Source organism: Lentzea alba, assembly GCF_047445655.1.
Lineage (GTDB): Bacteria > Actinomycetota > Actinomycetes > Mycobacteriales > Pseudonocardiaceae > Lentzea > Lentzea alba_A.
The window spans coordinates 55,412-113,082 of the sequence record NZ_JAJAEG010000029.1; the positions used below are offsets into that span (position 1 = coordinate 55,412).

The 57,671-nt window shown below is 68.3% G+C and carries 46 protein-coding genes and 1 pseudogene (2 of these 47 running past the window's edge); 36 read left to right on the forward strand and 11 right to left on the reverse strand.

What is annotated here, in order from left to right; all coding sequences use genetic code 11:
- From LFM09_RS37640 to LFM09_RS37660, 5 genes are all read left to right on the forward strand, one after another.
- Positions 1-99, forward strand: the 3' portion of a protein-coding gene (locus LFM09_RS37640; RefSeq protein WP_414101384.1) for a lasso RiPP family leader peptide-containing protein. It extends 15 nt beyond the left edge of the window; 99 of the gene's 114 nt are visible here — the last part of the coding sequence; the start codon falls outside the window, past its left edge; the stop codon is at positions 97-99.
- Positions 96-1,853 (forward strand): asparagine synthase-related protein, encoded by a 1,758-nt coding sequence (locus LFM09_RS37645; protein ID WP_414101385.1) that lies wholly within the window; start codon positions 96-98, stop codon positions 1,851-1,853. The genes LFM09_RS37640 and LFM09_RS37645 overlap by 4 nt, the downstream gene beginning before the upstream one ends.
- Complete coding sequence (locus tag LFM09_RS37650) at positions 1,850-2,278, forward strand: lasso peptide biosynthesis B2 protein (RefSeq protein WP_414101386.1); 429 nt, start codon at positions 1,850-1,852, stop codon at positions 2,276-2,278. The genes LFM09_RS37645 and LFM09_RS37650 overlap by 4 nt, the downstream gene beginning before the upstream one ends.
- A complete protein-coding gene (locus tag LFM09_RS37655; RefSeq protein WP_414101387.1) occupies positions 2,275-2,538 on the forward strand; it encodes a lasso peptide biosynthesis PqqD family chaperone in 264 nt (87 codons plus the stop codon). Before LFM09_RS37650 ends, LFM09_RS37655 begins: the two co-directional genes overlap by 4 nt.
- 167 nt (positions 2,539-2,705) lie before the next feature.
- Positions 2,706-3,266: a Uma2 family endonuclease gene (locus tag LFM09_RS37660; RefSeq protein WP_414101388.1), complete on the forward strand. Its 561-nt coding sequence runs from the start codon at positions 2,706-2,708 to the stop codon at positions 3,264-3,266.
- Here LFM09_RS37660 and LFM09_RS37665 read toward each other — a convergent pair.
- Positions 3,263-4,411 (reverse strand): FAD-dependent monooxygenase, encoded by a 1,149-nt coding sequence (locus LFM09_RS37665; RefSeq protein ID WP_414101389.1) that lies wholly within the window; start codon positions 4,409-4,411, stop codon positions 3,263-3,265. The genes LFM09_RS37660 and LFM09_RS37665 overlap by 4 nt on opposite strands.
- Positions 4,412-4,922: 511 nt before the next feature.
- On the opposite strand from LFM09_RS37665, the gene lgt reads away from it, so the two are divergent.
- The 3 genes from lgt to LFM09_RS37680 all read left to right on the forward strand — a co-directional run bounded on the left by lgt (position 4,923) and on the right by LFM09_RS37680 (position 8,066).
- Entirely contained in the window at positions 4,923-5,936 is a 1,014-nt protein-coding gene (lgt, locus tag LFM09_RS37670) for a prolipoprotein diacylglyceryl transferase (protein ID WP_414101390.1), read from the forward strand.
- A 3-nt stretch (positions 5,937-5,939) separates the two neighbouring features.
- Positions 5,940-6,602 carry a response regulator transcription factor gene (locus LFM09_RS37675; RefSeq protein ID WP_414101391.1) on the forward strand — a complete coding sequence of 221 codons (663 nt, stop codon included), beginning with the start codon at positions 5,940-5,942 and terminating at the stop codon, positions 6,600-6,602.
- Between the two features lie 114 nt (positions 6,603-6,716).
- Positions 6,717-8,066 (forward strand): ATP-binding protein, encoded by a 1,350-nt coding sequence (locus tag LFM09_RS37680; protein WP_414101392.1) that lies wholly within the window; start codon positions 6,717-6,719, stop codon positions 8,064-8,066.
- On the opposite strand, the gene LFM09_RS37685 is transcribed toward LFM09_RS37680, so the two are convergent.
- On the reverse strand, positions 8,056-8,955 hold the full coding sequence (locus tag LFM09_RS37685; RefSeq protein WP_414101393.1) for a TAXI family TRAP transporter solute-binding subunit: 900 nt from the start codon (positions 8,953-8,955) through the stop codon (positions 8,056-8,058). The two genes, LFM09_RS37680 and LFM09_RS37685, sit on opposite strands and share 11 nt — an antisense overlap.
- Before the next feature lie 112 nt (positions 8,956-9,067).
- Between LFM09_RS37685 and dctA the strand changes: the two genes are divergently transcribed.
- The 3 genes from dctA (at position 9,068) to LFM09_RS37700 (ending at position 16,990) form a co-directional block, all read left to right on the forward strand.
- On the forward strand, positions 9,068-10,426 hold the full coding sequence (gene dctA / locus LFM09_RS37690) for a C4-dicarboxylate transporter DctA (RefSeq protein ID WP_414101394.1): 1,359 nt from the start codon (positions 9,068-9,070) through the stop codon (positions 10,424-10,426).
- Positions 10,427-10,968: 542 nt separating this feature from the next.
- Positions 10,969-15,492: a glutamate synthase large subunit gene (gltB, locus tag LFM09_RS37695; RefSeq protein ID WP_414101395.1), complete on the forward strand. Its 4,524-nt coding sequence runs from the start codon at positions 10,969-10,971 to the stop codon at positions 15,490-15,492.
- Positions 15,485-16,990 carry a glutamate synthase subunit beta gene (locus LFM09_RS37700; protein WP_414101396.1) on the forward strand — a complete coding sequence of 502 codons (1,506 nt, stop codon included), beginning with the start codon at positions 15,485-15,487 and terminating at the stop codon, positions 16,988-16,990. The genes gltB and LFM09_RS37700 overlap by 8 nt, the downstream gene beginning before the upstream one ends.
- Positions 16,991-17,062: 72 nt before the next feature.
- On the opposite strand, the gene LFM09_RS37705 is transcribed toward LFM09_RS37700, so the two are convergent.
- Entirely contained in the window at positions 17,063-17,488 is a 426-nt protein-coding gene (locus LFM09_RS37705) for a hypothetical protein (protein ID WP_414101397.1), read from the reverse strand.
- Between the two features lie 255 nt (positions 17,489-17,743).
- Here LFM09_RS37705 and LFM09_RS37710 point away from each other — a divergent pair, with 255 nt between their 5' ends.
- From LFM09_RS37710 to LFM09_RS37725, 4 genes are all read left to right on the forward strand, one after another.
- Positions 17,744-20,680 carry a helix-turn-helix domain-containing protein gene (locus LFM09_RS37710; RefSeq protein ID WP_414101398.1) on the forward strand — a complete coding sequence of 979 codons (2,937 nt, stop codon included), beginning with the start codon at positions 17,744-17,746 and terminating at the stop codon, positions 20,678-20,680.
- Positions 20,681-20,842: 162 nt separating this feature from the next.
- Complete coding sequence (locus LFM09_RS37715) at positions 20,843-21,160, forward strand: hypothetical protein (protein WP_414101399.1); 318 nt, start codon at positions 20,843-20,845, stop codon at positions 21,158-21,160.
- Between the two features lie 123 nt (positions 21,161-21,283).
- Positions 21,284-21,862: a carbonic anhydrase gene (locus tag LFM09_RS37720; RefSeq protein WP_414101400.1), complete on the forward strand. Its 579-nt coding sequence runs from the start codon at positions 21,284-21,286 to the stop codon at positions 21,860-21,862.
- 12 nt (positions 21,863-21,874) lie between these two features.
- Positions 21,875-23,203 carry a SulP family inorganic anion transporter gene (locus tag LFM09_RS37725; RefSeq protein WP_414101401.1) on the forward strand — a complete coding sequence of 443 codons (1,329 nt, stop codon included), beginning with the start codon at positions 21,875-21,877 and terminating at the stop codon, positions 23,201-23,203.
- 56 nt (positions 23,204-23,259) lie between these two features.
- On the opposite strand, the gene LFM09_RS37730 is transcribed toward LFM09_RS37725, so the two are convergent.
- A complete protein-coding gene (locus LFM09_RS37730) occupies positions 23,260-24,498 on the reverse strand; it encodes a CHRD domain-containing protein (RefSeq protein ID WP_414101402.1) in 1,239 nt (412 codons plus the stop codon).
- A 166-nt stretch (positions 24,499-24,664) separates the two neighbouring features.
- On the opposite strand from LFM09_RS37730, the gene LFM09_RS37735 reads away from it, so the two are divergent.
- Together LFM09_RS37735 and LFM09_RS37740 are read left to right on the forward strand one after the other, a co-directional pair.
- Positions 24,665-25,114 (forward strand): hypothetical protein, encoded by a 450-nt coding sequence (locus LFM09_RS37735; protein WP_414101403.1) that lies wholly within the window; start codon positions 24,665-24,667, stop codon positions 25,112-25,114.
- An 85-nt stretch (positions 25,115-25,199) separates the two neighbouring features.
- A complete protein-coding gene (locus LFM09_RS37740; RefSeq protein ID WP_414101404.1) occupies positions 25,200-26,024 on the forward strand; it encodes a DNA/RNA non-specific endonuclease in 825 nt (274 codons plus the stop codon).
- Here LFM09_RS37740 and LFM09_RS37745 read toward each other — a convergent pair.
- Entirely contained in the window at positions 26,014-28,878 is a 2,865-nt protein-coding gene (locus LFM09_RS37745) for an NACHT domain-containing protein (RefSeq protein WP_414101405.1), read from the reverse strand. The two genes, LFM09_RS37740 and LFM09_RS37745, sit on opposite strands and share 11 nt — an antisense overlap.
- Positions 28,879-28,930: 52 nt before the next feature.
- Positions 28,931-30,850, reverse strand: coding sequence for a helicase-associated domain-containing protein (locus tag LFM09_RS37750; protein ID WP_414101406.1), 1,920 nt, complete (start codon positions 30,848-30,850; stop codon positions 28,931-28,933).
- Between the two features lie 75 nt (positions 30,851-30,925).
- On the opposite strand from LFM09_RS37750, the gene LFM09_RS37755 reads away from it, so the two are divergent.
- On the forward strand, positions 30,926-31,573 hold the full coding sequence (locus tag LFM09_RS37755) for a DUF2461 domain-containing protein (RefSeq protein ID WP_414101407.1): 648 nt from the start codon (positions 30,926-30,928) through the stop codon (positions 31,571-31,573).
- On the opposite strand, the gene LFM09_RS37760 is transcribed toward LFM09_RS37755, so the two are convergent.
- The gene (locus LFM09_RS37760; RefSeq protein WP_414101408.1) at positions 31,521-31,865 is read right to left on the reverse strand and encodes a VanZ family protein; all 345 of its coding nucleotides are present in this window, start codon (positions 31,863-31,865) and stop codon (positions 31,521-31,523) included. The genes LFM09_RS37755 and LFM09_RS37760 overlap by 53 nt on opposite strands.
- Positions 31,866-31,929: 64 nt before the next feature.
- Between LFM09_RS37760 and pyk the strand changes: the two genes are divergently transcribed.
- The 5 genes and pseudogenes from pyk to LFM09_RS37785 all read left to right on the forward strand — a co-directional run bounded on the left by pyk (position 31,930) and on the right by LFM09_RS37785 (position 36,270).
- On the forward strand, positions 31,930-33,354 hold the full coding sequence (gene pyk, locus LFM09_RS37765; protein ID WP_414101410.1) for a pyruvate kinase: 1,425 nt from the start codon (positions 31,930-31,932) through the stop codon (positions 33,352-33,354).
- 9 nt (positions 33,355-33,363) lie between these two features.
- Positions 33,364-34,263, forward strand: a complete 900-nt coding sequence (tesB, locus tag LFM09_RS37770) for an acyl-CoA thioesterase II (RefSeq protein WP_414101411.1) — start codon at positions 33,364-33,366, stop codon at positions 34,261-34,263.
- Complete coding sequence (locus LFM09_RS37775; RefSeq protein ID WP_414101412.1) at positions 34,260-34,580, forward strand: hypothetical protein; 321 nt, start codon at positions 34,260-34,262, stop codon at positions 34,578-34,580. The genes tesB and LFM09_RS37775 overlap by 4 nt, the downstream gene beginning before the upstream one ends.
- A gap of 80 nt (positions 34,581-34,660) precedes the next feature.
- On the forward strand, positions 34,661-35,350 hold the full coding sequence (locus LFM09_RS37780; RefSeq protein WP_414101413.1) for a type IV toxin-antitoxin system AbiEi family antitoxin domain-containing protein: 690 nt from the start codon (positions 34,661-34,663) through the stop codon (positions 35,348-35,350).
- A 29-nt stretch (positions 35,351-35,379) separates the two neighbouring features.
- Positions 35,380-36,270, forward strand: a pseudogene (locus LFM09_RS37785) (nucleotidyl transferase AbiEii/AbiGii toxin family protein).
- 3 nt (positions 36,271-36,273) lie between these two features.
- Here LFM09_RS37785 and LFM09_RS37790 read toward each other — a convergent pair.
- Positions 36,274-36,780 (reverse strand): Lrp/AsnC family transcriptional regulator, encoded by a 507-nt coding sequence (locus LFM09_RS37790; protein WP_414101414.1) that lies wholly within the window; start codon positions 36,778-36,780, stop codon positions 36,274-36,276.
- Between the two features lie 59 nt (positions 36,781-36,839).
- Between LFM09_RS37790 and LFM09_RS37795 the strand changes: the two genes are divergently transcribed.
- Complete coding sequence (locus LFM09_RS37795) at positions 36,840-37,433, forward strand: LysE family translocator (protein WP_414101415.1); 594 nt, start codon at positions 36,840-36,842, stop codon at positions 37,431-37,433.
- Here the strand turns inward: LFM09_RS37795 and LFM09_RS37800 are convergent.
- Positions 37,430-37,717 (reverse strand): DUF2218 domain-containing protein, encoded by a 288-nt coding sequence (locus LFM09_RS37800; RefSeq protein ID WP_414101416.1) that lies wholly within the window; start codon positions 37,715-37,717, stop codon positions 37,430-37,432. The two genes, LFM09_RS37795 and LFM09_RS37800, sit on opposite strands and share 4 nt — an antisense overlap.
- A 121-nt stretch (positions 37,718-37,838) precedes the next feature.
- Here LFM09_RS37800 and gndA point away from each other — a divergent pair, with 121 nt between their 5' ends.
- On the forward strand, positions 37,839-39,269 hold the full coding sequence (gndA, locus tag LFM09_RS37805; RefSeq protein WP_414101417.1) for an NADP-dependent phosphogluconate dehydrogenase: 1,431 nt from the start codon (positions 37,839-37,841) through the stop codon (positions 39,267-39,269).
- Complete coding sequence (gene dacB, locus LFM09_RS37810) at positions 39,266-40,789, forward strand: D-alanyl-D-alanine carboxypeptidase/D-alanyl-D-alanine-endopeptidase (RefSeq protein ID WP_414101418.1); 1,524 nt, start codon at positions 39,266-39,268, stop codon at positions 40,787-40,789. The genes gndA and dacB overlap by 4 nt, the downstream gene beginning before the upstream one ends.
- 58 nt (positions 40,790-40,847) lie before the next feature.
- Here the strand turns inward: dacB and LFM09_RS37815 are convergent, their stop codons facing one another.
- Together LFM09_RS37815 and LFM09_RS37820 are read right to left on the reverse strand one after the other, a co-directional pair.
- Positions 40,848-43,073: a SulP family inorganic anion transporter gene (locus LFM09_RS37815; protein WP_414101419.1), complete on the reverse strand. Its 2,226-nt coding sequence runs from the start codon at positions 43,071-43,073 to the stop codon at positions 40,848-40,850.
- A 368-nt stretch (positions 43,074-43,441) separates the two neighbouring features.
- The gene (locus tag LFM09_RS37820; RefSeq protein ID WP_414101420.1) at positions 43,442-43,759 is read right to left on the reverse strand and encodes a hypothetical protein; all 318 of its coding nucleotides are present in this window, start codon (positions 43,757-43,759) and stop codon (positions 43,442-43,444) included.
- A gap of 148 nt (positions 43,760-43,907) precedes the next feature.
- Here LFM09_RS37820 and LFM09_RS37825 point away from each other — a divergent pair, with 148 nt between their 5' ends.
- From LFM09_RS37825 to LFM09_RS37870, 10 genes are all read left to right on the forward strand, one after another.
- Positions 43,908-44,756 carry a helix-turn-helix domain-containing protein gene (locus LFM09_RS37825; protein ID WP_414101421.1) on the forward strand — a complete coding sequence of 283 codons (849 nt, stop codon included), beginning with the start codon at positions 43,908-43,910 and terminating at the stop codon, positions 44,754-44,756.
- A gap of 3 nt (positions 44,757-44,759) precedes the next feature.
- Positions 44,760-44,972: a DUF397 domain-containing protein gene (locus LFM09_RS37830; protein ID WP_414101422.1), complete on the forward strand. Its 213-nt coding sequence runs from the start codon at positions 44,760-44,762 to the stop codon at positions 44,970-44,972.
- Positions 44,973-45,288: 316 nt separating this feature from the next.
- On the forward strand, positions 45,289-48,126 hold the full coding sequence (locus LFM09_RS37835; protein ID WP_414101423.1) for a BTAD domain-containing putative transcriptional regulator: 2,838 nt from the start codon (positions 45,289-45,291) through the stop codon (positions 48,124-48,126).
- A gap of 69 nt (positions 48,127-48,195) precedes the next feature.
- Positions 48,196-48,351, forward strand: coding sequence for a hypothetical protein (locus tag LFM09_RS37840; protein WP_414101424.1), 156 nt, complete (start codon positions 48,196-48,198; stop codon positions 48,349-48,351).
- A gap of 11 nt (positions 48,352-48,362) precedes the next feature.
- On the forward strand, positions 48,363-51,329 hold the full coding sequence (locus tag LFM09_RS37845; protein WP_414101425.1) for a helix-turn-helix transcriptional regulator: 2,967 nt from the start codon (positions 48,363-48,365) through the stop codon (positions 51,327-51,329).
- 118 nt (positions 51,330-51,447) lie between these two features.
- Positions 51,448-52,200 carry an ABC transporter ATP-binding protein gene (locus LFM09_RS37850; protein ID WP_414101426.1) on the forward strand — a complete coding sequence of 251 codons (753 nt, stop codon included), beginning with the start codon at positions 51,448-51,450 and terminating at the stop codon, positions 52,198-52,200.
- Positions 52,201-52,207: 7 nt separating this feature from the next.
- Positions 52,208-54,724: an ABC transporter permease gene (locus LFM09_RS37855; RefSeq protein WP_414101427.1), complete on the forward strand. Its 2,517-nt coding sequence runs from the start codon at positions 52,208-52,210 to the stop codon at positions 54,722-54,724.
- 463 nt (positions 54,725-55,187) lie between these two features.
- Positions 55,188-56,450: an extracellular solute-binding protein gene (locus tag LFM09_RS37860; RefSeq protein ID WP_414101428.1), complete on the forward strand. Its 1,263-nt coding sequence runs from the start codon at positions 55,188-55,190 to the stop codon at positions 56,448-56,450.
- Positions 56,451-56,524: 74 nt separating this feature from the next.
- Complete coding sequence (locus tag LFM09_RS37865; protein ID WP_414101453.1) at positions 56,525-57,424, forward strand: carbohydrate ABC transporter permease; 900 nt, start codon at positions 56,525-56,527, stop codon at positions 57,422-57,424.
- 4 nt (positions 57,425-57,428) lie between these two features.
- Positions 57,429-57,671, forward strand: partial view of a carbohydrate ABC transporter permease gene (locus LFM09_RS37870; RefSeq protein WP_414101429.1) — the beginning only. Its footprint extends 582 nt past the window's final position; only the first 243 of its 825 coding nucleotides appear in the window; the start codon lies at positions 57,429-57,431; its stop codon lies beyond the right edge, outside the window.

Consider the following 57,671-nt stretch of genomic DNA (forward strand, 5'->3'; position numbering starts at 1 on the left):
ATCTACGTCGCGCCTGCCTTGGAAGAGGTCGGCGAGTTCAACGACGACACGCAGGGCTGGGGTATCAGGGGATACGACCTGGAGAGCGAGTTCCCGTGATCGGCGCGGAGGGGTTCGTGGTGCTCCCGGACGTCGACAGCGCCGCGTTTTCGGTGTTCTCGGCGCCGGAGGTGCTGCGGTATCCCTCCGGGCGGCCCTGGGTGATGGGCCGTGATCTCACGTCGGTCAGCTGTGGTTCGATCAGGGTGGTGTTGGTCGGGGCGTGCCCGGTCAGCACCACCCGCCTGACCTCTTTGGTCTCTCGAATTCGGTGCGTTGACGACGTCTCGGCCTTTGCGCGGTCGTTGCCCGGCAGTGTCCACGTTGTCGCTTCGGTCGGCGGGGTTGTCCGGGTTCAGGGCTCCATCACGGGGTTGCGCAGCGTGTTTCATGCTGTGGTGGCCGGTGTTCCGGTGGCTTCTGACCGTGCGGACGTCCTGGCTCGTTTGCTGGGTTCCTCGTTGGACGACGACGTGCTGGCCGTGCGGTTGATCTCGGTCAACCTGCCGCCGCCGTTGTGCGATCGCAGTGTGTGGCGCGGTGTTTCCGCCGTGCCTGCCGACAGCTACCTGACCTTGGACCCGCTGCGCGTGGTTCGGTGGTGGACGGCGCCGGAGCCTTCGTTGGGGCTTGCTGAGGGCGCTCCGGCTGTGCGGGATGCGTTGGTGGCAGCGTCTTCGACGCCTGGGCGTCCTTCTGCTGATCTGTCCGGTGGGCTCGACTCCACCTCGTTGTGCTTCCTGACGCGTCCGGATCTGATCACCGCGCGGCTGTTCAACGGCGATCCTGCCAACGATGATCCGGTTTTCGCTGATCTGGCTTGTGCTGCATTGCCTTTGGCTTCGCACGTCGTCGTTGGCCGTGACGACCTGCCGGGGATGTTCGGTGATCTGGGCAGTGTGGTGGATCCGGAGGGTCCGGCGCTGAACGTCCGCACCGCTGCTCGCAACCTCGCGTACGCGAGGTTGCTGGCTTCTCGGGGCGCTCGGTGGCATCTGGCCGGGCACGGTGGTGATCAGCTGTTCTCCGCGCCTTTGTCCTATCTGCACACGCTTGCTCGGGGCACTCCTTTCGTGGCGTTGCGGCATCTGCGCGGCTATCGCGCGCGATACCGCTGGCCGTTGGGTTCGTCGTTGGTGGCGTTGGCTTCTCGGCGTGATCTGGTCTCGTCCTGGGCTCGGTTGGCTGATGATCTGACCGCGCCGCGCCCTGCGCGTTCGCCGCTCGTCTCCTGGTTGCCGCCGTTGCGGATGCCGCCCTGGGCCTCGGCGGATGCGGTGTCGACGGCTCGGCGTGTTCTGCGCTCGGTGGAGGTGGCGCCTTTTGCTGCGGACCGCGGTCAGCACGGCACGCTCGCCAACCTGCGCACCTACAGCCACAGCTACCGGATGATGGCGCGCACTTACCGCGCTGGCGGTCTGTCGTTGCACCTGCCGTACTTCGACGACCGGGTGGTCGAGGCGGTGCTCGCGGTCCGGCTGTCTGAGCGGACCACGCCTTGGCGCTACAAGCCGCTGCTGGTGGAGGCGATGCAGGGGCGGGTGCCCTCTGGCGTGCTGGCTCGGCGGACCAAGGGTGAGTTCAGCGTCGATGCGCACAGCGGGTTGCGGGCCAACCTCCCTTCCTTGCTGTCGTTGTTCGCTGATTCCGGGTTGGCGTCTCGTGGGTTGATCGATGTGGACGTGTTGCGATCTCGGTTGGTCGGGGCACATCGCGACAACCAGAACCTGCTGGCTCTGGACGCCACGCTGGCCTGTGAGGTGTGGCTGCGCGTGGTGTCGGGTCGTTCTGAGTCGAAGTTGGTGACCTTGTGACTGCTCCTGGTGCTCTGCCTGAACGTCTCCGTCTGCCACTGCGCCAACGGCCGTTGCCGCTGTTCGCCGTCTTCGTCGCGCGCCTGCTCGCCAAACTGCGGCCGCGTCGCCTGCGTGCGGTGCTCTTACGGCTGCGTCGCGGCGCACGACCTGCCACTCGTGCTGAGGCGTTGGCCGCGCGGTCCGCGGTCGTCGCCGTCAGCCTGCGTTGCGCCGGGGAGCAGGGCTGTCTGCCGCGGTCGATCGCGACCGCGCTGCTGTGCCGGCTGCGTGGAACGTGGCCGACCTGGTGCACCGGCGTGCGGACGTCGCCGTTCAGCGCGCATGCCTGGGTCGAGGTCGACGGTGAACCCGTCGGCGAGCCGTTTCCCGCCGGCTACTACCAGCGGCTGCTGGCCGTGCCGGTTGAGAGCGAGGCCCGATGAAGCTGCGTTCGGACGTCACGTTCGCCGAGACCCCCGACGGCACCGTGCTGCTGGACGGCCGCTCAGGCCGCTACTGGCAGCTGAACCCGACTGGTTCGCGGGTGCTGGCGTGGTTGCTCGACGGGCTCAGCCTCGACGCGGTCGCAGCGCGGCTGGCTGACCGGCACTCCATTGCTCTGGAGAAGTCTGTTGCGGATGTTTCCTCCCTCGTCGGGCAGTTGTCGAGTGCGGGGCTGGTGCTTGGAGCCGTTCCAACATAAGTGTGACATTGATTCGAACACCTGATCGAGTGAATCTGGGTTCGGTTGGGGTCAAAACGCCCCTGAACTGTCAGTCTGACCTGCGATCGTGGCGCTATGCACAAGCCAGCTATCCGCCCGGCGTGCCACACTGGTACTCGCCGGGCGGTTTTCGGAGGTGATGCCCAGTGGCGGCTCCAACTCGATCGGCGCCAACCGACTACCTGTTGCCCAGGCATGCGGGTCCATGGACGCTCGATGACGTCCTGTCCCTGCCGCAGGACAGCAGTCAGCGCATCGAGCTCGTTGACGGGGCCCTGCTTGTGAGTCCGTTGGGTTCCTACCGCCACCAGCAGTTGGTGGGACGGGTCTACGCGGCGCTGCTCGCCGCCTGCCCCGACGAGCTCGAAGCAACGATCGAGCTGAACGTCCTGCTTTCCAGCGGGCGTCTGGTGATCCCGGATTTCACGGTCGTCAGACCACGCGAGGCGGGCGTTCACTTCCCGGTCTCTGATGTCGAGCTTGTCGGTGAGGTGTTCTCACCGAGTACGCGGCTGCACGATCAGGGTCTCAAACGGAGTCTGTATGCCAAGGCAGGCGTGCAGTACTACCTGATGGTCGATCCGGAGCCGCATGTCCCCGAGGCCACGTTGCTACAGCTCCAGGGCGAGGAATACGTCGAGATCGCGCAGAGCGTGAACGGCGTGCTGGAGATCGAGCAGCCGTACCCCGTCACCATCAAGTTCTAGCCGTAGAGCCACTCCAGCCGTTCGTGCAGGTCAGCAACGGTCCACGAGGCGAACATCGCGTCACGGGCCGCGGCAGCCGAGCCCGCCGGGTGGTAGACCTCCCGACCCATCAACCGTGAGGCGTGGTGGACGCGCGCGGTCCGCGCAGAGCGCATGGACACGTACCGCGCAAAAGAGCCAGCCACGTCACGGTGGTCGAAGGCCGAGGTCAGGCAGACGGCGTCCTCCAACGCCTGGCAGGCGCCCTGCGCGGCGTACTGCAGCACGGGATGGGCGGCGTCCCCGAGCAGCACGACGCGCGAGTCCTGCCACGTCGTGATCGGCTCCCGGTCGCACAGCACCCACGCGCGCCACTCGTCGGCGAGCTCCATGATCCGCGCGGCGTCGGAGCACAACGGCGCGAAGTGCCGCACCACGTCGGAGTGCTCGACGGGCTTGCCGGTCATCGGTTCGGTGGCGCCGTTGTCCGTGGTGGCGACCAGGTTCACGTACCGGCCGCCGGCGATCACGTACCAGACCACGTGGTAGCGCGGCCCGGCCCAGAGCGTGACGACGTTCTCCTTCAACGCCGCCGGCACGGCCTGAGCGGGGATGACCGCACGAAACGTGGTGTGCCCGGACACCACGGGATCCCCGTCGCCCACGAGCTGCCGCCGCACCGCCGAACGCAGCCCGTCCGCCCCGACCATCGCCGACCCGTGCACGAGGTCGCCCGACCGCAGCACAGCGGTCACCTCATCGCCCGCCTGCGTGTACGACTCGACGCCGCTGTTGACCCGCAGGTCGACGAGCTCGTTGTCCTGGCAGGCGTCGAGCAACGGCGTCAGCACGTCGTTGCGGTGCACCACCGCGTAGGTGCCGAACCGCTCCCGAAACCCCGCGTCGATCGGCAAGGAGGCGACCAACGACCCAGAAACCCCGCACCGCAACCGCAACTCGTCGACGTGCACGGCCCGCTCCCGCACCACCGCCCCAACCCCGAGCGAGTCGAGCATGCGGAACCCGTTCGGCCCGACCTGGATGCCCGCGCCGATCTCCTCGAACACCGCCGCGGCCTCGAGCACCGTCACGCGCTGCCCGGCCCGCGCGAGACCGAGCGCCGTCGCCAGGCCACCGATACCGCCGCCGACCACCAGGACCGTCATGTCCGCCCTCTCGCGAGTCCGCCTGAGACCGCGTCCGAGTATCTCGGCTCAACGATCACGAACCCCCTAAGAAGACCGAGAGCGCTCGAACGGCCCAACAGCGCCGAACGGCCTACCGGGGAGGCTCAAGGTCGCGAACCCCTGATGAATGAGGGTTCCGGAGAGGAGGTGACCAGGTCGTGCAGGGAGATCAAGCACCTTCTGAGGCCGAGGGCGTTTGAACGGCCTGCCGGGGACGTTCAAGGGTCGCGGGCCCTGACGAATGAGCGTTCCGGAGAGAGGGTGAAGCCGCGGGCCTGGGGTTTCGCGCTCCGGGATCACGAGCGGCGGGTGGGTGTCGTCAGCGGCGGCTGGATGCCTGGGCGGCCGCGCCGTGGAGATCAAGCGCCCCTGAAGACCGGGAGCGGTCGGACGGCCCAGCGGCGCCCGAACGGCCTACCGAGGGCGCTCAAGGTCGCGAACCCCTAACGAACGAGCGTCCCAACGAGACGCTCACGAGCCCACCGGTACGGTGGGCGACGTGTTGAACGGGTTGAACGCCGTCCTGGCCACGATCCCGAGCCCAGACCGTGGTGTTTGGTACCTCGGTCCGCTCCCCATCAGGGCCTACGCGCTGTGCATCATCGCCGGCATCATCGTCGCGATCTGGTGGGGTGAGCGCCGCTGGGTTGCTCGCGGCGGCATCAAGGGCGAGGTGACCGACATCGCCGTGTGGGCGGTGCCGTTCGGCCTCGTCGGCGGGCGGCTCTACCACGTCATCACCGACAACCAGAAGTACTTCGGGCCGGGTAAGGATCCGCTCGCGGCGCTGGAGATCTGGAACGGCGGTCTCGGCATCTGGGGTGCCATCGCGCTCGGTGCGGTGGGTGCCTGGATCGGGTGTCGGCGCAAGGGGATTCCGCTGCCCGCGATGGCGGACGCGCTGGCGCCCGGCATCGTGGTGGCGCAGGCCATCGGGCGGCTCGGCAACTACTTCAACCAGGAGCTCTACGGCGGCGACACCACGTTGCCGTGGGGGCTGGAGATCTACCGTCGCGTCACGCCGGAGGGGCGTGAGGACGCGCTGGCCGGTGTCGCGATCGATCACACGCCGATCCAGATCGTGCACCCGACGTTCCTCTACGAACTGTTGTGGAACCTCGGTGTCGCGCTGCTGATCGTGTGGGCGGACAAGAAGTTCCGCCTCGGTCACGGCCGGGCGTTCGCGGTGTACGTCGCGGGCTACACGGCGGGCCGGTTCTGGATCGAGCTGATGCGCACGGACGAGGCGACGCTGATCTTCGGGCAGCGCGTGAACGTGTTCGTGTCGGCGGTGGTGTTCATCGGCGCGGTCGGCTACTTCCTGATCGCCAGGTCGCGTGGTGAGCGTGAGGACGTGGCCGCGTTGCGAGGCACAGACCTGACCGGCGAACCAGCCGCGGAAGCGCCGGAAGAGCCGAAGGCCGAAGAACCCGCAGACACGGACGACGTCAAAGAAGACGCCGACGACAAGAAGAACTCCCCGGAGTCCGTCAAACCGGAGTGACCTGTGCGCGTGCTCGTCGTCGAGGATGACGACCGGGTGGCCAGAGGCCTGCTGACCGCGCTGCGGCACGCCGGCTACGAGGTGCATCGGGTGGCCACTGCCGCCGACGCTCTCAAAGCCGCCCCCGCTGACGTCGTGCTGCTCGACCTCGGCCTGCCCGACGGCGACGGCTTGGACGTGCTGCGCGAGCTGCGGCACCGGCCGGGCACCGCCGTGATCACGGTGACCGCGCGTGGCGAGGAGCGCGAACGCGTGCTCGGCCTGCGTGCGGGCGCTGACGACTACGTGGTGAAGCCGTTCGGCACGTCCGAACTGCTCGCGCGCATAGAAGCCGTGCTCAGACGAACGCGCACGCACCGTGCCGGGCCGGAGAGCGAGGGGCCGATCGAGGTCGGCGCGCTGCAGATCTCCGTGCCGACCAGGTTGGTCACGCTGGCGGGGGAGTCGCTCGTGTTGACCCGCAAGGAGTTCGACCTCCTCGCGCTGCTCGCCACCAGGGCGGGCGAGGTGGTGAGCCGCGACTTCATCGTCGACCAGGTGTGGCAGGCGCATTGGGAGGCGCCGTCCCGCACTCTCGATACGCACATCGCGGCGTTGCGTGGAAAGCTCGGCGGACACGTCAAGATCGAGACCGTCAGAGGCGTCGGCTACAGGCTTGCCACCTAGTGCCGGTCACGGCACTGCCCGTGACCTTGAGAACACGGACTGCGTGGTACCTCTGAAATACCGGATGATGAGCGCCGGAGGTGCCCCAATGCGACTGACCCGTGACGGCGGCTGATGCTGCGCCGACTCCTCGTCATCACCGTCCCGCTGCTCGTCGCACTCGTCGCCGCGCTCGGCATCCCGCTCGCGTCCGCGGTGGTGCAGCGCGAAACGCAGACCACCTACCTCGACCGCCTCGGCGACGCCCGCCGGTTCGCCTCGCTCGCCGAGAGCGCGCTGCAGTCGGACCGGTTGAACGCGCTCGACTTCGAGATCCAGCGCTACGACCAGCTCTTCGACATCCCGGTGGCACTGGTCAGCGCCGACCGGCGGCTGCTGCTCTCCTCCCGCCGCGGCTTCAACCCCACCGACGACCCCGAGGTCGTCGGGGTTCTCAACGAGGCGCTCAACGGCATCCAGCCCGACTCGGTGTACGCGGCGTGGCCGTGGCGCACCGGGCCGATGGTGGTCGTCGAACCGGTCGGGCGGGACAGCGAGGCGGTCGCCGCGGTCGTCAGCGTCTCGTCGACGACGGCTCTGCGCACCGAGGTGCTGCGCCAGTGGGGTCTCATGGCGCTGGCCGGTCTCGCTCCGATGCTGGCCGTGGTCGCCGCCGCCTGGCCGATGTCGCGCTGGGTGCTCCGGCCGGTTCGCAGGCTCGACGAGGCCACCGCGGCGGTCGCCCAGGGCAACCTCGACGTGCGCGCGGACGAGGTCGGCGGACCGCCTGAGCTCAGAAGGCTCGCGAGAAGTTTCAACACCATGGTCGACGTCGTCGGCAAAGCCCTGAACAGGCAAAAGGCGTTCGTCGCCGACGCATCGCACCAACTGCGCAACCCGCTGGCCAGTCTCCGGCTCGCCGTCGACAACCTCGAACCGCACGTGGACGGGGAGCACGGCAGGGAGGCGCACCAGATCGCGGTCGACGAGGCCGAGGAGATGGGCCGCGTGCTGGACACGTTGCTCGCCGCGACCCGGCTGGACAGCGCCCGCAAGACCGAGCCGGTCGAGATCGACCAGCTGCTCGCCACGCACCGGCCCGCCTGGCAGGCGCTGGCGAGCAAGGACGGCGTGACGCTGAAGATCGACGTGCCCGCCGGCCTCACCATGCAGGAACCGCCCGGCGGGCTCGGCAGCGTGCTCGACGAGCTGGTCAGCAACGCCATCCGGCTCGCCGGCGCCACCGAGGTGCAGATCATCGGCAAGGCCGGCGAGCTGCACGTCATCGACAACGGCGAGGGCCTGACCGACGAGGAACGCGAGCACGCGCTGCAACGGTTCTGGCGCGCCACCAAGCACCAGAACATCGCCGGCACCGGGCTCGGGCTCGCCATCTGCGCCGAGCTGATCGAGTCGGCCGGCGGCACGCTCACGCTGCACGACGCCGGGCCGGGGCTCGACGTGAAGGTCCAGCTCAGCGCTTGATCGAACGGAACCACCGCACGGCACCGTCGTGCAGCGGTATCTCGCCGGTCGCGATGCCGGTGCGGACGTTGATCCGCGCCGCCTCCGGGTGGCCGTCCACGATCCGTGCCGTCTCGGTGAACACCGTGCGGGTCACCACCTCCACCACGTCCGCGCTCAGCGACTCGTGCGCGAGCAGCAGGTTCGGCACCGCGAAGGTGTGGTTGGCCGGCAGGGCCTCGTAGGTCTTGCCGGGGATCGTCGCCGGGATGTACGGGCCGCGGAAGGCGTCGGCGAGCTCGATGGCCTCTTTCGTGATGTCGATCAGCCGCACGTTGCCGCGCAGGTTGGTGATCGCGGGCGTCGGGATCCCGGTCAGCGCGAGCATCGCGTCGAGCGTCCCCTCGCCGACGCGGCGGGAGGCTTCCGCGTGCGCCATGCGTTCGTCCAATGCGGACATCCCGAAGTGGTTCATCATCCGCGTCGCTGTGAACTCGGTGCCGGAACCGATGGGGCCCAAGGAGATCCGCTTGCCCGCCAGGTCGCGGAAGGACTCGATCGGCGAGATCGCCGGCACCGCGATCTGCATGAAGCTGTCGTAGAGGCGGCCGACCGCGCGCACGCTGTGAGGGTCGTCGATGGGGTCCAAAGAGGACAACGCGAGCTGCGCCGTGCCGGACTTGAGCAGCCGGAGGTTCTCCACCGACGCCGCGGTCGGCAGCGCGATCACCTTCGTACCCGGCAGCTGCTCGGCCAGTGCGTCCGCCAGCGCGCCCCCGACCTCGCGGAACACGGCACCGTCGGGTCCGGTCGCGAGCACCAGTTCTGCGGGTGCCTCGACCTTGCGCTGGGTGCACCCGGCCAGACCGAGGGCGGCCCCTAGCAGAAGCGTGCGACGGCTGAGCGACACCGATAAAGACTAGCTGTTACGTCAGGGCTGTCTGAAGTTTCCTGACGTCTGCTTGTCGCGCCTCGTGGCGCGGCTCACCCTCACTACCCAACGCGAAGTTCAAGGAGGAACCGTGGCGACCACCACCACAGGCCGCAAACCGATCTACAAGCACCTGTACTTCTGGGTGCTGGTCTCCATCGTGCTGGGCGCGGCCGTCGGCTTCCTGTTCCCCAAACAGGCATCCGAGATGAAGTGGCTCGCAGACCTGTTCGTCAACCTGGTCAAGGTCGTCATCGCGCCGACCATCTTCGCGACCATCATCGTCGGCATCGCGGGCCTCGGAAACCTCGCCAAGGCGGGCGGGCTCGCACTGCGGACCATCCTCTACTTCACCGCGATGACCACGGTGGCGCTCGCCATCGGCCTCATCGTCGTGAACATCGTGCAGCCGGGTCACCACGGCGGCGAGATCACGCTCAACGCGAGCGCGGCCGACGCCACGCTGAAGTCCGCTTCGAGCGCGGAAACCGGTGTCACCGGCTTCATCCTCAGCCTGGTGCCCAAGTCGTTCGTCAGCGCGTTCACGGACGGCCAGCTGATCCAGGTGCTCGTGGTCGCGATCCTCGTCGCGGTCGCGGTCGCCGGCATGGGTGAGCGCGGTGCCAAGGTCGTCTCCGCGATGGAGACGCTGTCCAAGGTCATGTTCGGCATCATCAAGCTCGTCATGTACGTCGCCCCGATCGGTGCCTTCGGCGGTATCGCCTACACCGTCGGCAAGTTCGGCGGCAGCGTCCTCGGCAAGCTGCTCTGGCTGATGGGTTCGTTCTACGCCACCTGCATCGTGTTCATCGTCGTGGTGCTCGGCCTGGTGGCGAAGTTCGCGGGCTTCAGCCTCTTCAAGTTCCTGCGCTACATCAAGGACGAGATCCTGATCGTGCTCGGCACCTCGTCCAGCGAGTCGGTGCTGCCGCGCATGATGGTCAAGCTGGAAGCCGCCGGCGCGCAGAAGTCGGTCGTGGGCCTCACGATCCCGACCGGTTACTCGTTCAACCTCGACGGCACCTGCATCTACCTGACCATGGGTGCGATCTTCATCGCCCAGGCCACCGGTCACGACGTGTCGATCGGTGTCCAGATCGGCCTGCTGCTGTTCATGCTGATCGCGTCGAAGGGTGCGGCGGGCGTCACCGGCGCCGGCCTGGTCACCTTGGCCGCCTCGCTGCAGGCGTTCGAGGCCCACTCGGCCATCCCCGCGGTCGGCATCGCGCTGATCGTCGGCATCGACCGATTCATGTCCGAGGCCCGCGCCATCACCAACGTGATCGGCAACGGTGTGGGATCCCTGGTCGTCGCCGCCTGGCAGAAGGGCCTCGACAAGGACCGCCTCAACGAGGTCCTGAACAACCCGGACCTGGTCGACGTGGACGACCTGCTGGCGCAGCAGAGCGGCGGCGAGGGCGACAAGAAGGAGCCGGTCGCGGCTCACTGAAACGTCCGTGGCCGGGGGCGTCTCTCCCCGTCTCCGGCCACGAGACCTCAGACCTCCATGTATGCCGAGGTCCCGTTCTCCCCGCATGCGGCGCGGGGTGAACGGGACCTCGGTCTCGTTTGGTGAGGAACAATCACGAATTGCACGAGTGGACCGTGCTCGCGCGACTGCGGTGCGTGCAGGTGAGCGTCCGCTAACTGGGACGACAGGCGGCTGATCAGCCAAAACGGGCGTGTACCCGGCGGATCCACTGCTAAACCGTGATTGTCATGCAGCTCTCATCAACCTGGCTGATGTTGAACGTTCGGTTACGCTAACCCGGTTGTAACGAACGCCGACGTTGGCCGCAATGTCGCTCCGCAGCGGGGAATCGTTACACATCCATGACCTAGATCACCCATTGGCGGGTGTCGCTGGGTTTCGCGGCTGTTAAAGTCGCGTCAACACGCGGGCCATCGTCGTCCCGTGCTCCCACCTGTTGGTTCGAGGTCTGAGCACGAGGACTTTGTTCTTTAGCGAGGACGACGAAGGAGGTCTGCGCAGTGATCTTCTCCGCCATCCCCGGCCCCCAGGGTCTCTATGACCCCTCTGAAGAGCGCGACGCCTGTGGTGTCGCCATGGTGGCCGACATCCAGGGCAGGCGTTCCCACGGCATCGTGAGCGATGCTCTGACGGCGCTGGCGAACCTGGAGCATCGTGGCGCCGCCGGTGCCGAGCCCACCTCGGGCGACGGTGCCGGCATCCTCCTGCAGCTGCCGGACGAGTTCCTGCGTGCTGTGGTCGAGTTCGAGCTGCCCGAAAGCGGGAAGTACGCGGCGGGAATCGCATTCCTGCCGTTTGAGTCCGAAGAACGCGCCGCCGCAATGCAGCAGATCGAACGCATTGCAGGAGAGGAGAACCTCGTTGTTCTCGGCTGGCGCGATGTGCCGGTCGACGCGGAGAAGGCCAACGTCGGCCCGACCGCGCTTTCGGTCGCGCCGCATTTCGCGCAGCTGTTCGTCAAGGGCACGCGCGACGAGTCCGGCATCGCGCTGGACCGCCTGGCCTTCTGCCTGCGCAAGCGGGTGGAGCACGAGGGCAGCGTGTACTTCCCGTCGCTGTCCGCGCGCACGATCGTGTACAAGGGAATGCTGACGACCGAGCAGCTGCCGGCGTTCTTCCCCGACCTGCACGACGAACGCCTCTTCACGGCGATCGCGTTGGTGCACAGCCGTTTCTCCACGAACACGTTCCCCTCGTGGCCGCTCGCGCACCCGTTCCGGTTCGTCGCGCACAACGGTGAGATCAACACCGTGCGCGGCAACCGCAACCGCATGCGCGCCCGTGAGGCGTTGCTGGACAGCGATCTCATCCCCGGTGACCTCGCCCGGCTGTTCCCGATCTGCGACCCCGACGGGTCGGACTCGGCGAGCTTCGACGAGGTGCTGGAGCTGCTGCACCTCGGCGGCCGCAGCCTGCCGCACGCGGTGCTGATGATGATTCCGGAGGCGTGGGAGAACCACGCCACGATGGACCCGAAGCGCCGCGCGTTCTACCAGTTCCACGCCTCGCTGATGGAGCCGTGGGACGGCCCGGCCTGTGTCACGTTCACCGACGGCGAGCTCGTCGGTGCCGTGCTCGACCGCAACGGCCTGCGTCCCGCCCGCTGGTGGCAGACCGCCGACGGACGCGTTGTGCTCGCGTCCGAGACCGGTGTGCTCGACGTGCCTTCCGATCAGGTGGTCGCGAAGGGCCGCCTGCAGCCGGGCCGCCTGTTCCTGGTCGACACCAAGCAGGGCCGCATCGTCGACGACGAGGAGTTCAAGTCGGGGCTGGCCACCGAGCTGCCCTACGACGAGTGGCTGCACGCGGGTCTGCTCGACCTCGCCGACCTCGCGGACCGCGAACACGTGGTGCAGAGCCACGAGTCCGTCCTGCGCCGCCAGCTCACCTTCGGTTACACGGAGGAGGAGGTGCGGATCCTGCTCACGCCCATGTCGATCATGGGCATGGAGCCGCTGGGCTCGATGGGCACGGACACGCCGGTCGCCGCGCTGTCGCAGCGTTCCCGGCTGCTCTACGACTACTTCGTGCAGAACTTCGCGCAGGTCACGAACCCGCCGCTGGACGCGATCCGCGAAGAGATCGTCACGTCCGTCTCGCGTGTGATGGGGCCTGAGCAGAACCTGCTCGACCCCGGCCCGGTCTCGTGCCGCCACGTGACGCTGGACTACCCGGTCATCGACAACGACGAGCTCGCGAAGCTCATCCACATCAACGACGACGGCGACCTGCCCGGGTTCGCCTGCACCGTCCTCTCCGGACTGTATGAAGTGGACGGTGGCGGCGAGGCGCTGAGCCAGGCCATCGAGCGCGTGCGTCGCGAGGCGTCGGAGGCCATCGCGAACGGCGCTCGCACGCTGGTGCTGAGCGACCGCGACTCGGACCACCGGATGGCGCCGATCCCGTCGCTGCTGCTGGTTTCCGCGGTGCACCACCACCTGGTGCGCACCAAGGAACGCCTGCGCGTCGCACTCGTCGTCGAGTCCGGTGACTGCCGCGAGGTCCACCACGTCGCCGCGCTGCTGAGCTACGGCGCCGCCGCGGTGAACCCGTACCTCGCGTTCGAGACGATCGAGGACCTGATCAGCCAGGGCGCCATCACGGGGGTCCCGGCGCACAAGGCGATCCGCAACTACGTCAAGGCGCTCGTCAAGGGCGTCCTGAAGATCATGTCGAAGATGGGCATCTCGACCGTCGGCGCCTACACCGCGGCGCAGATCTTCGAGGCGGTCGGCCTGTCCAACGACCTGCTGGACGAGTACTTCACCGGCACGCAGTCCAAGCTCGGCGGCGTTCACCTGGACGTGCTCGCCGAGGAGGTGGCCCTGCGCCACCGCCGCGCGTTCCCGGACAACCCGACCGACCGAGCGCACCGCAAGCTCGAGGTCGGTGGCGAGTACCAGTACCGCCGCGAGGGCGAGCTGCACCTGTTCACGCCGGAGACGGTGTTCCTGCTGCAGCACGCCACGAAGACGCGCAAGGAGGACGTCTTCCGCCAGTACACGGCGGAGGTCGAGCGCATCTCGCGGGAGGGCGGCACGCTGCGCGGGCTGTTCAAGTTCCGCACCGAGGGCCGCACGCCGATCCCGATCGACGAGGTCGAGCCGGTGAGCTCGATCGTCAAGCGCTTCAACACCGGTGCCATGTCCTACGGCTCGATCTCGGCCGAGGCGCACGAAACCCTCGCCATCGCGATGAACCGGCTCGGCGGGCGGTCGAACAGCGGCGAGGGTGGTGAGGACAGGGAGCGCCTGTACGACCCGGAGCGTCGTTCCGCGGTCAAGCAGGTCGCGAGTGGACGGTTCGGCGTCACGAGCGAGTACCTCGTGAACTCCACGGACATCCAGATCAAGATGGCGCAGGGCGCGAAGCCCGGCGAGGGCGGCCAGCTGCCCGGCTTCAAGGTCTACCCGTGGATCGCGCGCACCCGGCACTCCACGCCGGGTGTGGGCCTGATCTCGCCGCCGCCGCACCACGACATCTACTCGATCGAGGATCTGGCGCAACTCATCCACGATCTGAAGAACGCGAACGAGCAGGCGCGGGTTCACGTGAAGCTCGTCTCGTCGATCGGTGTCGGCACGGTCGCGGCGGGTGTCGCCAAGGCCCACGCGGACGTCGTGCTGATCTCCGGCTACGACGGCGGCACCGGTGCCTCGCCGATGAACTCGCTGAAGCACGCGGGAACGCCCTGGGAGATCGGCCTCGCCGAGACCCAGCAGACGTTGCTGCTCAACGGTTTGCGCGACCGCATCACCGTCCAGGTCGACGGCGCGATGCGCACCGGTCGCGACGTCGTTGTCGCGGCGCTTCTGGGAGCCGAGGAGTTCGGCTTCGCCACGGCACCGTTGATCGTCGCGGGCTGCGTGATGATGCGCGTCTGCCACCTGGACACGTGCCCGGTCGGCGTGGCCACGCAGAACCCGGACCTGCGCGCCCGCTACACCGGCCAGGCCGACCACGTCGTGAACTTCTTCGAGTTCATCGCGCAGGAAGCCCGCGAACTGCTGGCAGAGCTCGGTTTCCGCACGATCGACGAGGCCGTGGGGCACGCGGAGCTGCTCGACAAGGACGAGGCGATCGAGCACTGGAAGATCGAGGGCCTGAACCTCGACCCGGTCTTCGAGGTGCCGGAAACCCCGTACCCGACGGCGAAGCGCAAGATCCGCGACCAGGACCACGGCCTGGACAAGGCACTGGACCGCACGCTGATCCAGCTCGCCGAGGCGGCGCTGGAGGACGCGCACCAGGTCAACCTGGAGCTGCCGGTCCGCAACGTCAACCGCACGGTCGGCACGCTGCTCGGCGCCGAGGTCACTCGCCGCTACGGCGGCGAGGGCCTGGAGGACGACACGATCCGGGTGAAGCTCACCGGGTCGGCCGGCCAGTCGCTCGGCGCGTTCCTGCCGCGCGGCATCACGCTGGAGATGGTGGGCGACGCGAACGACTACGTCGGCAAGGGCCTGTCCGGTGGGCGGATCATCGTCCGGCCGCACGACGACGCGCCGTTCCGCGCCGAGGAGCAGGTGATCGCGGGCAACGTGATCGGCTACGGCGCCACGTCCGGCGAGGTGTTCCTGCGCGGTCGGGTCGGCGAGCGGTTCTGCGTCCGCAACTCCGGTGCTCTGCTGGTGGCGGAGGGCGTGGGCGACCACGCGTTCGAATACATGACCGGTGGCCGGGCCGTGGTGCTCGGGCCGACCGGGCGCAACGTCGCGGCCGGCATGTCCGGCGGTATCGCGTACGTGCTCGACCTGGACCCGTTGTCGGTGAACCAGGAGATGGTGCAACTGCAGCGCCTCAACGCCGAGGACCTGCGTTGGCTCAAGGACGCCATCACCAAGCACCACAAGGCGACTGGCTCTGCCGTCGCCGCGTCGCTGCTCGGTGACTGGACCCGGCGAGCCGGTGCGTTCACGAAGGTCATGCCCGGCGACTTCCAGCGAGTGATGGACGCGATGCGCCTCGCTCGCGCTGAGGGCCGGGACGTCGACCAGGCCGTTATGGAGGCGTCGCGTGGCTGATCCACAGGGTTTCATGAAGCACTCCCGCTCCGACGCGCCGAAGCGCCCGAAGCCGGAACGCCTGCAGGACTGGAACGAGGTCTACCTGGCCGAGGAGCCCGCCGAGCGGAACGCTGCCGTCCGCACGCAGGCGACCCGGTGCATGGACTGCGGCATTCCCTTCTGCCACAGCGGAACCGCGGGCTGCCCGCTCGGGAACCTGATCCCCGAGTGGAACGACCTCGTGCGCCGCGGCGACTGGGAGCTGGCCTCGGACCGCCTGCACGCCACCAACAACTTCCCGGAGTTCACGGGCCGGCTGTGCCCGGCGCCGTGTGAGGCCGCGTGTGTGCTGTCGATCTCGCACGACGCGGGCGGTGCCGTCGCGATCAAGCGGGTCGAGGAGACCATCGCGGACATGTCGTGGGAGAACGGCTACGTGCAGCCGTCCACCGCCGCGGTGTCCTCCGGCAAGCGCGTCGCGGTCGTGGGTTCCGGTCCTGCCGGTCTCGCCGCCGCTCAGCAGCTGACCCGGGCCGGGCACGAAGTCGTCGTGTACGAACGGGACGACCGTCTTGGCGGGTTGCTGCGGTACGGCATCCCCGAGTTCAAGATGGAGAAGAAGGTCCTCGACCGGCGCCTGTCGCAGCTTCGCCGTGAGGGCACCAAGTTCGTGACCGGCTGCGAGGTCGGCGTCGACATCACGGTCGAGCAGCTGCGTGCGGAGTTCGACTCCGTCGTGCTGGCGGTGGGCGCTCTGCGGGGCCGTGACGACAAGACGACGCCGGGGCGCGAGCTCAAGGGCGTGCACCTCGCGATGGACCACCTGGTGCCGGCGAACCGCGCGTGCGAGGGCGACGGCCCGTCGTCGATCTCGGCCGAGGGCAAGCACGTCATCGTCATCGGTGGTGGCGACACGGGCGCCGACTGCTACGGCACGGCGACCCGCCAGGGCGCGCTGTCCGTGACGCAGCTCGACCAGTACCCGATGCCGCCGTCGGTCCGCGACGACGACCGTTCGCCGTGGCCGGTGTGGCCGCACATCCTGCGCACCTACCCGGCGCACGAGGAGGCCGGGGAGCGCCGCTTCACCGTGGCTGTTCGCCGTTTCGTGGGTGACGACGACGGTCATGTGCGCTTCATCGAACTGCAGCAGGTGCGGGTCGAGAAGGACTCGTCCGGCCGCCGTTCCGTGGTGCCGCAGTCCGACGAGATCGAGGTGCTGCCGGCGGACATGGTGCTGCTGGCGATCGGTTTCGAGGGCGTCGAGCACATGCGGCTCCTGGACGACCTCGGGATCTCGCTCACTTCTCGTGGCACGATCTCGTGCGGCTCCGACTGGCAGACGTCGGCGCCCGGTGTGTTCGTCTGCGGGGACGCGCATCGCGGCGCTTCCCTTGTGGTGTGGGCGATCGCGGAGGGGCGGTCCGTGGCCAACGCCGTGGACAAGTTCCTCACGGGTTCCTCGAACCTGCCTTCGCCCGTGATCCCGAACCAGCTTCCGCTCGCTGTGGTCTGACAACGGCGTCCGACCAGCGGAGAGCAGCATGACGCCCCGGCCGACAACGACGTCGACCGGGGCGTTCGCCTTTCAGCTCACGGTCAGGCAGCTGGCGCGGTTGCTCCAGGTGCCGAGGTTCTCGCTGTAGTCGATCCAGCCCGACTTCGCGCCGGTGCCAGGACAGTCGAACGCGTCGAACAGGCGGACGTCGCAGCTGTTGCGGGTGAGCAGCGAGCTGGCTCGGTTGTCCCAGCCCCAGGCGCGCAGGTTGTAGAGGCCTTCGACGTCGCCGTAGCCTGCGGTGCAGTTGCCGTAGTCGTAGAAGGTGATGCAGGCGCCGTCGCGTCCGGTCCCGTCGTAGAGCGTGAAGTGCTGGACGGTGCCGGCCACGTTGCCGACCGTCGTGCAGGCGAGGGCGCTCTGTTCGTCGGCGTTGGCGATCGGGCTGGTGATGAGCGCGAGGGCGCTGATGGCGAATGCGGCGACGGCGCGGGTCAGCGTGCGGATGATGGTCATCGGTTCTCCTTGCTGGTTCTGCGGCGTTCGCCGCGGGAAGGCTGAGGAACGTTCCGAGCGCCATCAGGAGTGCGGCGAGCGCAGTCCCGATCGGCGCGAATCGCTTGTTCTACGCCGTGGCTGTCCTTTCCGTTCGATTGCTGATTCAGGTGTAGTGCGATCCGCGTTGTCCGGTGTCGGGAACTGGACTCCGGACATCATCATCGGGACAATCCGGGCGGATCAGGGAGGGGATCCAGGGGGAGGATTGCCGTCATGCCGCGCACTGAGCGACCACTAGAGGACGACGGCTCGCCACTGGTCGAGTTCGCTGCTGAACTGCGCAAACTGCGGGCCGAGGCGGGCAGTCCGCCCTATCGTGAGCTGGCCAGGCAGGCCCATTACTCGTCCACGACGTTGTCCGACGCGGCAGGCGGACGTCAGCTGCCGAGCCTCGCGGTGACCCTCGCTTACGTCGAGGCGTGCGGTGGCGACCGGGATGAATGGGAACGCCGCTGGCACGACGTTGCCGCCGAACTCAACGGTCACGCGAACGCTCTGCCGCCGGAATCGGGCAATGCTCCGTACGTGGGCCTTTCGGCTTACGGTCCGGACGACGCGGAATTGTTCTTCGGTCGTGAACGTCTGGTCGAGGATCTGCGCTCACGATTGCGGCGCCACCGCTTTCTGGCGGTGTTCGGCCCTTCCGGTGCCGGAAAGTCGTCGACGTTGCGAGCCGGGCTGATTCCGGCGCTTTACGCGGATTCACCGTTGAACCCGATCGTTTTGTTCACGCCCGGTGTGCACCCGTTGCACGAGTGGGCACTGCATCTGTCGTCCTTGCTGGGTGCCACCACGCCGGCTGTCTCGCGCGACCTCGCCACCGGTCCCGCCGCGTTGTGCTCGCTGATCGACCAGCTGCTGGCCGAACATCCCGCGGGCGCCGAGGTCGTGTTCGTCGTCGACCAGTTCGAGGAGGTCTTCACCCTCTGCACGGATGCCGGCGAACGGCAGGCTTTTCTGGAGCTGCTGCTCAACGTCGGTCCGCGCGGCCGGGTGGTGGTGGGCGTGCGCGCGGACTTCTACGCGCACTGCGCCCTGCATCCCGAACTGGCCGAAGCCTTGCAGGACGCGCAGGTCACCGTAGGCCCGATGACCGCCGACGAACTGCGCCGTGCGATCGTCCGGCCCGCTCGGATCGTGGGCTGCGCGGTCGAGAGCGACCTGCTGAGCGTGCTCGTCGCGCACGCTCACGGTCAGGCCGGGAGTCTGCCGTTGCTCTCACACGCCCTGTTGCAGACCTGGCGGCGGCGCAAGGGCAACATGCTGACCCTCGTGGGGTTTCAGACCACCGGTGGGTTCGAGGGCGCGCTCGCCCGGACCGCGGAGACCGTTTTCGGCGGCATGACCACGCCGCAGCAGGGGGTGACCCAGCACCTGTTCCGGCGCCTGATCGCGTTGGGGGACGGGACTGAGGACACGAAGCGCCGGGTTCGGCGGGCTGAGCTCGACGACACCGCGGACGTTCAGAAGGTGCTGAACACCTTGAGCGACGCCAGGTTGCTCACCCTCGACCGGGACACGGTGGAGATCACGCACGAGGCGCTGATCAGTGCTTGGCCTCGGTTGCAGCGGTGGCTCAACGCCGATCGGGAGGGGCATCGGCTGCATCGGGAGCTCACCGATGCGGCGGTGGTGTGGCAGACGCACGGGCGGGATCCGTCGACTTTGTTGCGTGGCAACAGGCTTGCGCTCATTGCCGACTGGGCCGCTGAGGACGTGGGGCTCACGGAGCTGGAGCAGACGTTCCTGGAGGCCTCTGTTGCTGCGCAGGAACAGGAACAGAGCTCGACGCGGCTGCAGATTCGGCGGCAGCGCATCCTGATCGCCGTGCTCACCGTGCTGGTCCTGGTGGTGACCGCAGCGCTCATCTTCGCGTCGCGCGCGCAGGACAACGCGACTCAGCAACGCAACACGGCCCTTGCCCTGAGGGCGGTCCAAGCCTCCGCCGACCTCATCAACGCCGATCCGCGCAGTGCCGCGAAGGTCGCGCTCACGGCGTATCGGATCCATCCGTCGCCGGAGACCGCAGGCGCGCTCATCAGCGCAGCGGCCGCGGTCCGGGGTGTTCGCTTCCTCGAACCCTACAGGGAGATCGTGGTCGGGGCGGACGTGCTCGTGCTGGCCGGCATCGACGACGACAAGCTGACCATCTACTCCATCACCGAGGACAAGCTGGAGGAGAAGTCCTCCGTCCCCGCCGGCAAAAGCGTCCATAAGGGAGGCATGGCGGTCAGGCCGGACGGCAGACTGGGCATGACGACGGGTTTCGTGACCAGTCCGAGCATCAGCCCGGACAGCCAGGTACTGCTGACGCCCGCCGATGAGGAGGGACAGTTCATCGTCTGGGACATCAGCGACGTCCGGCAGCCGGTCAGACAGGCGACGATCTCCGCGACGCAGATCGGCACCTGGTCGCCGGACAGCCGGCACGTTCTGGCCATCGAGACGAACCCCGCGCTCACCACGGTGTGGAGTCTGAGCGATCTGGCGAAGCCGGTGGTGGTCGGCAGCCTGCCTGGAAGCCGCTCGTGGTTCGCCGGTCGGCACGACCGGGTGGCGTTGCTGGAAGGCAGCGGCAACGACCAGACAGTGGCCGTCCACGAGGTGCCCGCTCACGGACAGCCGCAGAAGATACGGGTGTTCGGCGAGGGCCTAGGCGGGTCCGTCCACGACGTCAGGTTCTCTGATGATGGTGAGCGGGTCACGGTGGTGCAGCAGCAGGGCATGCAACAGCGGGTCTCGACGTGGCCGGCGAAAACGGGCAACTCGCAACCGCTCACCACGCGCAGCTTCCCTCAGGGCACGTTCATATCGCTGCACACCGGCACCGGTGGATCCACCGACCCCGTGGTCGTCGTCGAGACACAACAGTCAATCGCGCTGTGGGAATCCCGTGATCTCACCGCGCAGCGGTGGGTGCTGCCGCTGCCGACAGGGAACGACGGAAAGGTTGCACTCGGCCATCTCTCGTCAAGACTCGATGCGTTGTTCGTGCTCATGAACTTCCGCTTCTACCAGGAGTGGCGGCGTTTGGACCTCGACATCGCCGGCGCGGTGACGAGTGCGTGCGGCAAGACCGTGGACACCTACCCGGTGGAGGTGTGGGCTGAGCACTTTCCTGGTGTGGAGCAGGTTCCGCTCTGTCCCTAGTGGACCGGTACTCGTCCCGGTTCCGTTCCAGTCAGTGAAACCCGTAAGCACTTTCGGGTGAATCTCGTGCTGGATACGGGCGATCTGCGTCTCGTATATCGCGCAGGTTGTCCGCTTCGGGCGAAACTGGTAGCTGTAGATCAACTCGGTCGGGGGTGAGCCATGCGCAGCGTTCTGCTCGCGGTCGTGGTCGCCCTGTGCGCCGTGCTGGCTCCGGCGGTCACGCCCGTCTCCATCGGGGCGCCGCCGCCCAAGTCCAAGACCTCTGTGCCCAAGGAGGAAGCGCCCCGCGAGGAGCGCGAACCCAGTCGGCTGCGCATGCTCGCTGCCGCTGCTGCCGTTGAGCGCGTTTCCACCGAGGCACGGCCGTCTGTCGTGTCGTGGGCTCCCCGGTCTGCCGCTGTGAAGAGCCTCGTGGAAGCGGCCGAGCCCATAGCTGTTTGGCGCACACCACCCGCGCTGCAGGTGTTCCGGAACTGATTGGTCGGTCCCCTCCGGGTTCGAGTCGACACGCTTTTCGTCGACTCGAACCCGGACTGCCGGTTTTCGAAAGGCGCAGTCCGATCAAACCGAACACTTCTTCCTTAGCAGTGAGGGATTCCCATGGACTTCCATCGCTTTGTTCAGCATGCCCGCGAACACGCCCGCTCACGCTCACGCGCCGCCGGGCAGAAGCTCGCGAAGGGCCAGACGCCCACCACGATGTTCATCACGTGCGCCGACTCACGCATCGTGACCGCCGAGATCACCGGTGCGGAGCCGGGGTCGCTCTTCGAGCTCCGCACCGCGGGCAACGTCATCCCGCGGTACTCGCTCACGCGGCCGTCCAGCGAGATGGCGACGATCGAGTTCGCCGTGCTGCAGCTCGGGGTCAGCGAGCTCGTCGTGTGCGGGCACTCGCACTGCGGTGCGGTCACGGCGTTGAACGGCGCGAAGATCGACCACCTGCCGGCCATGCGCGGCTGGTTGCGGCCGGGGCGGAAGGCACCCGGCAAGCTCGCGGATCCGGCGATGCGGAAAGAAGGGCAGGAGCACGTTCGCAAGCAGCTGCAGACACTCCTCGAGTACCCGTTCGTCGCCGAGAAGGTGGGCAATGGTGAGCTGCGGGTGCACGGGTGGTTCTACGACATCGAGACCGGCGAGGTCTCCGCGTGTGCCGAGCACGCCTTCCTGCCGCTGTAAGGGTTTCGACAGATGAACAAGTATTGGGCCGATCTCGGTTCGTCGGTCGTCGTGTTCCTCGTGGCGCTGCCGCTGTGCGTTGGTGTGGCGGTGGCGTCCGGGGTGCCGGCCGAGCTCGGGATCGTGACCGGGGTGGTCGGCGGCATCGTCGTCGGGTTGTTGCCGGGCAGCACGATGCAGGTGAGCGGGCCGGCCGCCGGGCTCACGGTGCTGGTCGCGGACGCGGTCAGCGCGCACGGGATCCAGGCGCTCGGCGTGATCGTGCTGGGTGCTGGGCTGCTGCAGACGGCACTCGGCTTAGCCAGGTGCGGGCGGTGGTTCCGGGCGATCTCGCCGTCGGTGGTGCAGGGGATGCTCGCGGGCATCGGGTTGGTGCTCGTCTTCGGGCAGCTGAAGCCGCTCATGCAGTCACCGGTGGCGTTGGCGCTCGGGCTGCTCACCGTCGTGATCATGCTGTTGTGGCAACGGACTCCGCTGCGCGTTGTGCCTGGTGTGCTCGTGGGTGTCGTGACCTGCACGGCACTCGCAGCGGTGTTCGCTTCGCCGGTGCAACGCATCGACGTCGGGGCGCTCAAGCAGGACCTGCACCTGCCGGACCTCTCGTTGCTGAGCACCGGAGTTGTCGGCACGGCCGTGGTGTTCGCCCTCGTCGCATCCGCGGAGAGCATGTTCAGCGCGGCGGCGGTCGACCGGATGCACAACGGGCCGCGCACGCGCTACAACCGGGAACTGGTCGCGCAGGGCGTCGGCAACTCCATCTGCGGGTTGCTCGGCGCGTTGCCGATGACGGCGGTGATCGTGCGCAGTGCGGCCAACGTCCAGGCCGGCGCCCGTACGAAGCTCTCACGAGTGCTGCACGGCGTGTGGCTCTTGCTGTTCGTGGTGTTGCTGCCGGGGCTGCTCACGCTCATCCCGCTCGCCGTGCTGGCCGCGGTTCTGGTGCACGCCGGGTGGAAGCTGCTCGGCCTGAAGCAGGTCGCGAGCCTGTGGCGCACTGACCGGGCGGAAGTCGCCGTGCTGGTGCTCACCGCCGGGCTCATCGTGGCCACGGACCTGTTGACCGGAACGCTGGTCGGGTTGCTGGCCGCAGTCGTGAAGACGGCCTGGGACGTGTCCCGCCTCTCCGTCACCATCACCACGGACGGGGTGGCGCTCAAGGGCAACGCGACGTTCCTCAGGTTGCCGAGGCTGCTGGACGCGCTGGACCGGGTCGACCGGGAGCACGTCCGGATGGACCTGAGCGGGGTCCGGCACCTCGACCAGGCGTGCGGGCAGGCCATCGACCAGTGGGTCGACGAGTCCCGCCGCGCCGGCAAGACGGTGGAGTTGGTCGGGAGATAGGGATCGGCGCCGCGGCCGTGGGGGTCGCGGCCGCGGCGCCTCTATTCAGGTGGTCCCTAGTGCGTGGTGAACTGGCCGCGCACCGCACCGCCGGGGAACGTCGCCGTGTGGATGTTCGAGTAGAAGTCCTTCGGCGCCTTCTTCAGCGCGTCCAGCGCCACCTTGTCGACGCCGGCGACCGTGCCGGACACCGCGAAGATGCCGTTCGGGACGGCCGTGCCGAAGAACGTGATCTTCACGGGGCCGTTGACGCCCTTCGCGCCCTGGTGGACGTGGCCGAGCGTCGGCGCGTCGATGTTCACCCACGCCAGCGAGAAGTCGACACCGGTACCGCTGGGCTGCACGAACGTGATGGCCTGGCCGTCCGGGTCACCGACCTTCGGGCCGTTCTCGACCGGCACCTCGTTGCGGCCGTTGGAGAACGCGCGGAGCTTGCCGCCCTTGATGATGTCGAGCGGGTTCACGTTCTTGCCGAGCGGCTTGAGCTGCGCGCGGACGGCGCCGCCCGGCCGGTCGGTGCTGTGCAGGTTCACGTAGAAGCCGGCTGGGTTGCGCCGGATCTCCTCAGCGAGCTTCGGGTCGATCACGGTCTGACCGGCCGCCGCGGACAGCGTCTCCGGCATCGGCGTGGTGAAGAGGTTGACCTTCACCGGGCCGTTCTGACCGGCGTTGCCCTGGTGGATGTGGCCGAGCGTCAGCTGGGCCGTCTTCTTCCACTCCACCGCGAACGTCACGCGGTCACCGCGCACCTCGACCAGCGCCTTCGCGGAACCGTCCGCGTCACCGACGGCGGGGCCACCGGGCGTGGGGACCTCCTGCTTGCCGTCGAGGTCGGCGGAGAAGAAGACCGGCTTGCCCTTCACCGGCGCCGGAGCGGGCTGCGTCGGCGCTGGCTGCGTCTGGGTGGGCGCCGGGTTGTGACCACCGTGGCCTCCACCGTTGCCGGCGGCCTTCGTGGCGGTCGGCTTCTCGGCCGAACCACCGGCGTCGATGTTCAGCGTCGGACCGTCGGCGGTGAAGTTCTGGAACGCCGAACCGCCGTTCTTCACGACCACGCGGACCTCGATCGGCCCCTTGCCGGGCTTCACGGTGAAAGTCCGCGACTCGCCCTTCTTGGCGCCGTCCAGACAACGGCCTTCCAGCACGTCGGCGGCGCAGAACGTGGCCTCGTACCCGGCCTGGTTCGTGATCTTCACGGTCACCGCGTCCTGTGCGGCGGACGCCGGCGTGACCACTCCTAGGCCGAGCGCGGCGCCCAGCAGGCATGCGGCAGCGACAGTTTTGTTGCGAGACATGGGGTGTACTCCAAGGCTCCTCAGTGGGAGTCGGGGGGTCTGGCGGACCCGACACCACCAACACGGACGTCGATCGGATTCGGTTCAAAGAAAGTTCGTTAGTGAACCGAACGACGTCTCCACACGTGTCGACGGTGGAACAGGGACGACCACTTTGGAGACGAAGATGCGCGCACGTATGGGAATTCTCGCTCTGCCCGCCCTGCTCGCGACGCTGGTGGCCTGCGGAAACGAGGCGCCGCAACAGGTTGCGCAGCAGGAGGTGCCGGTCAAGGCGGAGGTGAAGATCGCGCAGTCCGATCTCGGCCCGATCCTGGTCGACCAATCGGGACGGACTCTCTACGCATTCACCAAGGATGAAAACAAGTCCAGCGCGTGCGACGCCGACTGCATCGCCGTCTGGCCCGCCCTCACCGCTCAGTCCACAGTGGAGGCGAAGGACGGTGCAGACACGAGCCTGGTCTCGCAGATCGACGAGAGTTCGCAGGCCGTGTACGGAAAGTGGCCGCTCTACTACTACGTGGGAGACCAGGTCGCCGGTGACGTGAACGGCCAGGGCGTCGACGACGAGTGGTTCGCGATCGCCCCGGACGGCAAATTGGTGAAGAAGAGCTGATGAACACTGGGCCGTTCGGGTGTATCCGGCTAACGGCCCTGTGGCATGTGTCGACCCTGCAGATGAACCAGTAGGGGGAGAACACATGACCAGCACAGCCGTGAAGACGGGTTTTGACGCGGAGTTCCTCGGCACCGCTGCCGGGACCCCGGTCCTGACCGAGTCAGGGGCAGCCGACGCGGTCGAGCTCAACGGCTCGACCACGATCGACTACACGCACTTCTCGCTCGCGATGAGCAAGTCTCGCAAGTTCGCGAGCTGGGTCGCGTGGAACATCGACGGCGGCGAGATGAAGGCCTTGCCCCGCACCGGCATCCCGTTCGTCAAGGACCCGCGGATCCCGGCCGAGTTCCAGACCGGCGACGAGCTCTACCGCGACAACAGGCTCGACCGCGGCCACCTCGCGCGGCGCGCCGACCTGTGCTGGGGCCCGAAGGCGGAGGCGCAGAAGGCGAACAAGGACTCGTTCTTCTTCACGAACATCACGCCGCAGATGGACGACTTCAACCAGAGCACCAAGGCAGGGCTCTGGGGCCGGTTGGAAGACGCCGTGCTCGAGGACGTCGACGTCGACAACCTCAGGGTCAGCGTCTACGGCGGGCCGGTCTTCAACGCCGACGACCGGGTGTTCCGCGGTGTCGCGATCCCGCGCGAGTTCTACAAGGCGATCGCGTTCGTGGTGAACGGCGAGCTGCGCTGCAGCGCGTTCCTGCTCACGCAGAACCTCGTCCTGGCCGAAGCGCTCGACCTGGACGAGTTCCGCGTGTTCCAGGTTTCGGTGACCGAGCTGGAGAAGCGCGTGAGCTTCACCTTCCCGGCCGAGCTGCACGCCGCCGACACCGCTGCCGTCCAGCTCCTCGACGAGACCGAGCGCAAGCCGCTCGGCAGCCTCGACGACATCAGGTGGTGATGGTCACCCCGGGCAACGCCTGACGCAGTTCCTCCAGCCGTGCCAACGACTCCGGCTGGTGCGCGACGAGATGTTCCAACGCCGGCAGCACGCGCAGGTCGTCCGCCGCCGGCACGCCGAACACCTCCAGTTTCGTGATGGCCGGCCACCGCTCCAGCCCTGCCAGCGAGTAGGGCGGGCGGTGGTCGATCGCGAGCTCGCGCAACGCGGGCAGGTCCGGCAGCGCGGCCAGGCCGTCGTCGATCGCCGTGTCACGGATCTGCAGCCGTCGCACCAGGCCGCCGGCCAGCGACGCCAGGTCGACCCGGCTGAAGTGCAGGTGCAGCTCGTCCAGGTCCTTCACCGGCGCCAGGTCGATCCGTCCGAGCGGCCGGCACCGCGACAGGTGCAGCTCCTTCAGCGACCTCGACACGGCCAGCGGCCCGAGCTCGCGCATGACCTCGTTCTGCCACAGCTCCAGCCGGTGCAGCGACGGCATGGCGCCCAGCGGGTCGAGCGGGTTGATGTTGCCGATGCACCGCACGTGCCGCAGCTTCTCCAGGTGCATGATGAACTGGATCCGGTGCCAGCCGCGGACGTCCACCCGCCGATCACCGAAGTCTACTTTGGACAGCACGGTCTTCGCGTAGTTCTCCGCGTCCGGCGTGTTCCGCCACGCCCGCAGCAACTCGTCGATGACCATCGCGTGGTCCACCGCGACGAACTCCGCGATCCGCTCCCACGCGCCCTCGCCGCCGATGTTGGCCAGCGTCCGCACGATGTAGGCGGCCTCGTCGGTCGCCTCGGGTCCGGGTAACAGGTCCACCACGAACGAACCCGCCTCGGCCAGCGCGTCGGCGTGCGCGAAGCTCTTCGGCGGGATGAGCGACGCGGCCGCGGAAGTCACCTGCGCCCGTGCCGTCTCCGGCTCGATCACGTCGGCCTGTTCGAGGCAGGCCAAAGCCAGCAGCCGCAACTTGTCCCGGCCGCGTTCGTCCTTGCGCGTGTCGTCGTTGCCCGCCAACAGGTCCATCAGCACGCGAGCCCGTTCGCGCGGCCGGGCATGCGCGACGGCCATGACCACGACGTCGTGCCACTCGTCGAGATGTGCCCTGTCCACCAACAGGTTCAGGTCACCGGCGTCGACGACCTCCTTGGCCGCCAGGTAGTCCCGGAACGTCCGGTGCACGAACTGCACGCGTTCGGACGACACCTCGCGCAGCAGCCCGGCCCGTTCGAGCAGGCGCTGCATCGCCTCGTCCGGGTCGATGTCGTGCGAACGCAGTCCGCGCATCGCGTTCCCGAGCCGGTGCACGGCTTCCTCTCGCGGCACCATCAGCTCCCGGTTGCGCACCAACGAGTACGCGAACCGCTGCAGCAGAACGAGCTGCTCCTCCTTGGAGAACGACGGCAGCGCGAGCCCGCGGTCCTCGTCCCACCGCACCAGCAGCAGGTCCAGTGCCGCCTCGTACAGCGAGCGTCGATCGCGCGGCAGGTGCATGTTCCGGTCCTGGTGCAGCGCGCACAACAGCCCGGCCAGCAACGGGCTCGACGCCAGCCGCCGCAGGTCCGGCCGCTTCGCCAGTGTCGCCACCAGCCGCGCCTCGCAGTCGGTCAGCCACACCCGCGCGTCGCGCGTCAGGCCGGGTTCGTCACGGGCGGCGGTGTGCCAGGCCTCCACGAAGTCGCGCACACCCTTGTCGCTCAACGGCAACAGGTCGAACGCCGCGAAGTCGCACTCCTCCATCCAGTCCTCGGGCACGGCGGCCGGGCGGGTCGTGATCGCGTACCGCGCCTGCGGATAGGCGTTCACCAGCCGGCAGAGCCACTGGCGCGCTTCCTCCCGCCGTTCCCACACCAGTTCGTCCACACCGTCGATGAGAACGAGCGCGCGCCCCTCCCGCAGCCGCGTGGTGACCCAGCCCGCCGGCTTCTCCTCCTCGATCATCGAGGCGGTCGGCCGGATGAACTCCTCGGGCTTCGGCAAGGTCGTGTACTGCCGCAACGGCACGAAGAACGGCACCAGCCCGAGCCACTCGTTGCCCGACGTCCGCGTCTCACCCAGCGCGTTCATCGCCAGCCAGCGCAGGAACGTCGTCTTGCCCGCTCCCGCCCCGCCGCGGATCAGCACCCGATGCGTGTCCGCCAACGCAGCCGCGACCGGCAGACCCGCACCGGTCAGCTCGTCGGTGTCACCGACCCGTGCCACCGCCAGCGACACGTACGAGGTGTCGAACGAGTGCCGCCGCGGTGCCCGTCCGCGCGAGACCCCGAACAGCTCAAGCCCGCCCAACGACAGCGCGACCTGCTCGGCGTAGCGGTCCTCGAAGTCCCGATGCGCGGCTGTCAACGCCAGTTGTTGCTGGTCCGCGAGCCGCGCCACGGCGTCGGCGGTCGCCCTGCCGATCCGGAACATCTCCACCGCGAGCCTGCGCGCGTACTCCGGCTGCGACCACACCAGCTCCACGACCGCGACGCAGGCCCGCATCAGCAGCGCGTCGTAAACGGCCGTCGCCGAGTCGGACAGCCCCGCCGCCCGCCGGATCTTGTCGGACCTGGACAGCACGTACGCCCGCAACGACTCGGGCGTCAGCATCACTCGCAGCGCCTCGTCCTGCCGCAACGGCAGCGAGGCCTCGATCGACTCGCGCACCGCGTCGACGGCGGCCTGCCACTCGTGCTGCTCGACGGCGCTGAGCTCACCGCGCGCCAGCTCGGTGCTGATCCGTTCGACCAGAGGTCCCGGCCGGGTCAGCTCGCGCTGGCGCTTCTTGTTCTTGGCACCCTTGTGCACCACGTCGAAGAGACCGAGCAGCACGCGCTCCAGCACGGTCTCCAGCAACATCAGCAGTCCGGCGGAAAACGGGTCGGCCACCACTCCAGTATCAGCACGTGATCACTTGCGCCGGTGGGACTTCACCAGCTGTTCATGCGGGTATGGCGACCTTGCGGACGTGCCCGATGGAGAACTCGCGGGTCGAGCCGTCCTCGCACTCCGCCGTCAGCACGCCCTCCAGGTGCTTGGCCGGGATGATCACGTGCGTCTCCGTCTGCCGCGGACCGCTCGCGTATCCGATCTCGACGCGCAGCCCGTCCACCAGCGCCGCGGCCAGCACCATCACCTCTTCGTCGCGCAGGAAGACGTTCTGGTCGCGCAGCATCCGCGCCGCGTTGGCCCGCGGCGTGCCCCGTCCCGCTGATGGTCGTTCCTGTTCCACCAGCCGGATCGCGAGCTGGGTCAGCTCCACGTCGTCCAGCTCGGTCCGCCACCACCGGTCCTGCCGCCGTTCGCCCCGCGCCGGCGCCCTCAGCCGTTCGACACGCTCCACAATGGACTGTTCTCCGGCGTCGACCCCGGTCGGCGCGTAACCGGCCTTGCGCAATGCCACCAGCGTGTCCGCCATCGGCTGCGCGGACGCCAGCACGGTCGGTGCCAGGAACCGCAGCTTCAGCGACGCCAGCCGCTTCGACTTCGTGATCTCCCGCAGCAGCGCCGTGTCCTCGGCCCGCACGCAGCTCGCCACCTCGGTCACCGTCAGATGCCCGTGCCGCCGTGCCACGTCCTGCACCTGGTACACGATCACCTGCGGCAACAGCACTTCCGAGACCGCGGTGAGCTTCGCCAGCACCTCGTCGGCGGACATCCCGGTGTCCAGGGCGCGCCGCACCGACCCGGCGGACAGCCGCCACACCCGTGCGGCGTCGTTGTCCTCCAGGTCCGCCACCAGGTTCAGCGTCGCGCTGAGCTCCGGCGACGGCAGGCCGTTCACCACCGCCGTCATGTCCGTCTGGAACGCGGCTTTCTCGGCGGCGGGAGGCATCAGCTCGGTCGCGGCGGCCTCGACGTCCCCGCTCTCCAGCACGGCCTGGCCCAACGGCGTGAGCGCACCTCCGGCCACCAGCCCCAGCGACTCCATCTCGCTGATCACCGCCGCGGTCGCCCGTTCGTCGTGCACCGCGGGCCGTTCCCAGACCAGGTCGGCGACCAGTTCGGCGTTGTCCGCGAAGGCTTCCTCGGCCGAGAACCGCTCCAGCGCGGTGCGGCGCAGTGCCAGCCCGGCCGCCCCGGTGTAGTCGCGCAACGCCGCCCGCGCCTGGTCCGGCTCCGGCCGCCAGTCCATCCGCCGCCACGCCTCGACCAGCTGCGCGAGCCGCGCGCCGGGAGGCGAGTCGAGCCAGACGTCGCCGTTCTTCGTGGGCAGCAACCGCCCGCGCTCCACCCCGATCAGCTGCGCCTCGACCGCGAGCTCCAGCCACAACCGGAGCACGCCGTCCGCGACCCGCATCGCCCGTGCCACCCGGCGGATCTCCACCGTCGCGACACCACCGGTGTATCGGGCGTCGAAGCTGTCCTGCTCGCAGTACGCCAGCAGCCGTGCCACGCCGTCCACAGTGGACATAGCGGCCACGACCGGTGAGACCGCCGAGGCCTTGCGCTTCCGCGGAGTCCTTGGGCGTAACGTCAGCTGGTCGCGTTGAGCGCCGTTCGCCCGCACCGAGTTGACCGCGATGAGCTTCGCCCCGTCCGGCCACGCCAGCGCGCGTTCCTCGAGCTGTCCGAAGGCCCGTTCGAAGTCGCCGACCGAACACCGCAGCTCGGCGCAGACCGTGTCGACGGTCCCCAGGTTCTGCTGCGCCACGATCGAACCGAGCACGTCGAGCGCGCCCTGGTCCAGTGTGTCCTCCGCGGCGTGCACCGAGTCCGAGTCGGTGAGCTGCGTCGCGAGGTCTTTCAACGTCCGGAGGTACCGGTCCGCCACGTCTCGGCGGTGCACGAGCAGCGCGGCCACCTCGTCCGGCTCGAGTCGGTGCAACCAGGTCGCGAGCGCGTTGATACGGCGGGCCATTCATCTGATTATGGCCCTGATTGTGTGCGCTCAAACGAATTTCACGCGCTTGGGCGATCAGCCTAGGCTGACTCGGTGACGTTCAGCGGCTTTGGCGAGTACGCCATCGACTTCTACGACGGCCTCGAACTGGACAACTCGAAGGCCTACTGGGAAGACAACAAGGAGACCTACCTGCGGGACGTGAAGGCGCCGATGGAGGCGCTGCTCGCCGCGCTGGAGAAGGAGTTCGGCGAGGGCAAGGTGTTCCGGCCGTACCGCGACGTGCGGTTCTCCAAGGACAAGACGCCCTACAAGACGCACTGCGGTGGCGTGATCGAAAAGGGCCGCGGCGGTGGCGCGTACTACGCCCAGGTCAGCTCGGAGGGCCTGGCGACCGGCGGCGGTTCGTACCACATGGCCCCTGACCAGCTGGCTCGTTACCGCGCCTCGGTCGACGCCCACGGCATCCTGCTGCGCAAGATCATCGACAAGCTGCTCAAGCAGGGCTGGTCGCTGCACGGTGACGTGATGAAGTCGAAGCCGCGCGGGTTCGCCGACGACCATCCCCACCTCGACCTGCTCAAGCACCGGTCGATCTGGGTGCGCAAGGTCTGGGAGCCGGACGACGTGCTGCACGAGCCGGGGTGCCTCGACCGGGTGCGCAAGTCGTGGCGGCAGCTCAAGGAGTTCAACTCGTGGTGCGAGGACCACGTCGGCGTGAGCGAATCCACGCGGCGGTAGCCCAGCCCAGGCCGATGCCGGCGACGTCCACCAGCGCGTCCAGCACGTCACCACTGCGGTGCAGTGGCGTGATGACCTGCTGAAGAACCTCCGAAACGCCTGCGTAGACCACTAGCAGCGGCAAAACATGAGGAATCTTCGCGTAAAGGCCGGTGAACGCGAGCAACGCGAACAGCAGCGTGTGGATCACCTTGTCCGTGCCGGGCGGTGAGGTCGGCACACCTGACTCGGGGGTGAACAACACGACGACGCTGAGCAACGCCGCGATCACGAACGGAAGTACTCGACCCATGGTCAAAACATTACCGAGGAGTAGTTCGGGATCGGTCCAGGAAGGAGGTCTAGTCTCTTTAGACGTGAGTCGACGCGCAAAGATCGTCTGTACCCTCGGTCCCGCCACTGGCACGCCGGACAAGGTCCGCGACCTGGTAGCGGCCGGTATGGACGTGGCCAGGATGAACTTCAGCCACGGCAGCCATGCCGACCACAAGCAGGTCTACGACATGGTCCGGGCAGCAGCCGACGAGTCCGGCCGCGCCGTGGGCATCCTCGCCGACCTCCAGGGCCCCAAGATCCGGCTCGGCCGGTTCGCCGCGGGTCCTGTCGACTGGAACAACGGCGACATCGTCCGCATCACCGTCGAGGACGTCGAAGGCACGCACGACCGCGTGTCCACGACGTACAAGGAGCTCGCGAAGGACGCCAAGGTCGGCGACCGCCTGCTCGTCGACGACGGCAAGGTCGGCCTCGTGGTCGTCGACGTCGAAGGTTCCGACGTCGTGTGCGAGGTCACCGAGGGCGGACCCGTCAGCAACAACAAGGGCCTCTCGCTGCCCGGCATGGACGTCTCCGTGCCCGCGCTGTCCGAGAAGGACGTCGAGGACCTCGAGTTCGCGCTCTCGCTGGGCGTGGACTTCATCGCCCTGTCGTTCGTGCGCTCGCCCGCGGACATCGACCTGGTCCACCAGATCATGGACCGCTCGGGCAGCAGGCGCCTCCCGGTGATCGCGAAGATCGAGAAGCCGGAAGCGGTGGACAACCTCGAAGCGATTGTGCTGGCCTTCGACGGCGTCATGGTCGCCCGTGGTGACCTGGGTGTGGAGCTCCCGCTGGAGCACGTGCCGCTGGTGCAGAAGCGCGCGATCCAGATCGCCCGCGAGAACGCCAAGCCGGTCATCGTCGCGACCCAGATGCTCGACTCGATGATCACCAACTCCCGCCCGACCCGCGCCGAGACGTCCGACGTCGCGAACGCGGTGCTCGACGGCGCGGACGCCCTGATGCTGTCCGGTGAGACCTCGGTCGGCCGCTACGCCATCGAGTCCGTGCAGACCATGGGCCGCATCATCGAGGCCGTCGAGACCGAGTCGGTCGTCGTGCCGCCGCTGACCCACGTCCCGCGCACCAAGCGCGGCGTGATCTCCTACGCGGCCCGCGACATCGGCGAGCGCCTCAACGCCAAGGCCCTGGTCGCCTTCACGCAGTCCGGCGACACGGTGCGCCGCCTGGCCCGTCTGCACACGCACCTGCCGCTGCTGGCCTTCACGCCGGAGCCGTCGGTGCGCTCGCAGCTCGCGCTGACGTGGGGCACCGAGACGTTCCTGGTGCCGAAGGTGGAGTCCACCGACGAGATGGTCCGCCAGGTCGACACGTCCATGCTGGAGATCGGCCGTTACTCGGCCGGTGACCTCATGGTGGTCGTCGCGGGATCGCCTCCTGGCACCATTGGGTCGACGAACCTCATCCGGGTGCACCGGTTGGGGGAGGACGACCACGCCTAGGAGTACTTCGTGACTGAGGCCGCCCGTGCTGCTGCTGCCGGTCCTTCCGGTCTGACCGGACAGTCCGCAGTGGACGACCTGGTCGCGTTGCTCGACCTGGAACGCATCGAGGAGAACATCTTCCGAGGCGTGTCGCCCGCCGAGTCGCCCGTGCGCGTCTTCGGCGGGCAGGTCGCAGGCCAGGCCCTGGTCGCCGCCGGTCGTACGGTTCCGGTTGAACGTCGGGTGCACTCGCTGCACTCGTACTTCATCCGGCCCGGCGACCCGCGCGTACCGATCGTGTACGAGGTGGACCGCATCCGCGACGGCCGCTCGTTCACCACTCGTCGTGTCGTCGCTGTGCAGCACGGCAAGGCGATCTTCGCTCTCTCCGCGTCCTTCCAGCTGGAGGAGCAGGGCGTCGAGCACGCCTCGGAGATGCCCGACGTGCCGGACCCGGAGTCGTTGCCGACGTGGGCGGAGTCCGTCGAGGGCTACTCGTTGGTGAACATGAAGTTCCCGCGGCCGATCGACGTGCGGTACGTCACCGAGCCGCCGTGGGAGTCGCGTGAGGACGGTCCGGGCGAGGCCGCCTCCCGCGTGTGGATGAAGGCCGACGGCAAGCTGCCGGACGATCCGATGCTGCAGATCTGCGTGATGACGTACGCCTCGGACATGACGTTGCTGGACGGGGTTCTGGCGCGGCACGGCGTCTACTGGGGACTGGACAAGGTTCTCGGCGCTTCTCTTGACCACGCCATGTGGTTCCACCGGCCGTTCCGTGCTGACGAGTGGTTGTTGTACGACACCGCTTCGCCGTCCGCGTCCGGGAATCGCGGACTGGCCACCGGGCGGTTCTTCTCGCAGGACGGGCAGCTGGTTGCGACCGTCGTGCAGGAGGGTCTGATCCGGGTGCTCAAGCCGTCGTGATCGGCGGTGAGGTCTGGCGGCTGCACCACGAGGGCCGGGAGATCGCCCGGCTCACGGTGACCGGCGGCGACTTTCCGTGGGTGCACGCGACTGTCGAGACCTTGCCCGGCTTCGAGGACGTCCGGCCGGTGTTCGAGGCGTTGGAGCAGGCCCTCGATGACGAGGACTACGAACGGGCCGACGACCTCGACGGCCGGGTTCGCGAGCTGCTCACCATGACGTTTCCGGACGGGCGGCCGGTGGCCGAGTTCCTGGTCCGCGTCTACGCGGACGGCACCGCGGGCTGGCGCTGGCACGACGAACCGTTCGACGACTGACGGTCCGCCGACCTGCTGTTTGCAGCGTTTCCTACATCCTGGAGGTAAGAAATGCTGTCACGGGATGTAGGATTTGCTGCATGGAGATGGTCCGTGCTCTTGAGCTGCTCGGTGGGTACACCGCCGGGCAATGGGGCATGGTCACCACGCAGCAGGCGCTGAGCAGCGGGGTCGACGACGTCACGCTGCATCGGCTGAAGGCTGCCGGTCTCCTGGAATCCGTGCGTCGTGGCGTGTACGCGGCGACATCCGCCGCGGCGTCTGACGCACAGGTCGAACAGGCGGCGTGGCTCGCGCTGCGTCCCGAAGTCGCGGGGTGGTCGCGGCCCCCGCTGGACCCCGACGGCGGTGTCGTCTCCCACCAGTCCGCGGCGCGGCTGCACGGCCTCGGTGACCTCGTGAACGCGCGGGTGGACATCACCACCCCGCGCCGGCGCACCACCCGCGATCCGGGCGTGCGGCTGCGCAGGGGTGATCTGGCCGAAGCCGACGTGACGGTGCTCGACGGCCTGCCGGTCACCACACCCCTGCGCACGATCTACGACCTGCTGGGGCAACGCACCGACGCCAGCCACGTCGCGACGATCATCAGGCAGGCGGTGGAAGCCGGGCAGGTCCGGCTCGACGAGCTCGCGGAGCGGATTCGGCCGCACGTGCGGGCTTACGGTGCGAAACCGCCGACCGGTAAGGCACTGCTGGAACTGCTGCTCGCTCAGATCGGCCTGTCCGTTCAGGCGCTGGCCGTGCGACCCGTTCCACTGGAGACATGACTCCGAAGCCGTCCAGTCCGCAGGCGTTCATGAGCTCGCTCAAGAGCCGTGCGGCCAACACCTCGCAGCTCACCGGAGTTCCCACCGGCGAGCTCATCGAGCGCTACTACCACCGCCGGCTGCTGGCGCGCGTGTTCCACTCCGACCGCGACGGCTGGGTGCTCAAGGGCGGTCAGGCGTTGCTGGTCCGGTGGCCGAAAGCCAGGTACTCGACCGATGTCGACCTGCTGCGGGTGGGCGAGGACACGACGGTCGACGAGGCGGTCGAAGCGCTGCTCGCGGCGGCGTCGATCGAACTGGACGACCACCTCAGGTTCGACCACCACGACACGTCCCGCTAGACGGCGGCCAACCGGCCGTCCCGCAAGGTGCGGTTCAAGGTCATGTTCGGTCTCCGGGAGCTGTCCACGGTCAGCGTCGACGTCGTGGCGGCTGAGCTTCAGCCGGTCGGACAGCTCAAAGTCGAGCAGCTCGCGGCGCCGTTCGTGATCGACGCCAGTCCGTGGCCCGAGATCCGGATGTGGCCGCTCGAGGACCACACCGCGGACAAGATCGCGGCGATGTACGAACGGCACCGGGAACAGCTGGTGCCCTCGACGAGGTTCAAGGACCTCGTCGACCTCGTGCTGATCGCGAGCAACTCCACTCCGGACGGTCCGATGACGCACCGGGCGCTGCACGCCGAGGTGCGCAGGCGCAACGCGGCGGGCACGCATCTGGTTCTCCCGGCCGAGTTCGCGGTGCCGGACACGTCGTGGATCGCCGGGTACCGGGCGGAGGCGGCCAGGACCAAGGAGCTCTCCGCCGGCCATCGGACCGTCGAAGGCATCACGCCGCTGGCCGACGCCTTCATCACCCCGCTGCTGCAGGAACAGCCACCCGTCGGCACCTGGCGGTTCGACCGCCTGCGCTGGGAGTGAGGCTCAAGCCTTCCGGCGGCGGTGCGTGGGCCGCAGGTTCGCCGGCGGCGTCAGAGCCCGGGTCTCCACCCGCTCCAGCACGACCGAGCTCGTCAGGTTCCGCACCTCGGTCCGCGATGCGATCTTGTCCATCAGGAACGCCTGCAGGTGTGTGGAGTCCGCCACCGCGATGTGGATCAGGAAGTCGGCCTGCCCGGAGACGTGGAACACCGACCGCGTCTCGGGTTGAGCCATCACGAACGCGCGGAAAGCGGCCACCACCGGCCGGGTGTGCGGCCGGACGTTGACCGCGACGACGGCCTCCAGCGGCAGGCCGGTCGTGGCGGGGTCGACGACGGCGTGGCAGCCCGTGATCACCCCGAGCTCGCGCAGCCGCCGCACCCGCTGCAGGCACGACGAGGGCGCCAGCCCGACGATCTCCGCCAGCGAGCGGTTCGGCAGGGTGGCGTCGTTCTGCAACTCCTCCAGGATGTGCCAGTCGACCGAATCAAGTTCGGCTTGTTCGCGCATAAGCGAACATCGTACTGACCAGCTGGAATGACGCAGAACAACCCACCGATGATCAGCCCATGCACATCGCGTGGACGTCGTTCCTGGTTGCCCTGCTGATCATCATGATCGTGCCGGGGCCGGACTTCGTGCTGATCATGGGGAACGCGGTGCGCAGCCTGCGCAAGGGGACGGAGGCGGCGCTCGGCGTGGTCACCGGGCTGATGATCCACGCGACGCTCGCCACGATCGGACTCTCAGCGTTGGTTGCCGCGGTGCCGACGGCGTTGCTCGTGGTCAAGGTGATCGGCGCGCTGTACCTCGCCTACATCGGCTTCATGACGTTCCGGACCGCGAGCAAGTCAGCGGAAGAACAGCACGCCGGTGGAAACGTGTTCCTGCGCGGCGTGCTGTGCGATCTCTTGAACCCCAAGGTGATGCTCACGTTCTTGAGCCTGATCCCGCAGGCGATGGACCCGCACAGCGCGCCGTTGCCCCAGGCCGCCCTGCTGAGCGCCGTGACGGTCGGCGTGTTCGCGCTGTTCTGGGTGATCGTCGTGCCCACCGCGCGGCAGCTGGGCACGTTGCTGAGCAAGCCCAAGATCCGCGCGACGTTCGAGCGGGTGTGTGGGACCGCTCTCATCGGGATGGCGGCGTCAGTTCTGGCCGCCTAGGACCACGTGACGGTCAGCTCGTCCCGGGATCCGAACCGGACCAGGTGCCGTTCCACGACGTCGCGCAACTTGGCCGCGTCCTCCTCCGACGAAGACGCGACACGCATGACCAACGCGTCCTCAAAAGCCTCGAACTCGGCCAGGCCGAGCGAAAAGCGGACGAAACCCCGTCCGTCCTCCCAGGACCCTTCGAGGTCCTTGTGAGTGAAGTGCTTCACCAGCTGCGAGCCGTACCTGGAGGCACGGTCGGTCGCCGAGCGTCCCACGCTCGTGAATTCCGTCATGAAGCCAACTTACGCCTAGCAATACGTACCGGCACGTGACGCGGTTCACCTGGCAAAACGGAGTCTGAGAACACCCTGTGACGTCTCGCGAAACAGCCGAGAACACGGCAGGCTGTCGCGTATGACGGAAGGCAAAGCACGTATCGCGGTCACCGGTCTCGCCACCATGGGCAGCAACCTCGCGCGCAACCTCGCGCGCCACGGCTTCAAAGTCGCCGTGCACAACCGGACGCCCGCGAAGATGAAGGCCCTGCTCGACGAGCACGGCCACGAGGGTGACTTCGTCGGCGCCGAGACGCTGCAGGATCTGGTGGACAGCCTGCAGACGCCGCGCCAGATCATCATCATGGTCAAGGCGGGTGGCCCGACCGACGCCGTCATCGACGAGCTGAGCGGGCTGCTGGAGCCCGGCGACATGGTCATCGACGGCGGCAACGCCCACTTCAACGACACCCGCCGCCGCGAGGCAGCGTTGAAGGAGAAGGGGCTGCTGTTCGTCGGCGCCGGCATCTCCGGTGGCGAGGAAGGCGCTCTCAACGGGCCCAGCATCATGCCGGGCGGTCCGGCCGAGTCGTACAAGCACGTCGGTCCGGTCTTCGAGGAGATCGCGGCCAAGGTGGACGGTCAGCCGTGCTGCGTGCACGTCGGGCCGGACGGCGCCGGGCACTTCGTGAAGATGGTGCACAACGGCATCGAGTACGCCGACATGCAGCTGATCGCCGAGGCGTTCGACCTGCTGAGCCGCGTGGGCGGGCAGACGCCGGCCGAGATCTCCGACGTGTTCACGCAGTGGAACTCGGGTGACCTGGAGTCGTACCTGGTCGAGATCACCGCCGAGGTGCTCAAGCACGTCGACGCGAACGGCACGCCGCTGGTGGAGGTCATCGAGGACGCGGCGGAGCAGAAGGGCACCGGCCGCTGGACCGTGCAGGAGGCGCTGGAGCTGGGCGTGCCGGTCACCGGTATCGCCGAGGCCGTGTTCGCGCGTTCGCTGTCGGGTCACACCGACCAGCGCAAGGCCGTGCGCGACGCGTTCGGTGCCAGCGAGGTCGTCGCGAAGCCGGACGCCGAGCTGGTCGACGACGTGCGTCAGGCGCTGTACGCGTCGAAGGTCGTGGCGTACGCGCAGGGCTTCGACATGATCCGCGAGGCGTCGAAGAACTTCGACTGGAACATCGACCTCGGCGCGATGGCCACGATCTGGCGTGGCGGCTGCATCATCCGCGCGCAGTTCCTCAACCGCATCCGCGAGGCGTACGACGCGAACCCGAACCTCGCGTCTCTGTTGGTGGACAACTACTTCCGCGACGCGGTGCAGAACGCTGAGGCCGCTTGGCGCAGGGTTGTGGTCCGTGCGGTCGAATCCGGTGTGCCCACGCCGGGCTTCGTGTCCGCTTTGGCCTATTACGACGGTCTCCGCTCGGAACGGTTGCCCGCCGCGCTTGTCCAGGGACAGCGGGACTTTTTTGGCGCACACACGTACAGGCGCACCGACAAGCCCGGTAGCTTCCACACGTTGTGGTCGGGTGATCGATCAGAGGTGGAAGCGTGAAATTTCGAATTCTGGGGGCAGTCGTCGCTGTGGCGGCAGGGTTGACCCTGACGTCCAGCGGCGGCGCGACGGCGGTCGGCAACGAAGAGCTGACCGCTGATCTCGACGCGATCCTCGCCAACGCCGGTCTGCGTGGTGCCGATGTCGGCATCACGGTGCGGGACACCAGCACCGGCGAGGTCGTGTACACCAGATCGGGCAGCAAGCGGTCGCAGGTCGCTTCGAACACGAAGCTGGTCACGACGACCGCCGCGCTCGACCTGCTCGGGCCGGACTTCAAGTGGAAGACCGAGCTGGTGTCCGCCGGTTCGCGCAGCGGGTCGACGCTCAACGGCGACCTGGTGCTGCGCGGCGGCGGTGACCCGACGATGTCCGCCCAGCGCTACAAGGCGCTGGCGGACGCGTTGAAGAACAGCGGCGTCACGAAGGTCAACGGCGCTCTGCTGCTGGACGACACGGCCTTCGACGGCGTGCCGTTCGGTCCCGGCTGGGCGTGGGACGACGAGCCGTACGCCTACAACGCTGAGACGTCGGCGTTGACGGTGTCGGCGGACGCGAGGCTCCTGGCCGGCACGGTGAACGTCCGCGTGAAGCCGGGCGCCGCTGACGGTGCCCCGGCCCAGGTGAGTGTCGAGCCGGCGAACGACCACGTGCAGATCGTGAACAACGCGATCACCGGCAGTGGCAGCGTCTCGGCCACGCGTGAGCACGGCACGAACAGGATCGTGGTCAACGGTTCGATCGCGAAGAGCTCGGAAGACGTGCTGAAGGCCGCGCCGGTCCAGGACCCGACCTCACTGGTGTCGTCGGTGTTCCAGAAGGCGTTGCAGGCCAACGGGATCCAGGTCACCGGTGGCGCCAGGAAGGCCAAGGCTCCGCAGGGTGCCGCCGTCCTCGCCACCGAGACGTCCAAGCCGCTGAGCGAGCTGGTCAACCCGTTGCTCAAGGAGAGCAACAACATGATGTCCGAGGCGCTGGTCAAGACCGCCGGCCGCACGTGGAGCAACGGCATCAACCAGCTGAGCACCAAGTGGGGCGGGCTCGGTGTCGACGCGAACTGGGTCGAGATCTTCGACGGCTCCGGCATGTCCCGGTTCGACCAGATCTCGCCGGACGACCTGACGTGGATCCTGACCAAGGCCAAGGCCAAGCCGTGGTTCGTCGCGTGGGCGACGTCGCTGCCGATCGCGGGCTATGACGGCACGCTCGCGAACCGCATGGGGGGCACCGCCGCGCAGTACAACGTGTGGGCCAAGACGGGTTCGATGACCGGGGTGTCCGCACTGACCGGCTACGTCACCACCGGTGAGGCGCAGCCGAGGCAGTTCGCCTTCTCGATCGTGCAGAACAACTTCGTGTTGAACCCGAACGTCATCAACCCGAGGTCGATCGAGGACGCGATCGCCGTCCGCCTGGCCGAGCAGGGCCGGACGACGGCGACGCTCTCGACCGCGCAGCTCCGCGGCCAGGGCGAGGAGCGTCTCGACGTCGAGTGCTCCTGGATCGGCACCTGCAAGTAAACGAAGATGAAGGGCTCTTTCGTCCACCTCAAGTGGGTGAAAGAGCCCTTCATGCTTTCTAGGCGGGGGCGGGGACGGGCTCCAGGCCGTTGCGGTCCGGGTCGACGAGGTACACGCGGGCGTTGGAGATGTCGAAGTACATGCCCTTCAACGTCAAGGTGCCCGCCGTGATCGCCTCCCGCACGCTCGGGTAGCCGAGCAGGTTGTCCAGCTGCTGCGCGACGTTCGCGACCGCCAGCCGGTCCGCCACCGGCAGTTCCGCGCAGCCGGGGGAAGTCGGCGCGTGGAACCGGATCAGCGACTGCTCGGCGTTGCGCAGCCACGAGTGCAGGTGTGAGCCGCGCGCAGCGGTTCCCCTCACCAGCGCCTTCATCGCACCGCAGTCCGAGTGTCCACAAACGACGATCGAGCTGACGTTCAGCACCTCGACCGCGAACTCGATCGCCGCGCCGACGGATCTGTCCTCGGCGGACGCCATCGGCACGAGGTTGCCGATGTTGCGCACGCAGAACAGGTCGCCCGGCCCGGACGTGGTGATCAGGTTCGGCACCACCCGCGAGTCGGCGCAGGTGATGAACAGCTGCTGCGGCTGCTGTCCGCGCAAAGCCAGCTCGTGCAGGAACGGCCGCACCAACGGCGCCGACCGCCGCTCGAACTCGTGCATTCCCAGGATCATGGGATCGCTCTCCGCGGACGACCGCTGGGCCGGCAGCAGCACCGGCGAGCCCTGCCAGTGCGACCACGGCGCGAACCAGCGCGGCAGCGGGCCGGGCAACGTCTTGCGCCGCCCCGGTTTGCCCTGGTTGGCGCGGTCGTACCAGGTGTCGTGCACCTCGTCGACGCGCACGCGGCCGCCGAGTCGTTCGTAGCCCTCGCACCAGTCGTTGATCGCCTCGTACGACGCGTGGTCCAGGTAGTCGATGTGCAGCTCCAGCACCACGTGCTGCCCCAACGGCAACCGTCGCAGCTCGCGCACGAGCCGCCCGACGCCCAGGAACACCAGCGATCCGCGCACGCACACCCGGTTGCCCTCGACACGCACCGAACAGTGCGTCAACCGGTACAACGCGCGCAGAAGCGCAACAGCCAGGCCGACAACGACGCCTTCCAACAGTCCGAAAAGGACGACCCCGAGCACGGTCGCCGCGTACACCAGGAACTCCTGGTGCTTCCACAGAGTCCGCATCCGGTCCGGCGACACGAGCTTCAGCCCGACGACGAGCAGCACACCCGCCAGCGCCGCCAACGGGATCAGCTCCAGCATCGTGGGGAACGCCAGTACCGCCACCGCGATCCACACACCCTGCAAAATGGCGCTGTACCTGGTTTTCGCGCCCGCGGCGACGTTCGTGGAGCTGCGCGCGAGCCCGCCGCTGATCGGCAGTCCTCCCAGCGCGCCGGCGAGCACGTTGCCGGTGCCCTGCGCGATGAGCTCCTTGTCCAGCCGGGCGCGCGGCCCGTCGTGCAGCCGATCCACCGCGACCGCCGACAGCAACGACTCCATGCTCGCGACCAGCGCGACGGTGAGGATCGCCGTCACCACCGAGCTCACGCTGCCCTGCGGCATCTCCGGGAACACCAGCGCGTGGCTGTCCGGCAGGTCGACCCGTGCGACGTCGAGGTGCAGCACGAACGCCAGCAACGTCGCCGCACCGACCGCGACCAGCGGCGCCGGGATCAGCGAGGCACGCGGAACCTTGGGCCACAGCAGCAAAGCCGCGATCGCCACCGCACCGGCCACGACGGATCCGATGTGCGAACTGGCGAGTTCTCCGGGAAGCAAGCCGAGGTTCGCCGGCACGGACGACGCCGCCGTACCGCCCAGCACCACCACGAGCTGCCCGACGGCGATGGAGAGGCCGATGCCCGCGAGCATCCCGTGCACCACGGCGGGGGACAGCGACATGACCAGCCGGCTGATCCCCGTGAGCCCCAACGCCAGCTGCACCACACCCGCGGCCAGCGTGATCGCGGCCGTCGCGGCCCACCCGAACTGCGCCACCAGTACAGCCACGATCACCACGAGCCCGGTGCCCGGCCCGCTGATCTGCAACGGCGACCCGCTGATCGCACCGACGACCACACCGCCGACGACCGCGGAGATGATCCCGGCCATCAACGGCGCGCCCGTCGCGTGCGCGATGCCGAGCGACAGCGGGATCGAGATCAGGAACAGCACGAAGCTCGCGGGCAGGTCGTGCCGCAGGATCAGCGGTGGACCGTGCGGGGTGTGGTCGGCGGCGTTGGACCTCGGCGGATGGTTCACGACAACGGTTCCTTTCATGGAATGCGGCATAGCCCCGTGCGGAATGCACAGGGCAGGGGAAGGGGAGTGAGCGAAGGGGAGCGCTCTGCTAGAGGCGCTCTAACGGCAGCAGACGGCGCGGCCGGACGGCTGCGAGCGCGTCGGCGCGGTCATGCGGGGTCGGCACGGGAACACCTCCGTGTCGGCACAGGCATCGGGTTCGAATCAGGCCGCGTCGCCATCATGATGACGGCGGAATCGGCTCTGTGGCAGATCTTTCAGCCAACCGTGTTGATCTTGCTCGGTAACGCTACGCGAGGTGATCACGAAGAAGGGCCGGCTCCGGTCGGGGGGTGCGGAGCCGGCCCAAGACAGGTCGGAACTGAAGAACTATCGAGTTTCGAAATTCAGCCTACCGAGCGCAGGTGTTTGCCGTGTGAAGTCTCCTGGCCCACCACGGTCAGGATCAGCTGCGCCGAGAGGTAAGCGCGGCACGGTGCGGGCATGCGTCGCGAGAACCAGCCCCGCTTGCAGGTCGCGCACCGGCCGTGCTCGTCGGGCTGGTGCTCGTCCAGCAACGCCTTGACCACCGCGACCACCCTCGGCAGCTCTACCCTGGCGAGCACGAGGGCGGTCTGGTCGTCGCCGCGCTGGGCGAGGTCGGTGAGTGTGGCCAGGTGCGAGTGCAGCGACTTGTCCAGTTGGCTGAACACCGTGACGGCCATCAGGCTCAGAGCTCCAGTCCCTACGTAAGCAGCCTGTGCAGCCTGTCGCGCTCTCCCTGCGATCTGCAAGTTGCAGTACACGAATGGATGACGTCCCTTTGCGGCTTGCTCCTTCGGTCTCAAACTGAGACGGGACCAGGAGGTGTGGATGCCACGGGGTAGCAGCCCGACCCTGCGCAAGCGCCGGCTCGTGAGCGAGCTCAGGCGACTGCGCGAAGCGGCCGAGCTGACGATCGAGGAGGTGGGCGAGCGCCTGGAGTGCTCGGCTTCCAAGATCAGCCGCATCGAGACAGGACGGGTGGGAGTCAGCCCGCGCGACGTGCGGGACATGCTCACCGCCTACGGTGCGGACTCCGCCACCCTCGACGAACTGGTCCAGCTGGCCAGGGAAGCCCGCCGCAAGGCGTGGTGGGACGAGTTCGGTGACATCGTGCCCGGTCGTTATGTGGGGTACGAGGCCGATGCCGACTCGATCAGGACCTACCAGGGGCTGATGATCCCCGGCCTGTTGCAGTGCGAGGCGTACACGCGGGCGTTGATCTCCCAGGTGCTCCCTGATGCGAGCGCCGCCGAGATCGAGCGGCGGGTCCGGTTGCGCAAGGCGCGGCAGGCCCTGCTGAGTGAAGACGACCCGTTGCGCCTGCACGTCGTGATCGACGAGGCGGCCCTGCGCAGGCTCGTCGGCGGCGCCGGGGTGATGCGCACGCAGATGGCGCGTCTTCTCGAGGTCGGTGCACTGCCGAACGTCACGATGCAGGTCGTGCCGTTCAGCGCCGGTGGTTACGCTGCGATGGACGGTCCGTTCGTCGTCCTGAGCTTTCCCGAGCAGCTCGACCCCGACGTGGTCTTCATCGAGAGCACTAGAAGCGGCGTCTACCTGGAGCAGCCGGGTGACGTCAGTTGGTACGCCGAGGTGTTCGAGCGTCTGGCGAAGACCGCCCTCAGTCCGGCGGAATCTGCGTCCCTGATCGCCGAAGTCGCTCGCACTCTCGCGTGACACATGACCGGGAGTGAACAGAGAGTGGAAAGCTTGCGTTGGCGCAAGAGCAGCCGTTCGTCCGCTAGCGGGCCTGACTGCGTGGAAATCGCGCTCGTCTCAGCAGGTGCCGCCGTTCGTGACAGCAAGAACGCGGACGGGGCCCGGCTGAAGTTCGGTGACGCCGGATGGGAGACCTTCCTCGTCGCCGCGAAGACCGGCTCTTTTGTCAGCTGATCGACAGATGCGGAAAGCCCCGGCTGGGAATCCAGCCGGGGCTTTCTCACGTTAGGGGACGTGGGCCGGCCGGCGTTCCGCCGCCGCGGGCTGGATGCCCCTTGCACGCCGGCCGACCCACGTCGATCATGGGGAGCAGCGGGTGTTCCGCTGTCCGGTCCAACCTGTTCCGTCTGGCTGATCTCCGGTTTCCGTTGATCTCGCCGTCTGTGGTTGGTTGGACACGCTAAGCGTAAGAATGCCTTCTACAGCACGACTGGAGCCCGACTGAAGTGATCTTCAAGCTCCAGGTGGCCACCAGGCGAAGGACAGGTCGGTGACGCACGGCGAGGAACCCCTGCGGTTCGAGGTTCTCGGCCTCCTCCGGGTCGTTCGCGCAGGTCACGAGGTGGATCTCGGCGCCGCGAAGCAGCGCGCCGTGCTCGCCGTGCTGCTGCTCGCGCGCAACACCCCGGTGAGTCGCGGCCAGATCATCGAGGCGGTCTGGGGCGACAACGTGCCCTCCAGCGCGGTGAATCTGGTCCAGACCTACGTCGCCGGATTGAGACGCGCACTGGAGCCGACCCGTGCTCGCCGCGCGCCCGCCGAGTTGTTGACCTCCGTGGGCGACGGATATCTCCTGCGCGTCGAGCCCGGTGCGTTGGACCTCGACGTGTTCGAACGTCAGGTGCTGCTCGCGAACCGCATGCGCGCCGCCGGTGATCTCGCCGGAGCCGCGGTCGAGCTGGACGACGCGCTGGCGTTGTTCCGCGCCGAGCCGCTGGGCGGTGTCTCGGGGCTGTTCTGCGACGTCGAACGCGGTCGTCTCGTGGAACGCCGGCTGGCCGTGCTGGAGGAACGCGCCGAGCTGGGGCTGGCCATCGGGCAGGGCCCCGAGCTGGTCTCGCAGCTGAGCTCCGTGGTCGTCGAGCACCCGTTGCGGGAACGCGGCTACTGCCTCCTGATGCGGGCGTTGGTCCAGGCAGGTCGTCAGGCCGAGGCGTTGGCGGCGTATCGCGAGGCCCGGCGCGTGCTGATCGAGGAGCTCGGCGTCGAGCCGGGTCCCGAACTGCGCCGCGTGCACCAGGCCGTGCTGGCCGGCGACAGTCCCGAGCCGGAACGCGCGCCCGTCCGGGTGCCACCGCAGGCCGCTGCGCCGGAACCGGCGCCGGCGCCCGCGATCCCGGCGCAGCTGCCGCGCGCGCCCGTCGCGTTGATCGGCCGCGATGCCGAGCTGGCGTACATGGACTCGTTGATGCGTGAGCACGACGGCCCGGTGATGCTGGTGACCGGTCCCGCCGGCGTCGGCAAGACCGCGCTGGCGCTGCACTGGGCGCATCGGGTGCGCGACGAGTTCCCGGACGGTCAGCTCTACGTCGACGTGCACGGGTACGACCCGAACCGGGAGCCGCTGGAGATCGGCGAAGTGCTCAACCGGTTCCTGCGCGCGTTGGGTGTGCCGGCCTCCGACACGCCTGTCTCGGTGGACGAACGTTCGGCGTTGCTGCGGACCCTGCTGGCCGACCGGCGCATGCTGGTGATGCTGGACAACGTGCGCGGTTCCGCTGATCTGCTGCCACTTCTGCCCGGCGCGCCGTCGTGCGTCGTGGTGACCTCTCGCCGTCGCCTGGTCGGGCTGGTCGCGCAGGTCGAGGCGAAGCTGATCGAGCTGGACATGCTCGACCAGGACGCCGCCGTGGACGTGCTGGGCCGGGTCGCCGGCCGTTCGGACATCGAGGCTCACGCCTTCCGCGAGCTGGCCGAGCTGTGTGACGGCCTGCCGTTGGCGTTGCGCATCGCCGCGGCCCGTCTCGCCGTGTCCCCACGTTTGCGCGTGGCCGAACTGGTCGAGGAACTGCAGGACGAGCAGGGCAGGCTGGCCGCGCTCGGTCTGGAGGACGGTGAGGGCACCGTACGGGCCGCCCTGGACGCCTCACGCCGTGCGCTGCCGCCGTTGCCGTCGCGGTTGCTCGCGATCATCGGACTGCACCCCGGCGCGGACCTCACCCCGCACGTCGTCGCCGCGATGGGCGATGTCGCGCTGCTGGACGCCCAACGTGCGCTGGACGCGTTGACCACGGCGAACCTGTTGTCAGTCGGCGAACCCGGCCGCCACGTGGCGCACGACATGGTCCGCGTCTACACCAAGACGCTGGCCGGCGAGCTGTCCGAGCCCGAACGCCGCGCCGCCACCGGCCGGATGCTCGACTACTACCTGCACTGCAGCGACCTGGCCGACGGCATGCTCCCGATCAACCGCGGCAGCGTTCCCGTGGCGCCCGAACACCGGCCGGTCCACGTGCCCGCGCTGGCCGGCGCGGCCGACGCGATGGCCTGGTTCGACGCCGAACGCGCGAACCTGATCGCCGCCACCGAGCACGCCTCCTCTGCTGGATGGCACGTCCACGCCTGGCAGCTGCCGTACACGTTGTCGCGGTACCTGTGGCTGCGGACCGAGCGCGAGACCTCGTTGCGCATCACCGAAGCCGCATTGCAGGCGGCCATTGCTCTGAACGACGACGACGCCCGGTTCGTCATGCAGTTCAACCTGGGCGTGGCGCTGCTCCAGTTCGAACGCTACGACGAGGCCCTGCACGCCCAACGCGGTGCGCTGGAAGTGGCTCGCCGCAAGGGAGACGTGCACCAGCAGGCCCGCGCGCTGACCACGGTCGCCGGCACGTTGCAGGACCTGGGTCGTGCCGCCGAGGCCGAGACCCACTACCGCGAGGCCATGGAGATCTCGCGGGTCGCGGGGTCGAAGTGGGCGGAGGCCAACGCCCACCACCACCTGGGCCTGCTCTACCTGACCACGCAACGCTTCGACGACGCCATGCCGTGGTTGCGCGTCGCCCTGCGGATGTACCACGAGGTCGGCGAGCAGTGCGGTGAGGCGGCGTGCCACGTCGACATCTCGACCGCGCTGCTGGAGACCGGTGACACCGAGGGTGCGCTGTCGGCGGCACGTACGGCGCTGGCGGTGGCCTGTGACGCGGTTTCGCCGTACCACCAGGCGTTGGCGCATGATCGGCTGGCGGCGGTGTTCGAACGGCTCGGGGCAGCAGGGGCGGCGGCGCACTGGCAGCGGGCGCTCGCGTTGTTCACCGAGCTCGGCGCACCTGAGGCGGACGGCATCCGGGCTCGGCTGGCCCGCGCACGTGCGGTGTCCGTGGGGTAAGGGTTTTGCAGCACGAGACTGCGTGATCGCCCGATGCCTCACGTCCGGCCTCAGCAGCAATCTGAGGCCATGACGGAATGGACGCCTGAGGCGATCAAGGCAGAGATCGAGTACCGGCGCCGCTACGCCGAGTGCAACTGGCAGCGGTCGAGCAGCCGCAAGCCGTCGTGGCTGCGCCGAGTGATCCATCCCACGGCGCAGAAACACGGCAGCACCAGGTCATGACATGTGCGAGCATGCCACTCGTGGCACGCCTGGGTTCTGGAATTCCGCTGGTCGCGCGCGATCGCGAGCTGAACCGACTGCGTGCCGCGCTGGCGCAGGCAGGAGAGGGCACGGCCGGTGCGGTGCTGCTGGCCGGTGACGCCGGTGTGGGCAAGACCCGGCTGGTCGACGAACTGGCCGCCAGCGCCGACGACACGCTCGTCCTGATGGGACGGTGCCTGGACGCGGGCGAGACCGGTCTGCCCTACCTGCCGTTCGCGGAAGCCCTGAGCACGCTCAAGGACACCGCGAACCGGCCGGCGCTCGCGATGTTGCTGCCCCAGCTGGCACTTCCGGCCGAACGCGAGCCCGGCACCGAGGGCATGATCGCGCCGAGCCTGATCCCCGGTCGCAGGCCTGAGCAGGACGTCGGCCAGCTCCAGCTGTTCGACGCCGTGCTCGGTCTCCTCGGTGATCTCTCCGAACGGCAGCGCGTGCTGCTCGTCGTCGAGGACCTGCACTGGGCGGACGCGTCGACGCGGTACCTGCTGTCGTTCCTCTTGGCGCGCTTGCGTTCCCAGAGGTTGCTCGTCGTCGGCACCTACCGCTCGGACGACCTGCACCGCAGCCATCCGTTGCGCCCCTTGCTGTCCGAGCTGGTCCGGCTGCCCGCCGTCGACCGCCTGGACCTTTCGCCGTTCAGCGCGACGGACGCCCGCAGGTTCGTCGAGGCCCTGTCCGACGACCTGCCCGAGGACGTCGTCCAGCAGGTCGCGGAACGAAGTGAAGGCAACGCGTTCTTCGCGGAAGAGCTGATCGCGGTGGCGACCTGTGACGACGCCAGGTCGTTGCCGTCCGCGCTGGCCGACGTGCTGCTCAGTCGCGTCGAACGGCTGAGCCCCGAGGCCCAGCACGTCGTCCGCGTCGCCTCCGTCCGCGGTCGCAAGGTGCGGCACGACCGGCTGCGCGAGGTCGCGGGCATGTCGGACGTCGCGCTCGACACCGCGTTGCGCGAGCTGGTGCAGAACCACCTGCTCGTCGTGAACGACAACGAGGTCTACATCTTCCGGCACGCGCTGCTCAGGGAAGCCGTCTACGGCGACCTGCTGCCAGGCGAACGTGTCCGGCTGCACGCTTCTTACGCCCACCACATCGCGCAGCACCTGGACGAGCGCGGTGCCGCGGCGGCACTGGCCCACCACGCCTTCCAGAGCCACGACCTGGCGCAGGCGCTGCAGGCGTCGATCAAGGCGTCCAGGGAGGCCGAACGGGCTGGTGCGCCCGCGGAGTCGTTGCAGCACCTGGAAAAGGCGCTCAACCTGTGGAACGCCGTGCCCGCCTCCGATCGACCGTCCGATGTGGACGAAGCGACGTTGCTGCGCAGGGCTTCCTGGGTCGCGGGCACGGCAGGGCAACCGGAGCGGGCCGTCGCGTTCGGCCGCAGTGCCAAGAAAGCGCTCGAAGGCCAGTCGCCCGAGGAGGCGGCCGAGGTGCTGCTGCGGCTCGCGCAGGCGTTGTCGGTGCTCGACGGCAACGAAGACGAGTACCACGAGGTCATGACCGCCGCGTGGGACCTCGTGCGCGAACGGGAGGCGACCCCGACCAGAGCCCGTGTGCTGGGTGGCATGGCGTCGCTGCTGCGCCAGCAACGGCAGGGCGTGGAGGCGCGGGAGTTCGCGGAGCGAGCCATCGCGGACGGCCAGCAGGTGAACGCCTCCGGCGCCGTGGCGGACGCGCTCGGCACCCTTGGGCTCCTGCACGACTACGCGGACCGCCACGAGGAGGCCAAGTCGAGCTTCGAGCGCGCGATCGAGTGCGCGCGTGAGGTCGGGGCGGTCAACACCGAGCTGCGGGCCCGTTATTACTTCGGCCTCATGTACTACGACGCGGGACAGCTGGCCGAGGCCGCCCGCGTTTACAACGAGGCCGGCGACCGCGCCCAGGAGACCGGGCTGACCTGGAGCATGTTCGGCCTGGAGATCCGGATCCTGCAGGTCCTCGTGCACTACTACCTGGGCGACTGGACCTACGCGGAGTGGGCCAGCGAGCCGCCCGGCATGTCCGTGTCGTCCACGGTTCTCGCTCGGCTGACGGCCGCGAGCACGCACCTCACGGTGTCGCGCGGCGACCTCGCCGAGTCCGAGCGGATGATCACCAAGCTGCGCAGCGACTGGCACCGCGACATCCAGATCGCGCTGATCACCGGCGGTACGGGCGGTGAGCTGGCGCTCTGGCGCGGCCGGCCGGAGCTGGCCGTCGAACGGGTCGCCGACGCCCTGGAGTGGACCCGCAAGCTCGGCGGGCCGTGGGTGCTCGCGGACATCCGGATCGGCGCGATCGGCGTCGCCGGGTACGCCGACCTCGCGGCCAAGGCACGCCGCAAACGCGACGCCGAGGCCGAGAAGCAGGCCGTCGCCCAGGGCCGCAAGCTTGCTGAACACGTCAGGCTCACCGCCGAGAACGGCGTTCCGCGCACCGGTTCGCTCGGTCCGGAAGGCCGTGGCTGGCTGGCCCGCGCGTTGGCCGAGGAGTCCAGGCTCGACGGTGCAGGCGATCCGGAGCTGTGGCAGCGGGCGGTCGACGGGTTCGCGTACGGGCTGGTGTTCGAGCAGGCACTGTGCCGGTGGCGGCTCGCGGAGGCGTTGCTCGGCGCGGATCGCCGTGAGGAGGCAGCCGAGGAGCTGCGCCGGGCCGACGAGGTGGCGACCAGGCTCAAGGCGGCACCGCTGCAGGAAGCCGTGGCTGCGTGCGCCAAGCGGGCCCGCATCACCCTGAAGGCGGACGAACCTGCCCGCGAGCAGATCGACCTCTTCACCCCGCGCGAACGGGACGTGCTCGGCCTGGTCGCGGCCGGACGCACGAACCGCGAGGTCGGCGAGGAGCTCTACATCAGCGAAAAGACCGTTTCCGTGCACCTTTCGCGGATCATGGCGAAGCTGGGGGCGTCCCGTCGGGCAGAAGCGGTGGCGATCGCGTACGACCGAGGTCTGCTGGAGTAGGCCCGGTTGTCATACCTCAGGCTGATGCGCAACGCGTCGCGGAGTTGATGTCCGCGTACTCAGGGAACTCATAGCTTCTTCCTCGTTGAGGAACATCCCCCTGAGGAAGGCAAGCGACATGTCTGCACTGGTGTCCGAGGTCGGCACCCGGACCGCCGCGGCGGCCCACAACCTGGTGAAGGTCTACGGCAAGGGTGACACCGCGGTGCGGGCGCTCGACGGCATCAACGTCGCGTTCGAGGCCGGTCGTTTCACCGCGATCATGGGCCCGTCCGGCTCCGGCAAGTCCACGCTGATGCACTGCCTCGCGGGACTGGACACGGTGGACGGTGGCGCGATCCACATCGGACAGACCGAGATCACCAAGCTCAACGACAAGGACCTGACCAAGCTGCGCCGCGACCGCGTCGGCTTCGTGTTCCAGGCCTTCAACCTGCTGCCGACGCTGACCGCCAAGCAGAACATCCTGCTCGGGCTCGAGCTCGCCGGCCGCAAGCCCGACCAGCAGTGGTTCGACACGATCGTCAACGTGCTCGGCCTGCGCGACCGCCTGCACCACCGTCCGACCGAGCTGTCCGGTGGCCAGCAGCAGCGCGTGGCGTGTGCCCGTGCGCTCGTCGCCCGTCCCGAGGTCATCTTCGCCGACGAGCCGACCGGCAACCTGGACTCCCGCAGCGGTGCCGAGGTCCTCGACTTCCTGCGCATGTCGGTCCGCAAGCTGGGCCAGACCGTGATCATGGTGACGCACGACCCGGTGGCCGCGAGCTACGCGGACCGCGTGGTGCTGCTCGCCGACGGCCGGCTCGCGGGCGAGATCCACCAGCCCACCACCGAGTCCGTCGTCAACGCTCTCACGCACCTGGGGGCGTGAGCCAAAGATGCTGAAGACGATCCTTGCGGGCCTGCGCGCCCGCACGGCGCGGCTGGTGCTGTCCAGCATCGCCATCGCGCTCGGCGTCGCGTTCGTGACGGGCACGCTCGTGCTCGGCGACGCCGTCGAAGCCCAGACCAGGGACAACTTCGCCCGCAGCGCCCGCAACGTCGACGCCGCGGTGCACATGACGGAGAACAGCCCGAACCGGGACAAGGGCATCCCGGTCGACTTCCTGCAGAAGATCCGCAACACGCCCGGTGTCGCCGGCGCCGACTCCCGTGAGTACGCCAGCGCGGCCCTGCTCGGCAGCGACGGCAAGGCGCGCAACACCGCGGTCCAGCCGTTGCCCACGACCGAGAAGCTGCGCGACTTCAACCTCAAGGACGGCAAGTTCCCGGCCAAGGCCGACGAGATCGCGGTCGACGTCAAGACGGCGCAGATCTCGAAGCTCAAGGTCGGCGACAAGCTCAAGCTGCTCGACGAGGGCAACGTCGAGCACGAGTACTCGATCGTCGGCACGTACCAGCAGGGTGCGAGCAGCATGTCGATGTCCGGCAGCGACCACGTCGTGGTGTCGCAGGAGGGTCTGCGCGCCCTGATCCCGGACCAGCGGATCTACGAGATCGTCGCGGTGGCCGCGCCGGGTGTGTCGCAGCAGCAGCTCGTCGACAACATCAACAAGGCGATCGGCTCCGGCTACGAGGTGCAGACCGGTGAGCAGCTGACCCAGGCGACGCTGGCCTCGGTGGGTGACGCCGCCGGCGACATCAAGACGTTTCTCCTCGCGTTCGCAGCGATCTCGCTCGTCGTCGCCGGCATGGTCATCTACAACACCTTCACGATCCTCGTCGCCCAGCGCACCAAGGAACTCGCACTGCTGCGCTGCGTCGGAGCGGAACGCGGCCAGGTCTTCCGCAGCGTGCTCGCGGAAGCGGTCTTCATGGGTCTCGCGGCATCGGTGCTCGGCATCCTCGGCGGGCTCGGAGTTTCGGCGGGCCTGCAAGCGCTGGTCGGTTCGTTCGACGGCCCCGGCGCGGACGACGTCCAGATCCGCCTGCCGATCTCGTGGGTGACCATCGCCGCCGGCTTCGGCGTCGGTGTGGTCGTGACGGTGCTGTCGGCCGTGCTGCCGGCTCGCCGCGCCACGAAGGTCGCCCCGGTGGCGGCACTGCGCTCGCAGCCGGACAGCCACGACGACGTCGCCCGCACCGGCAAGGCCCGGATCATCGTCGCGACGCTGATCGCGCTGATCGGCGGAGCCGCGGTCTACTTCGGCCTGCAGCAGGAGAAGGAAGAGCCGGCGATGTTCATCACCGGCGGCGCCACGATGGTCCTGCTGCTCGCGGTCCTGCTCGTCGGCCCGCTCTACGTGCCACTGGTGAACCGCCTGTTCGGCAAGGCACTGCGCGGTGTCCCGGCCAAGCTGGCCTCGGCCAACGCGGGCCGCAACCCGAAGCGCACCGCCGCCACCACAGCAGCGTTGATGATCGGCGTGACCATCGTCGCGATGGTGGCGGTCGTGGCAGGCAGTGGTCGTCAGACGATGAACGAGCAGGTCGACAAGCGGTTCCCGGCCGACTACGAGGTCAGCTCGAACGTCTGGAACCAGCCGCTGACGCAGAAGTTCGCCGACGACCTGGCGAAGGTGCGCAACGTTTCGAAGGTCGCCCCGAAGCTGGACGTCTACGGCGAGTCCGACAAGCTCAAGTACGGCGACGTCACCGGCTTCCCGGCCGACGCGCTCGGTTCCCTGGTCCGTCCTGAGCTGGCCGGCGGCACGCTGACCGGTCTCAAGGACAACGAGATCGCCCTGCGCGAGCGGGACGCCAAGGACTCCGGCCTGTCGATCGGCTCGACGCTGAAGATCAACGACAAGGACTTCAAGGTCGTCGCGTTGATCAAGGACAACAGCTACGGCTCCGGCATCGTGACGCTGCCCGCGGCCACGGGGTTGCTGAAGGAAGCGCCGAAGGGCTACCAGAAGCTGCTGGTCAAGCTCGCTCCCGGCACGGACATCGCGGCCGCGCGAGCCGACATCGAGCGGGTCATCGCGACCTCACCGGTGGCGGTGCTGAACACCGCGGCCGAGACCAAGGCCGAGCTGAACGCGCAGATCGACCAGATCCTGCTGTTCATCTGGGCTCTCGTCGGCCTGGCGCTGATCATCGCGCTGTTCGGCATCGCGAACACGCTGACGCTGTCGGTGCTGGAACGGACTCGCGAGTCCGCGCTGCTGCGGGCACTGGGCCTCACCCGAGGCCAGCTGCGGCAGATGCTGGTGGTCGAGTCGATCCTGATGGCCCTGATCGGCGCGGTCGTCGGTGTGGTGCTCGGCGCCGGGTTCGGCTGGCTGCTGGTCCAGGCGGTCTCCAACTCGGAGTTCCAGCTCAGCTTCTCCATCCCGTTCGGTCAGATCGGCATCATGCTCGGCCTGGCCGTGATCGCGGCGATCATCGCCGCTGCCCTGCCGGCTCGGCGGGCCGCGAAGAACTCGGTGGTCGCGGGGATGGCCGAGGCGTGAGGCCTCCCGTCTGGCTCCGGTAGTCGGGGACCGAACCAGGTGGGGTCGGGCGTGCGGAAACAGGGGCCGCACGGCCGGGGGATGGGCGGAGGTCCGGTGCTGTCGGGGCACCGGGCCTCTGCTGTTTCACCAGCGGGTTCAGCTTCGCTACCCGGCGAAGCGGGACCTCAACCAAAAGTTCGCGAAAAAAGTTCGAGCGCGCGCGTCACTTTCGCGGCGCGAACCCCTCTACCTGGGGTGAGGGACGACCGGAGCGAGGGCCCGGTCGTCCCTCTTTCGCGTCTCCGGGGGTCCTGCCGTCGACCCGACCGGGACGCTCACCGTTCCGGCACAGGTTTTTGTTGCAAGCCCCGACAAAGTTACGGAACGATGTCGACCGCTTGACACCCGCGCCTCTCCGGTTGAGTGTGAGAGCGCTCTCATCACAGTTAAGCGCCGCTCACGGCGTCGTCGAGGAGGACGGATGAGCAGAAGGCTGGTCGGCAGCGTCGCTGCGACCCTCGTGATGGTTCTGGCCGCCGGGTGCGGCGGGAGTTCCGAGGCCGACGGCAAGATCGAGCTGTCGCTGGGCCTGTTCTCCGACTTCGGCTACGACAAGCTGATCGAGGAGTACCAGGCCTCGCACTCGAACATCAAGATCGAGCAGCGCAAGGTCAAGATGGAACAGCACAACACGCAGCTCGCGACTCAGCTCGCGGGCGGCAGGGGTGCGGCGGACATCGTCGCTCTCGAAGAGGGCGTGGTGAGCCAGTTCCGCGCCTCGAAGGACAAGTTCGTGAACCTGGCGGAGTACGGCGCCAAGGACCTCAAGGACCAGTGGGCCGGCTGGAAGTGGAACCAGGGCACCGCGGACGGCGGTGAGTTCGTGCTGGGGCTGGGCACGGACATGGGCAGCCTGGGCCTCTGCTACCGGCGCGACCTGTTCGAGGCGGCCGGGCTGCCGACGGACCGCGAGGCCGTCGCGAAGCTGTGGCCGACCTGGGCCGACTACGCGAAGGTCGCCGACCAGTTCACGGCCAAGACGCCGAACGTGAAGTTCGTCGACACCGGCCGCAACGTCTACAAGGCGATCCTCGACCAGACCGAGGAGGGCTACTTCGCGAAGGACGATTCGTACATCGCGGAGAAGAACGACAAGGTCAAGACGGCCTTCGACACGGCGGCGGCGCTCGGCACCAAGCAGCAGACCGGTGCTCTGGAGCCGTTCAGCCAGGACTGGAACGTCGCCCTGAAGCAGGGTTCGTTCGCCACCACCACCTGCCCGGCCTGGGCGCTCGCGCTGATCAAGGCGGGTGCCGGTGACGCGGCGGCCGGGAAGTGGGACGTGACGACGGCGCCGGGTGGCGGCGGCAACTGGGGTGGCTCGTTCCTCGCCATCCCGAAGCAGGGCAAGCACCCCAAGGAGGCCTACGAGCTGATCAAGTGGCTCACGGCGCCCGAGCAGCAGAAGCGGATCTTCAAGGAGACCGGCAACCTGCCGAGCCAGCCGAAGGTCTACCAGGACGCCGAGGTCCAGGCGACGGTCAACGAGTACTTCAACAAGGCTCCGGTCGGCAAGATCTTCGCCTCGTCCGCGGAGTCGCTGAAGCCGACCTACCGCGGCACGAAGGACTCGAAGGTCGGACCGGTGTTCGGCACCGCGCTGACCCGCGTCGAACAGGGCAAGCAGTCCGCGGCTGACGCGTGGACGCAGGCCCTGAAGGAAGCGACGGACGCCGCCAAGTGACGGTGACGCGTCAAGAGACCGAGACGGCTCCGGCCGTCTCGGTTTCGCCTTCCAAGGAGCCGAAGCGCTTCCGGCTGAGCCACTGGGACGCGAGGTACACGCCGTACCTGATCATCGCGCCGTTCTTCCTGGTGTTCGGGATCTTCGGGCTCTACCCGCTGGTGTACACGGCGTGGGTGTCGCTGCACGACTGGCAGCTGATCGACGGCAACCAGGGATTCGTCGGTCTCGCCAACTACGTCGAGCTGTTCGCCGACGCCAAGTTCTGGAACGCGCTGTTCAACACGCTGAGCCTGTTCGTGCTCTCGACGGTGCCGCAGCTGCTGGCCGCGCTGGGCCTCGCGGCGCTGCTGGACCGCGGCCTGCGCGGCAGTGCGTTCTGGCGGGCGGGTGTGCTGCTGCCCAACGTCATCTCGGTCGCCGCCGTGGCGCTGGTGTTCGCGCAGTTCTTCGGCCGCGACTTCGGCATCGTGAACTTCCTGCTGGGCCTGGTCGGCGTCGACCCGATCGACTGGCGCGCCGAGACGTGGGCGTCGCACCTCGCGGTGTCCACCATGGTGATGTGGCGCTGGACCGGCTACAACGCGCTGTTGTACCTGGCGGCGATGCAGTCGGTGCCGAAGGACATGTACGAGTCGGCCACTTTGGACGGTGCGGGCCGCTGGCGGATGTTCTGGTCGATCACCGTGCCGTCGATCCGGCCGACGATCCTGTTCACCGTGGTGACGTCCACGATCGGTGGTCTGCAGCTGTTCGCCGAACCGGCGTTGTTCGACCCCGGGTTCGCCGCCAACAACTCCACCGGTGGCTCCGACCGGCAGTTCCAGACGCTGGTGCTCTACATGTACGAGAAGGGCTTCCGCCTGTTCGACGCAGGCTACGCGGCCACCGTCGCGTGGATGCTGTTCCTGGTCGTACTGGTGGTCGCGGTCATCAACTTCTCGCTGACGCGGCGCATCGCGGGCAAGGGGTGATCGCATGAAGAACGCCAAGGCAGGCCCTCTGCTCTACGGGTTCCTGGTCGCTGTGCTCGCGGCCTCGGTGTTCCCGCTGTACTACTCGTTCATCGTGGCGTCGAAGGACAACTCGGTCCTCGGCGAGAAGGTCCCGCCGCTGATCCCCGGCGGCAACCTGGTCGAGAACATCACCCGCGTCTTCGACACCGTGGACTTCTGGCTCGCCATGCAGAACTCGTTCATCGTGGCGGCGACCGTGGCGATC

Excerpts from the sequence above, each read along its gene's own strand:
- LFM09_RS37845 (WP_414101425.1), top strand. The coding sequence starts at position 48,363 with ATGCCACTCGTGGCACGCCTGGGTTCTGGAATTCCGCTGGTCGCGCGC.
- LFM09_RS37705 (WP_414101397.1), bottom strand. The coding sequence starts at position 17,488 with ATGACCATCATCCGCACGCTGACCCGCGCCGTCGCCGCATTCGCCATC.
- LFM09_RS37715 (WP_414101399.1), top strand. The coding sequence starts at position 20,843 with ATGCGCAGCGTTCTGCTCGCGGTCGTGGTCGCCCTGTGCGCCGTGCTG.
- LFM09_RS37815 (WP_414101419.1), bottom strand. The coding sequence starts at position 43,073 with ATGAAAGGAACCGTTGTCGTGAACCATCCGCCGAGGTCCAACGCCGCC.
- LFM09_RS37750 (WP_414101406.1), bottom strand. The coding sequence starts at position 30,850 with ATGGCCCGCCGTATCAACGCGCTCGCGACCTGGTTGCACCGACTCGAG.
- LFM09_RS37680 (WP_414101392.1), top strand. The coding sequence starts at position 6,717 with ATGCTGCGCCGACTCCTCGTCATCACCGTCCCGCTGCTCGTCGCACTC.
- LFM09_RS37860 (WP_414101428.1), top strand. The coding sequence starts at position 55,188 with ATGAGCAGAAGGCTGGTCGGCAGCGTCGCTGCGACCCTCGTGATGGTT.
- LFM09_RS37825 (WP_414101421.1), top strand. The coding sequence starts at position 43,908 with ATGCCACGGGGTAGCAGCCCGACCCTGCGCAAGCGCCGGCTCGTGAGC.
- LFM09_RS37790 (WP_414101414.1), bottom strand. The coding sequence starts at position 36,780 with ATGCGCGAACAAGCCGAACTTGATTCGGTCGACTGGCACATCCTGGAG.
- LFM09_RS37855 (WP_414101427.1), top strand. The coding sequence starts at position 52,208 with ATGCTGAAGACGATCCTTGCGGGCCTGCGCGCCCGCACGGCGCGGCTG.
- LFM09_RS37800 (WP_414101416.1), bottom strand. The coding sequence starts at position 37,717 with ATGACGGAATTCACGAGCGTGGGACGCTCGGCGACCGACCGTGCCTCC.
- LFM09_RS37655 (WP_414101387.1), top strand. The coding sequence starts at position 2,275 with ATGAAGCTGCGTTCGGACGTCACGTTCGCCGAGACCCCCGACGGCACC.
- gndA (WP_414101417.1), top strand. The coding sequence starts at position 37,839 with ATGACGGAAGGCAAAGCACGTATCGCGGTCACCGGTCTCGCCACCATG.
- LFM09_RS37820 (WP_414101420.1), bottom strand. The coding sequence starts at position 43,759 with ATGGCCGTCACGGTGTTCAGCCAACTGGACAAGTCGCTGCACTCGCAC.
- LFM09_RS37850 (WP_414101426.1), top strand. The coding sequence starts at position 51,448 with ATGTCTGCACTGGTGTCCGAGGTCGGCACCCGGACCGCCGCGGCGGCC.
- LFM09_RS37730 (WP_414101402.1), bottom strand. The coding sequence starts at position 24,498 with ATGTCTCGCAACAAAACTGTCGCTGCCGCATGCCTGCTGGGCGCCGCG.
- LFM09_RS37720 (WP_414101400.1), top strand. The coding sequence starts at position 21,284 with ATGGACTTCCATCGCTTTGTTCAGCATGCCCGCGAACACGCCCGCTCA.
- LFM09_RS37740 (WP_414101404.1), top strand. The coding sequence starts at position 25,200 with ATGACCAGCACAGCCGTGAAGACGGGTTTTGACGCGGAGTTCCTCGGC.
- LFM09_RS37710 (WP_414101398.1), top strand. The coding sequence starts at position 17,744 with ATGCCGCGCACTGAGCGACCACTAGAGGACGACGGCTCGCCACTGGTC.
- LFM09_RS37830 (WP_414101422.1), top strand. The coding sequence starts at position 44,760 with ATGACCGGGAGTGAACAGAGAGTGGAAAGCTTGCGTTGGCGCAAGAGC.
- LFM09_RS37735 (WP_414101403.1), top strand. The coding sequence starts at position 24,665 with ATGCGCGCACGTATGGGAATTCTCGCTCTGCCCGCCCTGCTCGCGACG.
- LFM09_RS37780 (WP_414101413.1), top strand. The coding sequence starts at position 34,661 with ATGGAGATGGTCCGTGCTCTTGAGCTGCTCGGTGGGTACACCGCCGGG.
- LFM09_RS37840 (WP_414101424.1), top strand. The coding sequence starts at position 48,196 with ATGACGGAATGGACGCCTGAGGCGATCAAGGCAGAGATCGAGTACCGG.
- LFM09_RS37665 (WP_414101389.1), bottom strand. The coding sequence starts at position 4,411 with ATGACGGTCCTGGTGGTCGGCGGCGGTATCGGTGGCCTGGCGACGGCG.
- LFM09_RS37795 (WP_414101415.1), top strand. The coding sequence starts at position 36,840 with ATGCACATCGCGTGGACGTCGTTCCTGGTTGCCCTGCTGATCATCATG.
- LFM09_RS37725 (WP_414101401.1), top strand. The coding sequence starts at position 21,875 with ATGAACAAGTATTGGGCCGATCTCGGTTCGTCGGTCGTCGTGTTCCTC.
- LFM09_RS37760 (WP_414101408.1), bottom strand. The coding sequence starts at position 31,865 with ATGGGTCGAGTACTTCCGTTCGTGATCGCGGCGTTGCTCAGCGTCGTC.